Here is a 56,095-nt window from a genome sequence, read left to right as displayed (position 1 = left end):
CCGGCTGGCGGAGCCGGACCCGGCGGCCGCCCCGGACCTGCGGCCGCCGCCCCTGCGCGCGGTACTGCTCGTCGACCAGTTCGAGGAGCTGTTCACCCTCTGCGCCGACGAGGACGAGCGGCGCGCGTTCGTACGGGTGCTGTGTGCGCTCGCCGTCCCCGGTCCGGCGCCCACCCCGTGCGATCCGGCCGTCGTGGTGCTCGGTGTACGGGCCGACTTCACCGGAAACTGCCTGGACCTGCCGGAGCTGGCCCCGGTCTTCACGGGCGGGCTGTTCGTCCTGGCGCCGATGACGCCCGAGGAACTGCGGGAGTCGATCACCCGCCCGGCGCGGCTCGCGGGTCTCGGCCTCGAACCGGGGCTGGTCCCCCTGCTGCTGCGCGACGTGGGACTGCGCGACGACACACCGGGCGGGACGACGCCCTCCGGCGCGCTGCCCCTGGTCTCCCACGCGCTGATGGCCACCTGGCGCCAGCGCGAGGGCGCCACCCTGACCGTCGCCGGGTACGAGCGCACCGGCGGCATCCAGGGGGCCGTCGCCCGGACCGCCGAGGAGGTGTTCGCCCGCCTCTACCCCGCCGAGCAGAACACGCTCCGGCGCATCCTGGTACGGCTGGTGCACGTCGCCGAGGGTACGGGCGCCACGCGGCGCCGGATGAGCCGGACGGCCCTCATGGAGCAACTGGCCGACGCGGGCCCTGCCGCGGCCGCGCTCGACACCTTCGTACGGGCCCGCCTGATCACCATGGACAGCGACACCGTGGAGATCACCCACGAGGCCCTGCTGCACGCCTGGCCGCGGCTGCGCGGCTGGATCAGCGCCGACCGGGCGGGGCTCCTGATCCACCAGCAACTGGCCCACGCCGCGGCCGAGTGGGAGCGCGAGGGCCGCGATCCGTCGGCGCTCCACCGGGGGACCCGGCTGGACACCGCCCGCTCCTGGGCGGACGAACTCGACGGCAGGAGCCGCCTCGCTCCCGGGGAGGCGGCCTTCCTCCGGGAGAGCCTGGCGGCGCAGGAGGGGCGGGAGCGGCAGGCCGCCCGCCAGGCGCGGCTGCGCCAGCGGATGCTGGCCACACTGGTCGTCCTGCTGGTCCTGGCCGTGGGCGCCGGCGGGCTCGCGTACCAGCAGCGCTCGGGGGCGCTCGGCCAGGAGCGGATCGCCCGTTCGCGGGCGCTCGCCCTGCAGTCGGCGGCGCTGGCAGGGGGCCAGCCGGAGGCTTCGATGCTGCTCGCCGGGGACGCGTACCGGACCGCGGGGACGAGCGAGGCGCGCGGGGCGCTGCTGAGCACGCAGGCGCAGCCCTTCGTCACCCGGCTGGGCGGGCACGGCGGGCCGGTCAACGCGGTGGCCTTCGGGCCGGACAACGGCATGCTGGCGACGGGCAGTTCCGACGGCACCGTGACCCTGCGTCGGGTGTCCGACCGGCGCACGACCGCTACCTTCACGCTGCCCGGGCGGGTCCGCTCGGTCGCCGTGAGCCCGGACGGCCGGATCCTCGCGGCGGCCTCCACGGACGGCCCCGCGCGGCTCTGGGACACCGCCGACGGCCGGACGAGGGCGGTGCTCCCGGCGAGCACGGCGGGCTCGCGGGCCGTGGCCTTCGCGCCGGACGGGCGGAGCGTGGCGACCGGCTGCCCGGACGGGACGGTCCGGTTGTGGGAGACCACCGGGGAGTACGGCGAGGTCGCGTCCCTGGCCGGGCACGCCGGGCGGGTCAACGCCCTGTCCTTCGCCGCGGACGGCCGGACGCTCGTCTCGGCGGGCGCCGACCGGACCGTACGGCTGTGGGATCCGGCGCAGGCGCGTCCGCTCGCCGTCCTGTCCGGCCACACCGACGAGGTGCTGGGGGCGGCGTTCGCCCCGGACGGCCGTACGGTCGCCACGGGGGGCGTGGACCGGACCGTACGGCTGTGGGACGTGGCCGGGCGCCGGACGACGGCCGTGCTGACCGGGCACAGCGACGACGTCAACGGCGTCGCCTTCACACCGGACGGCACGACGGTGGTCAGCGCGGGCGGTGACGGCGCCACCCGGATGTGGGACGTGGCCGGCGGCCGGCTGACGGCGACGCTCGCCGGGCACACCGACTACGTGCTCGGGGTGGCCGTGGACAGCCGGGGCGCGATGCTGGCCACCGCCGGGTTCGACCAGTCGGTGGTGCTGTGGGACCTGCGGGGCGCGGTGCTGGCCTCGCGGCCGTTCACGGAGGTCTGGCACGCCGCGTACAGCCCGGACGGGAAACTGTTGGCCACGGCGGAGGCGGATCACACGGTCCGGCTGTGGGACGTGGCGGGGCGCCGGGTCGTGGCCTCCTTCGAGGGGCACAGCGAGACGGTGTTCGCGGTGGACTTCGCGCCGGACGGGCGGACGCTGGCCTCGGCGGGCTCCGACGGCACGGTACGGCTGTGGGACATCGCGGCGGGGACCCCGTCGGCCACGCTGGCCGGCCAGGGCGGGACCGTGTTCGCGGTGGACTTCGCGCCGGACGGGCGGACGCTGGCCTCGGCCGGATCGGACGGGACGGTCCGGCTGTGGGACGTCGCCTCGCGCCGCCGGATCGCCACGCTCAGCGGGCACACGGACTTCGCCAACGACGTGGCGTTCAGCCCCGACGGACGCACCCTGGCGAGCGCCGGTGACGACCTGACGGTCCGTCTGTGGGACGTGGCGGGACGGCGCCCGCTCGCCGCCCTCACCGGCCATACGGGCGCGGTCCGGGGCGTGGCCTTCAGCCCCGACGGGCGCACGCTCGCCACCAGCGGCAACGACGGGACCGTACGGCTGTGGGACGCGCGGCGCCACCGCTTCGAGGCGGCCCTGTCCGGCCACACCGGGTCGGCCCGGGGCATCGCCTTCTCCCCCGACGGCCGCACGCTGGCGAGCAGCGGCAACGACCGCACGGTACGGCTGTGGGACGTGGCCGGACGGCGCACGCTGGCGGCGCTCTCCGGGCACACCAACGCGGTGTGGGGCGTCGCCTTCGCCCCCGACGGGGGGACGGTGGCGAGCAGCAGCACGGACGGCACCGTACGGCTGTGGGACCTGGACGTGGGGGCCAGGCTCGCGGCGATCGACCGGCTGCGGGCAGGGCAGGGCGGAGGGTAGGCCGCGATGCCCGCAGCGCCCGCCGGCCTCCGCTCCGGGGTGTTGCGGAGCGGAGGCCGGCGGTCCGCCGGGGTCAGCGGTCGCGGACCGCCACGATGCCGTTGAAGACCCCGACGTACGCGGTGCCGTCGGGGCCGAGCGTGATGGGCGCCCAGTTGTTGTCGTAGAGCGGGCCGGTGCCGGTCAGCTGCCGCCAGCGCCGCTCACCGGTGCGGAAGTCCACGGCCGTGAGGTACCAGCCGTCGATCCCCCAGGCGTTGGGCTCCTTCTCGTAGAAGTAGATCAGCCCGTTCGCGGTGGAGAGCTTCGGGACCACGGACGGCGCGCGCACGGCGCTCTCCCACACCGTGTCGCAGCCGCTGCCGTCGGCGCGGACGTCGATGCGGGCCACCCCGCCCACGACGGACTTGCCCAGCAGCAGGCTGGTGGGGTTCTCGTAGCCGTAGTTGTTCTCGACGACGATGCTGTTGCCCCATGTGATCAGGGAGTTGTCGGTGGTCGAGGCGCCGGAGCCGAAGACGGGCACCTTGCAGACCAGCCGCCGGTCCGCGGCGACGTCCGTGCCGCGCCGGTAGACGAGGACGTTCATCCGGTCGTCGGCGTTGTCGGTGATGGCGACGTAGCCGTCGCCGAAGAGGTCGGGTGTGGTGCCCGAACCCTGGTTGACGGAGCCGGGCTTGGTACCGGTCCCGCGGTCGTAGGTCTGGCGCCACTGCACCTCGGGGGTGCCGTCGGCGGCGGCCCGGAAGCCGTACAGCGCGTGGTCGGAGACGATGGAGACGCCGTCCTGGGCGACGGAGAAGGAGTTCTGGATCTCCTCGCCCTCCAGCCGCACCGAGCGGATCTGCGAGGTCGCCGGGTCCACGGTGCCGACCCGGCCCTGGCGGGTCACCCACCAGATGCGGCCCTCCCAGTCGGGCATCACGGAGGTGACGGGGTCGCAGGTGCCGCTGGGCCACAGGTTGGTCCAGGTCACGCAGTCGTGCGGGACGTGGCCGGTGAGGTCCCAGTCGTCGTCGACGGTGAACTTCCAGCTGCCGTCGGGGTTCTGTGAGTGCGCGAGGCGCAGCACGTGCTGGCGGGAGTCTGCGAGGACGGCGCGGTCCTGGTCGTCCAGGTAGAAGTAGGCGCCGCCCGAGGTGTCCTTGAAGATCTTCGCGAAGTCGAGCGAAGTGATCGCCTCGACGGTCGAGGAGCGCTGCGGGAGCTGGTACTCCGCGAGCGTGGCGAGCGTACGCGGCTCCAGGAGCTTGACCTTGAAGCCCGAGAAGGTGCCGCACACCGTGACGAGGCGGCCGCCCGAGTCGAAGGTGGCGGTGGCGCATTCGCCGCCGAGGGCCGCGATCTTCTCGCTGGTCACCTGGAGGTTCTTGCCGAGCGGCCCCGACCAGGGCGAGGTGGCGCTGCCGGCCGCGTCGGAGTGCATGCCGCTGCGGCCGTTGGGCGCGAGGTACGGGTGCTGCGGCGGGGCCTCGCCCGGCAGCGGAGCGGCGGTCGCGGGGCCGCCCTCGTAGTGCGTGATCAGCCGGTGGCCCGGCGCCGCCTTGGGTATCTCCTCGGCCCGGGCCTGGGACCCGCCGTGGAGCACCGTGAAGGCGGCCACGACGGGCACTACGGCGCAGTTCAGCGCTCTTCGGAACATCCGGACTTCCTCCGTGTCGCAACAGTGCTGTTGACATTGCGTCTGACATCGCGCCGCCGCCAGACGCTAGATCGCAGTGCCGGAGGAGTCCATGCATGCGCCGGATGATTCACGAAGGCGCAACAGTCGATCAAGGATTGAGACTGGAGACCACGTTCGCGGTGGCCGTCAGGCCGTCGTGGAGGGTCGCGGCCATGCTGCTGCTCGCGAGGTAGAAGCCGAGGAGTACGCAGACGAGGGCGTGCGAGAACTTCAGCCCGCCGCTGCGCAGGAAGATCCAGGCGAGGATGAGGAGCAGGACGACCACGGAGAGGGAAAGCACCATCGAGACCTCCTGAGTCACCGTCATGGTGGCGCAGGACGGGGTGCTTACGGGCGAAAGACGTGTCCGCCGTACGGGTGTTGACCGTCCGTGACGGGCGGTCGGTCCTTGACGATCTCGTTCCAGTGGGCCGTGCGACCGCACCAGCGCTCCAGCAGCACCGGGTCGTGGCCCACCGCGAGCAGTCCGGCCCCCGTCTCGGCGCGGTAGTCCTCCACGACCGCGACCAGGGCGGCCGTGGTGGAGGCGTCCAGCATCGCGGTCATCTCGTCGCAGACCAGCCAGCGCGGCCGCAGCGCCAAGGCCCTGGCCAGACAGGCGCGTTGCAGCTGACCGTCGCTGACCTCGTGGGGCCGGCGCGCGAGCAGGTCCGCGCCGAGCCCCACCCGTCGCGCCAACTCGGCCACCCGTGCCGCCGCTTCCGCACGCCGGCCGGTCGCGCGGAGGGGTTCCGCGACCAGGTCGCGCAGCCGCAGGCGCGGGTCGGCGGCGAGGCGCGGCTGCTGGAAGACGACGCCGACCGCGGTCCGCAGGGAGCGCGGGGCCCGGTGGGCGAAGCCGGTCACGGCGTGGCCGTCGAGGGTGACGGTCCCCCGGTCGGGCCGGTGGAGCAGGGCGGCGACCCGGGCCAGGGTGGACTTGCCGCAGCCGCTCGGCCCGAGCAGGCCGAGGGACTCCCCCGGGTGCAGGCTCAGGTGCGCGCCGCGGACCGCGGGGGCGCGGCGGTCGTAGCCCGCGGTGATGTCCTTGAGCTCAAGCATGGTGGCAGGCCACCCCTTCGGTGAGCGCGGGCCGCCGGGTGCGGCAGAGCGGATCGGCGGCCGCGCAGCGGGGGGCGAAGGCGCAGCCGGGCGGGAGCGCGCCGAGCTCGGGCGGGGCCCCGGGAACGGGGGTGAAGGCGCGTTCGGGGAGGGCGTCGAGGAGGCCCCGGGCATAGGGGTGGCGGGGCCCGGGGCTGCCGAAGAAGGCTCCGGCCGGGGCGGTCTCGACGATCCGCCCCGCGTACATGACGGCAACGGTGTCGGCGATCCGCTCGGCCGCGGCCAGGTCGTGCGTGATCAGCAGCAGCGCCCGGCCGTCGGCGCGGGTGTGGGCGCGCAGCTCGTCGGCGGTGCGCAGGACGAGGTCGCGGTCGAGGCCGGTGGTCGGCTCGTCGGCCAGGAGCAGCGGGGCGTCGCCCACGAGGGCGAGGGCGGTGGCCGCGCGCTGGGCGAGGCCGCCCGAGAGCTCGTGGGGGTGGCGGTCGAGGTGGGAGGCGGGGAAGGCGGCGCGCCCGGCGGCCGCCTCCGCTGCCGCGCGCAGGGCGGGCGGACGGATTCCGGTCAGCTCCCGGACCGTCTCCTCCAGTTGGGAGCGGATGGTGCGCACCGGGGTGAGGTGGGCGGCGGGGCTCTGCGGCACCAGGGCGACGCGCCGGCCGCGTACGGTCCGGGCGAGGGTGCGCTCGTCGGCGGCGAGCAGGTCGAGGCCGTCGGCGAGGCGGGCCGATCCGGCGGTCTCGGCGTTGCCCGGGAGCAGGCCGAGGAGGGCGGAGGCGAGTACGGACTTGCCGCAGCCGCTCTCGCCGACGAGGGCGAGGGCCTCGCCGGGGGCCAGGGCGAAGGTGGCGCCGGTGACGGCCTCCACGTACCGGCCCGCGGGCATGCGGAAGCGGACGGAGAGGTCTTCGACGCGCAGGACGGGCCCGGCCCCGCCGGGGCGGCGGCCGTCGGCTCCGTCGGTGGCGGCGGTGGCGGGGACGGGGAGCGAGGGGGTCACAGGGTCAGCTCCGAGCGGCGGCGCGGGTTCTGGCGTTCGCGCCAGGCACCCGCGAGGCCGGCGATGGCCAGGGTCGGGACGATCAGGAGGAGGCCGGGGAAGAGGGTGGGCCACCAGTCCCCGGCGAGCAGCGAGCCGCGCGCGCTCTGCACGAGGTTGCCCAGGCTCGCCTGGTGGGCCGGCAGCCCCAGGCCCAGGAAGGACAGGGCGGACTCGTGCCACATCGCGTGCGGGATCATCAGCACGGCGGCGAGTCCGGCCTGCGGGAGGATGCCGGGCACCAGGTGCCGTACGGCGACCCGCCACCGCGAGGCTCCGCCGGAGACGGCCGCGTCCACGTAGGGCCGGCCGCGCAGGGACAGGACCTCGGCGCGGACGATCCGGGCCGTCGAGAGCCAGTGGGTGACCGCGACCGAGGCCACGACGGGCCAGACCCCCGGCCGGAACACCGCCACGATGAAGATGCCCAGGAGCAGGTGCGGGATGGAGGAGAGGGTGTCCACCACCCGCATCGCGACCCGGTCGGTCCAGCCGCCGAGTGCGCCCGCGGCGGCGCCCACCGCCGTGCCGATCACGGTGGCGACCAGTGCGGCCACCAGGCCGACGAGCAGGGAGACCCGCAGTCCGTAGACGCACCGCAGCAGCAGGTCGCGTCCGACGTCGTCGGTGCCGAAGGGGTGTGCCCACGAGGGGGGTTGCAGCTTCGCCGCAAGGTCGACCGCCTGCTGGTCCAGCTGCACCAGCGGGGGCACGACCAGGACGGCCAGCACGATGACCGCCATGACGGCGGCGGAGGCGCGGACGCGCAGGGTGCGCGTGGTGCGCGTGGTGCGCCGGGCGCGGCCCTGCGGGCGCCAGAGGGGCTCAGCCATCGAAGCCCACCCTCGGGTCGGCCAACCCGTACAGCAGGTCGGAGAGCAGGTTGCCGGCGAGTACGGCCGCGGTGGCCAGCACCGTCAGTGCCGCCAGCAGCGGGAAGTCGACCGAGGTGGCCGCCTGCACGGTCGCCGCGGCGATGCCGGGCCAGCTGAAGACGGTCTCCACCAGCAGGGCGCCGGTGATGAGTTCGGGCACCCGGGAGCCGATCAGCGTCAGCATCGGCAGCATCCCGGAGCGCAGGGCATGGCCGAGCAGGACCCTGCGCTCGGCCAGACCCCGTGCGCGGGCACCCCGTACGGGGTCCTCCCCGAGCGCGTCGGCCACGCCCTGGCGGACGTACAGGAAGAACCACGGCAGTTGGGAGACGCCCAGCACCAGTGCGGGGAGCACGAGGTGGGAGGCGACCTGCGCGAAGGTGACCGTGTCGCTGCCGGCGTCGGTGAGGCCGCCCGACGGCAGCGCGCCGAGCCGTACCGAGAAGAACCAGATGGCGAGCAGCGCCAGCCAGAAGGCGGGGGCGGCCTCCAGGGTGTAGGCGAGCGCGGAGACGGCGCGGTCCAGCGGGCCGCCCGTCCGGCGTGCGGCCAGCACGCCGAGGGCGGTGCCCGCGAGGACGGCCACGGTGAAGGCGCAGGCGGCGAGCAGTGCCGACCAGCCCACCCGCTCCGCGATGACGTCGGCGACGGGCTGGCGCATGACGGTGGAGGTGCCGAGGTCTCCGGTGAGTGCCGAGGTCAGCCAGTCCCACCAGCGTGCGACCAGCGGCTGGTCGACGCCGAGGTTGGTCCGCAGCTGGTCGAGTTCGGCCTGCGAGGCGGTGAGCCCCGCGGTGCCGGCGTAGGCCTTGACGGGGTCGAAGGGGGACATCGCGGCGATGGCGAAGACGCCGAAGGTGACGGCGAGCAGGACGGGGGCGGCGGACAGGGTCCGCCGCCCCGCCATGCGCGCCATCGGCCGCCAGGGGAGGTGGACGGAGCGGGTGGTCACTGCGCGCGGCTCACTTCTGCCGGGGCTTCCAGGTCTCGACGTTCCACCAGGGGCCGGCGCCGAGACCGTGGTCGTGCGGCTCCACCTGGGTGCCGAGTCCGTCCCACTTGTCGTTCACGACGTAGAGGTGGTCGATGTGGGTGAGGAAGACGTAGCCGGGGTTCTCGGCGAGCCGGCGCTGCACGGTGTCGTACGCGGCCTTGCGCGCTGCCGGGTCGGCGCTGCGGCGCCCTTCGGCGAGGGCGGTGTCGACGGCCGGATCGTCGTACCAGGCCATGTTGTTGAAGCCGTCGCCGCCGAGCGAGGAGGTCAGCAGCAGGTACTGGTCGAAGTCCGGGTCGGCCGGTGAGCCGCCGCCCGCGAGGACGGCCTCGGTCTTCATCCGGGGTTCGATGACCTCCCAGGTGCCGGCCTCGGTCCTGACCTCGATGCCGGCCTTCTTCGCGTCGGAGGCGAAGGCGAGGGCGTGGTCCTGGCGGATCTTGTCGCCGGAGGTGTACCAGAGCGGGAAGGATGCGCGCACCCCGTCCTTGGTGCGGATCCCGTCCTCGCCCGCCTTCCAGCCGGCGTCGTCGAGGATCTTGCGGGCCCCTTCGAGGTCGTGGCGGCGCTCGGTGCCGGCCGTGAACCACGGGCTGTCGGTGGGCACCGGGCCGAAGGCGGGCTTGCCCGCGCCCTCGAGCAGCTTGTCGACCATGGCCGTGCGGTCCACGGCGACGTCCAGTGCGCGGCGGACGGCGAGGTCGCCGGTGACCTTGTGGTGCGTCGGGAGGGTCACGTTGCGGTAGTCGAAGGTCTTGGCGGCGTAGGTCCGGCGCGTGGTGTCCTTCGCGAAGCCCTCGGCGAGGTTCGGCGGCAGGATGGCGCCGTCCAGCTCGCCGGAGCGCAGCCGGGTGGCGCGTACGTCGTCGTCCTTGATCACGGCCATGGTGAACTTCTTGACGGCGGGCTCGCCGCCCCAGTAGCCGGGGTTGGCCTTGAAGCTGAGCTTCTCGCCCTTGGACCAGCCGACGAGCACGTAGGGGCCGGTACCGATGGGCCGTGTGGTGAAGTCGCCGCTGTTGACGTCCTGCCTGCCCGCTATGTGCTCGGGAGCGATGGGCAGCACGGTCCGCTCGGCGAAGGGCGCGTAGGGGTACTTCAGGGTGAAGACGACGGTGTCCTCGCCCTTCGCCTCGACGCCCTCGATCGCGTCCAGCTCGGTCTTGGAGGCGTTGTTCGTCCCCGCGGCGAGGATCGTCCGGTAGGTGAAGACGACGTCCTTGGCGGAGAACGGCGCCCCGTCGCTGAACGTGACGCCCCGGCGCAGCGTGAAGGAGTAGGTGCGCCCGTCCTCGGAGACCTCCGGGAGGGACTCGGCCAGGGCGGGCTTCAGCTTCATGTCCGCGTCGTGCGTGAGCAGACCGTCGAAGATCTTGGAGTTGCCGTCCTTGCCGTAACCCAGCAGCGGGCTGAGGCTCTCCGGCTCGGTGGCTATGCCGACCACGACCGAGTCAGCGCCGGCCGCGCCGCCGGCCCCGGCTCCGGGGGTGGAGCAGGCCGCCACGCCCGTGATGAGTGCGGCGGCCAGTGTCGCCCTGGCCGCTCCCCGTACTGTCCGGGCCGTCATGCTGTGCACATCCCTGTTCACGTTCATCCGTTATTGCAAAGAGCTGGCAATAATGCCAGACGTGATCAGAAGTCGACGAATCGGGTCACATCGCCGGTCAGTGACGCACGGGTCTTGTCGCCCTCCCGCCTCCCGTGCCATATATGTCTAGACCTTTACGGAAGCCGAGGAAGGCACCCCGTGCGACGCAGCGCCCCCACGCTCGCCCTCTTCCTGATCCTCACGGGCCTCGCGGGCCTCACCGCATGCACCGCCCCCGACACCGAGCCGCCGTCCGCCCCCACCGGACTCACCGCCCAGGCCGGCAGCGCCACCTCCGTGCACGTCATGTGGAACGCGGCCGCGGAGCGGGACGGGGTGACGCACTATCAGGTCTTCGAGGGCGAAAGGCCGGTGCGGGAACTCCCGGCCGAGAAGACCATGGTGGACGTCACCGGCCTCGCCCCGCAGACCGGCTACTCCTTCACGGTGCGGGCCCGGGACGCCGCCGGGAACCTCTCCGAAGCCGCTCCGGCCGCGCTCGTGACCACCCCGGCCGCCAAGTCCGAGGACCGTACGGCGCCCACCGCCCCCGCCACCACCACCGCGGCCGCGACCGGACCCCGGTCCGCCCGGGTGTCGTGGACCCCCTCGACGGACGACACGGGCGTCACGGCGTACGACGTCCACCAGGGCGGCGTACGCATCCACACGGCCGGCCCCGGCGACAGCGGGACCACGCTGACCGGCCTGCGACCCGACACGGTCTACACCTTCACGGTCCGGGCCCGCGACGGCGCCGACAACTCCTCCCCCGACGGCCCGTCCGTGGACGTGAGCACGCCGCCCGCCTCCGGCGACGGGCCGGGCACCGCCCCCGCCGATCTCACCGCGGCCGCCTCACCGGGCGCCGTCACCCTCACCTGGACCGCCCCCGACACCGGCCGCCCCACCGCCGAGTACGAGCTGTACGTCAACGGACGTCCCACGACCGTCATCCAGTTCGGTGCGGGCTCGGTGCCCGCCGGCCGGGTGGAACACCGCCTCACGGTGGCCGAACCCACCGGCACCCAATGGGCCGTGAAACTGCGGGCCAGGCTCCCCGACGGCAACTGGGGAGCCTTCTCCGCGGAGCGGCGGATCACGCTCGTCGCGTGAACCGGGGGCACCCGATCCGGCCTTAACGGCACGGTGGGATAAGAAGATCACGCACAATACTCCCGTGTTCGGTGAGTACTCGGTCAATGACAATCAGCCAGATTCCGCGGACGGCGTCCCCGAGCCGGGCGCCGGGACACCACCGGGAAACCTGCCGCAGGAGCCCGCGAGCTTCATCGGCAGGGAGCCCGAACTGCACCTGCTCGGAAGGCTGTTGCGCGAGCGGAGACTGATCACCCTGACCGGGGTGGGAGGCGTCGGCAAGTCGCGGCTCGCCCTGCGCGCGGTCGCCGACGCCGGCCAGGCCCGCCGCGACGGCGTCTGGTGGGTCGAGTTGTCACCGCTGCGCGATCCCACCCTGCTGACCGCGACCGTCGCGCACGCCGTCGGCCTCGCCGACCACTCCCCGCGCCCGCTCGACGAGGAGCTGTGCGCGTGGATGGCCGACAGGGAGCTCCTGCTCGTCCTGGACACCTGTGAGCACCTGGTCCCCGACTGCCGGCACCTGGCGGGCGAACTCCTGCAGTCCGCACCCGGGTTGACCATCCTGATCACCTCGCGGGAGCCGCTGCGCAGCGCGATCGAGGAGGTCGTCGAGATCCGCCCGCTGCCCTGCGAAGGTCCCGCCAGTGACGCCCTGACCCTCTTCCGCGCCCGCGCCCTCGCCGCGAGCCCGCGCGCCGCGGCCGTATTCGCCGACCCGGAGCGGACCGCGGTCGCCGCCGAGGTGTGCCGGCGTCTGGACGGGATCCCCCTCGCACTGGAACTCGCGGGCGCCCGGCTGCGGTTGTGGACGGTCGAGCAGATGGCCGAGCGGATCGGCGAGCGCTTCGAGATGCTCTCGGACGTCCGCGTCCCGCGGCCGCCCCGGCACCAGACGATGCGGACCACGATCGGCTGGAGCCACGAGCTGTGCGAGCCGCTGGAACGGCTGCTGTGGGCCCGGCTCTCGGTGTTCACCGGCGACTTCGACATCGCCGCGGCGCGCGCCGTGTGCGCGGGCGGCCCGCTGCCCGCAGCCCGGGTGGAACGCGTACTGGCCGGCCTCGCCGCCAAGTCCGTGGTCCTGCGCACCGAGGAGCGCGGCGCCGGCGCCCGCTACCGCCTGCTGGACACGATCCGCGAGTACGGGCACGACTGGCTGGGCGAACTCAGCGAGGCGCAACTGGTCGCCGACCGGCACGCCCACTGGTACGCGGCGCTCTCGCACGCCGCCGACCGGGGCTGGATGGCCCCGGGGCAGGTGGACTGGTACCGCAGGATCACCGCCGAGCACGCGCAGCTGCGCACCGCCCTGGAGCACCTGCTCACCGCCGACCCGACGGCGGCGCTGGAGATGGCCGGGGCGCTGTGGTTCTACTGGTTCGCGTGCGGGCACGTGCACGAGGGCCGGGCGTTCCTGGAGCGGGCCCTGCGGCTCGCCCCGCGCACGGAGCTCGCGTACAACCAGGCCCTGTGGGCCCTCGGGCTGACGATGCTGCTCCAGGGAGACATGGACGAGGCCCGGCGCCTCGGCGAGGAGTGCGCGCGGAACGCGGCCCACCTGGCGGACCCCGAGCGGGAACTGCGCGCCGCCTACCTGCACGCGGCGTCGGTCCTGATGCCGGGCGACCCGGTACGGGCCCTGGAGCTGGCCGGCCCGCGGGCCCGGGCCGCCCACGGCGGGCGGACCACCGGACCGGGCTGGCTGCTGTGCAAGCTGACCACCAGCTACTCCCTGTGCGCCCTGGGGCGCTTCGAGGACGCGACCGAGGAGGCGCGGTCACTGCGGGAGGCCTGCGCGGAGCTGGGCGAGCGCTGGATGCGGGCGTACGCGGACTACATCCTGGCGGTGGCCGCGCTGGGCATGGGCGACCACGGGGAGGCCGCACGCCACGTACGGGCCATGCTCTCCGGGAAACGGCTCCTCGGAGACCGGCTGGGCATCGCACTGGGCCTGGACCTGTTGGCCGCGGCGGTGGCCGGGCTGGGCGACGGCGAGCTGGCGGCACGCCTGCTGGGCACCGGGCACGCGTGGTGGCGGACCGTGGGCCGGCCGCAGATGGGCTCGCCCTCGCTGACGGCCGTACGGGACCAGGGCGAACGGCAGGCGCGGGCGGCGATCGGAGACGCGGCCTTCGAGGCGGCGTTCCGGGGCGGGGCGGCGGCGTCCACGGGCTGAACCCAGCCCGCGGACGGCGCGCTGCGTAACCGCATCGGGGCTCCCGTCAGTACGGGAGGGGTCTGCCCGACGGTGTGCGCAGGTCCAGGTCTCGGGGGGCGGGCTTGGGGACGGGCTTTCGGATCAGCTGCTGGCGCATGCTGCCTCCTCGCTCAGACCAGGGCCGGGCGGCGGGGTTCGACCGCGCGGCTGTCGGGGAGCAGTTCACCGGTGTCGTCGAAGATCACAACTCCGTTGCACAGCAGGCTCCATCCCTGTTCGGGGTGGGAGGCCACAATGCTGGCGGCGTCGTGGTCGGCGCTGTCGGCGGCTGGGCAGGGGGGCTGGTGGGAGCACATTGGCGCACCTCCTCGCGAAGTGGGGCGGGAGGGCCGGTGGTCACCCGGTCGAATCCGCGATCCACGGTGGCGGCGAGTATTACTGATCGCCACCCCCGGACGGAACCCATATTCGCCGTCCAGTTCACGGTGTGTATGCCCGATTACCATGCGCTCATGCCCGTTATCCGGATCGTTCACCGCACGCCCGCGCCGACCGGCGAGGCGTGGTCCAGGCTCACGGACTGGGAGCGCCACGGGGCGCAGGTCCCCCTCACGCGGACGATCATCGAGACCGAGCCCCCGACGCACGCGGGAACGATCTTCACGGCCCGCACGGGTGTGGGCAGGATCACATTCGACGACCGGATGGAGGTCGTGGTCTGGCGGCCGCCCGCGGCGGACTCGCCGGGGCTCGTCCGGCTGGAGAAGCGCGGCCGGTCGGTGACGGGCTGGGCGGAGATCGAGATCCGCCCCCTTCCCGCGGGCGGCTCGGAGGTCCACTGGCGCGAGGAGCTGCGTCTGCGCGGACTCCCCCGCGCCCTGGATCCCGCGGTGGCGGCGGCCGGCCGGCTCCTCTTCGGCCGCGCCATCGCCCGGCTGCTGGCCGGCTGACGGTGCGGGCTACTGTGCCGTGATCACCGCGCCGGTGATCACGGCACAGCAAGAGGAGAAGATCCGTGGCCACTCCGCCACCGCCGCAGCCGCAGGGGCCCGGCCCGTACGGCGGCCCCGTGTTCACGGGCCCGCAGCAGCCGTACGGCGCGTACGGCGCCCACCCGCAGCCGGGGCGCTACGGCTGCAGCGTGTGCGGGGCCTGGCCGGCCGCACCCGCCACCGTACGGGGCCACCAGGGCCTGATCGTGCTGGCGCGGTTCCTGAGCCGCCGGGGCCCGTTCTGCCGGGACTGCGGGCTCGCCACCTATCGCGGCATGTCGTCGGACACCCTTTGGCAGGGCTGGTGGAGCCCGCTGTCCTTCTTCATCACCCCCGTGACCCTGCTCATGAACCTCGGCCCGCGGGCGGCCTTCCGCAGGCTCGCTCCCCCGTCCGGCGGCTTCCGCCCGGCGCTCGACCCGGGCAGGCCGCTGTGGAGCCGTGCGCCGGCGCTGCTCGTCCTCGTGCCGATCGCGCTCGTCGCCCTCGCGATCCCCGCGCTCCTCGTACTGGGCCTGGTGGTCGGTGACGACGAGCCGACGAGGCTGAGCGTCGGGCAGTGCGTGCGCGACGTGGCCAAGGGCTCCGGCCAGACGCTGCTCGTGGAGCCCTGCGACTCACCGAACGCGGAGTACCGCGTCACCCGCCACCTCGGTCCCGGTACCACCTGCGCGGACGGCGAGCTCTACGCCTACCCCGAGTACGGCCCAGGCGGCACGACCACGGGCTGCCTCGCCCGGGTGCGCTGAGGCCCGGGCCGCGCCGGCGGACCGGCATTCCCACGGCCCGTCGGCACGCGGACCCGCAGGCCGGCACTGCGCGGCGGGCCTGCGGGGCACCGGGCGGCACCCCGCACCCTGGCCTCAGGGCGCACGCACCCCGGGGACGCACCCGAGCCGCGCCCCGCCGAACCCGTCCGGCCCCGCGCTAACGGATCGGCATGCCGGAGATCGTGCGCGCGATCACCAGCCGCTGGATCTCGCTGGTGCCCTCGAAGATGGTGTAGATCGCGCTGTCCCGGTGCATCCGCTCGACCGGGTACTCGCGGGTGTAGCCGTTGCCGCCGAGGATCTGGACGGCCTGGGCGGTGACCTTCTTGGACACTTCGCTCGCGAAGAGCTTGGACATCGAGCCCTCGGCCGATTCGAACGGCCGTCCCGCGACCGCCATCCACGATGCCCGCCACACCAGCAGCCGGGCGGCGTCGATCTGCGTGCGCATGTCGGCGAGCTGGAAGGCCACGCCCTGGTTGTCGATGATCGGGCGGCCGAACTGCGTGCGGGTCTTCGCGTAGTCGAGGGCGACCTCGTACGCGGCGCGCGCGGTGCCCACGGCCATCGCGCCGACGGCCGGGCGGGAGGCCTCGAAGGTGGCCATGGCCGCGTTCTTGACCCGCTCGCCCCCGCCGCTGCGGGCGCGCTCGTGGGCCCGGGCGAGGCGCTCGTCCAGCTTCTCCTTGCCGCCGAGCAGGCAGTTGCCGGGGATCCGTACGTCCTCCAGGACCACCTCGGCGGTGTGGGAGGCGCGGATGCCGTGCTTCTTGAACTTCTGGCCCTGGGACAGGCCGGGCGTGCCCGGCGGCACGATGAAGGACGCGTGGCCCTTGGTGCCGAGCGCCGGGTCGACGACGGCCACAACGATGTGGACGTTGGCGATACCGCCGTTGGTGGCCCAGGTCTTGGTGCCGTTGAGCACCCACTCGTCCTTGGCCTGGTCGTAGACCGCGCGGGTGCGCATCGAGCCGACGTCCGAGCCGGCGTCCGGCTCGGAGGAGCAGAAGGCGGCGACCTTCACGTCGTCGGGGGTGCCGTACATCTGGGGGATCCAGGTGCCGATCTGCTCCTCGGTGCCGTTGGCCACGACGCCGATCGCCGCGAGCCCGGTGCCGACGATGGACAGCGCGATCCCGGCATCGCCCCAGAAGAGCTCCTCCATGGCCATCGGGATGCCGAGTCCGGTCGGGTCGAAGAACTGCTGGGCGTAGAAGTCCAGCGAGTAGATGCCGACCTTGGCGGCCTCCTGGATGACGGGCCACGGAGTCTCTTCGCGCTCGTCCCATTCCGCGGCGGCGGGTCGCATCACGTCGGCCGCGAAGCCGTGGATCCAGTCCCGCACCTGCTTCTGGTCGTCGTTCAGCTCCATGGTGAACTCCGCCATGTTCCCTCCACCTGTCCGCACTCGTCGCTCCGGAGGTTACTAGCGGTAACCTACGTGGGGGCCACAGTCTGTTACCGGCGAGTAAGCACTGTCAAGCACGAGCAATGCCGCCGCCGGCCCGCAGTCCGTGTCCGCCGATTCGATCGCCGGGGTGCCTCGGGTGTTACGTTGCGTGTGCGTCACGCACATCGCAAGGGCGGGGAGAGAACACGTCATGGAGACCACGCAGCAGACCGGCGAACCGGGAGCGGCCGAACGCCGCCGGCGGGAGCTGCTCGAAGCCGCCGACCGGGTCGTACTCAGGGACGGCCCGAAGGCCTCCATGAACGCCATCGCGGCCGAGGCCGGCATCACCAAGCCCATCCTCTACCGGCACTTCGGGGACAAGGCGGGCCTCTACCAGGCGCTCGCCGTCCGGCACACCGATGCCCTGCTCGACTCGCTGCGGGCCGCGCTCGACGCCCCCGCGGAACGCCGTCGGCGGGTTGAGGCGACCCTCGACACCTACCTGGCCGCCATCGAGGCCCGCCCGCAGGTGTACCGCTTTCTGATGCACCCGGCGGAGGACTCCCACACCGCCGAACGGGGCTTCGACGTCGGCCTGCACTCGGCGCCGCTGCTGCGCAGGCTCGGCGAGGAACTGGCCCAGGTGATCAGCGAGCGGGTGGACCTCGGTTCCGACGGCGAGCGGCTGGCCCGGGTCTGGGGCCACGGCATCGTCGGCATGATGCACGCGGCCGGCGACTGGTGGCTGGGCGAACGCCCCTGCGACCGCGCGGACCTGGTCGCGGCCCTCACCGACCTCCTCTGGGGCCGCCTCGCCACCGCCGGCAACCGCGAGGACGGCCCGGGCTTCTGACGACTTCAGCCCCGGCGGCGTCCGAGGCGCGGGTCCGGGCGGGGCTTGGGCGGCGCACCAGGGAACCCGGCTCCGCCCGGACCGGCGCCTCGAACGCCGGCGGGGCCGGATCGCCCGGCGCAGCCGGACGGGCAACGGGGCCGCCCCCGGAAGAGACGGCCTAGCCGCGCAGCGCCCCGGCTCCCCAGGAGGTCTTCGCGATCGCCCGCCGCAGGCGACGGGCCCGCATCCCCGTCACGCGGTCCGCGTACACGGTCCCGTCGAGGTGGTCGCACTCGTGCTGCAGGCACCGCGCGAAGAACCCCGTACCGGAGATCCGCACGGGAGCCCCGTCCGAGGTGACCCCCTCCACGACCGCGTGGTCGAAGCGCGCCGTGCCCGCCTCCAGCCCCGGCAGGGACAGGCAGCCCTCCGGCCCGAGGAACTCGTCCCCGTCGGCCGTCACCAGACGCGGGTTGACGATGTGCCCGACGTGCCGTACGTCTTCGTCATCGGGACAGTCGTAGACGAACACCCGCTGGGCGACACCGATCTGGTTCGCGGCGAGGCCGACCCCCTCGGCGGCGTACATCGTCGCGAACATGTCCTCGATCAGCCGGTCGAGGGCCGGGCCGAATTCGGTGACCTCCGGGCAGGGCGAGTGGAGCACCGGATCACCCAGCAGGCTCATGGTGCGGACGAGACCGGTGGTACCGGGGATCAGGCGCTGTCGCATGGCGTCAAGCCTACGACGGGCGACTATATGAGGAGATCCGCGGCGGGGCGGGGGGCGCCGCGGTCAAGGCTGCGGCAGGTACTGGATAGGCTGGGGCCGACCGACGCTAGGAGGACAAGGGACGATGGCAGGCAACACGGAGCCGCTTTCGCCGCGGGCCAAGCTGGCCGTGACGGCGGGCAAGGCCGCGGCGGCGGTGTCGCGGGCCGCGGGACGCGGAAGCGGATCGGTGATCGGCGGCAAGGTCGCACTCAGGCTCGACCCCGATCTTCTCGGCGCGCTGGCGCAACACCTCGACGTCGTCCTCGTCTCCGCGACGAACGGCAAGACCACGACGACCCGGCTGATCGCCGAGGCCCTGCGGGCCAGCGGTCCGGTCGTCTCCAACGCCCTCGGCGCCAACATGCCGGCGGGCATCACCTCGGCGCTCGCCGGCGGCTCGGACGCCAAGTACGGCGTCATCGAGGTCGACGAGAAGTACCTGGCCGGAGTGGCCCGGGACGTCACCCCCAAGGTGATCGCCCTGCTCAACCTCTCCCGCGACCAGCTGGACCGCGCCGCCGAGACCCGCATGCTCGCGGAGAAGTGGCGCGAGGGCCTCCAGGGCTCCAAGGCGGTCATCGTCGCCAACTGCGACGACCCGTTGATCGTCTGGTCCGCCTCCTCCTCGCAGAACGTGGTGTGGGTCGCGGCCGGCCAGGAGTGGAAGGACGACGCCTGGTCGTGCCCCTCCTGCGGCGGTGTCATGCAGCGCCCCGGCGACGACTGGTTCTGCGGCGAGTGCGGCTTCCGGCGCCCGACCCCGACCTGGGTGCTCTCCGGCGACCACGTGCTGGACCCGCACGGCTCGGCCTGGCCGATCCACCTCCAGCTGCCCGGCCGCGCCAACAAGGCCAACGCCGCCACCTCGGCCGCCGTGGCCGCCGTCTTCGGCGTCCCGCCGCAGGTCGCGCTGGAGCGGATGTACCAGGTGCAGGCCGTCGCCGGCCGCTACGACGTGGTCAACTTCCAGGGCCGCGAACTGCGCCTCCTGCTCGCGAAGAACCCCGCGGGCTGGCTCGAAACGTTTTCGCTGATCGACCCGCCGCCGACGCCGGTGATCCTCTCCGTGAACGCGCGCGGCGCCGACGGGACCGACACCTCCTGGCTGTGGGACGTCGACTACCCGCGCCTGGCCGGCCACCCGATCTTCGTGATCGGCGACCGCAAGCTGGACCTCGCAGTCCGCCTCGAGGTCGCGGGCCTGGACTTCCGGGTGTGCGAGACCCTCGACGAGGCCGTGCAGCTCGCGCCGCCCGGACAGATCGAGCTGATCGCCAACTACACCGCCTTCCAGGACGTGCGCCGCCGCGTCGGCAACTAGTACTCATACCCCCAGAGGACACAAGAGCATGAGCGACAACAGCCTGCGTCTGGTGTGGGTCTACCCCGACCTGCTCAGCACGTACGGAGACCAGGGCAACGCCCTCGTCGTGGAGCGCCGGGCCCGCCAGCGCGGCCTGGACGTGCAGCGCGTGGACGTGCGCAGCGACCAGCCCATCCCCACCTCGGGCGACATCTACCTGATCGGCGGCGGCGAGGACCGTCCGCAGCGCCTGGCCGCGGAGCGGCTGCTGCGCGACGGCGGTCTGGAGCGTGCCGTCTCGAACGGGGCGATCGTCTTCTCCGTCTGCGCCGGCTACCAGATCCTCGGCAAGGAGTTCGTCAACGACCAGGGCCAGCGCCAGGAGGGCCTCGGTCTGCTGGACGTCGTCACCCTGCGCGGTGAGGGCGAGCGGTGCGTCGGCGACGTCCTCGCCGACATCGACCCGCGCCTGGGCCTGCCGCAGCTGACGGGCTTCGAAAACCACCAGGGCGTCACCCACCTCGGCCCGACGGCCAAGCCGTTCGCCCGGGTGACGATGGGCCGCGGCAACGGCACCGGCGACGGCACCGAAGGCGCGTACAACGACACGGTGTTCGGCACCTACATGCACGGTCCCGTGATGGCGCGCAACCCGCAGATCGCGGACCTGCTGCTGAAGCTGGCCCTCGACGTGAACGCGCTGCCTGCCATAGACGACCGGTGGTACGAGGCGCTGCGCGCGGAGCGCATCGCGGCCGCGACGCAGCCCGCTTAGCACCCGCGCGAACCGCTCATCAGGGCGACCCCCGCATCATGTGTTCGGCCCGGTTTTCCCTTGGGGGAACCGGGCCGACGTCGTTTTGTACGAGGAGTGCGACCAGCATGTGGAGGATGGTTCAGTGCACTGCTAAACCGCTTGTAGGGTGGCCGTAGTTCCAACCGGACGACGTGGTCCGGTCGCCGGCCCACGTTGCAAAGGTCTCTTCTGCCATGCGCATAGGTGTGCTCACTTCCGGTGGCGACTGCCCCGGCCTCAACGCCGTCATCCGCTCCGTCGTACACCGTGCCGTCGTCGACCACGGCGACGAGGTGATCGGCTTCCACGACGGCTGGAAGGGCCTGCTGGAAGCGGACTACCGCAAGCTCGACCTCGATGCCGTCGCCGGCATCCTCGCCCGCGGCGGCACCATCCTCGGCTCCTCCCGGGTCCAGCCCGCGCACCTGCGCGACGGCGTCGAGCGCGCCCGCGGGCACGTCGCCGACCTCGGCCTCGACGCGATCATCCCGATCGGCGGCGAGGGCACCCTTAAGGCCGCGAACCTGCTCTCGCAGGCCGGTCTGCCGATCGTCGGCGTCCCGAAGACCATCGACAACGACATCGCCTCCACCGACGTCACCTTCGGCTTCGACACCGCCGTCGGGGTCGCCACGGAGGCGCTGGACCGGCTGAAGACCACCGCCGAGTCCCACCAGCGCGTGATGGTCGTCGAGGTCATGGGCCGCCACACCGGCTGGATCGCCCTGCACTCGGGCATGGCCGCCGGCGCGCACGCGATCGTCGTACCGGAACGCCCCTTCGACATCGACGAGCTGACGGCGATCGTCGGCGAGCGCTTCTCCGCCGGCAAGCGGTTCGCGATCGTCGTGGTCGCCGAGGGAGCCAAGCCGAAGCCCGGCTCGATGGCCTTCGAGGAGCGCGGCAAGGACATCTACGGCCACGAGCGCTTCGCCGGCATCGGCAACCTACTGGCCGTCGAGCTGGAGAACCGCCTGGGCAAGGAGGCCCGGCCGGTGATCCTGGGCCACGTCCAGCGCGGCGGCACGCCCACCGCGTACGACCGCGTCCTCGCGACCCGCTTCGGGTGGCACGCGGTGGAGGCGGCGCACCGGGGCGAGTTCGGCATGCTGACCGCGCTGCGCGGCACGGACATCGAGATGGTGCCGCTCGCCGAGGCGACCTCGACCCTGAAGACCGTCCCGGCCGAGCGCTACGACGAGGCGCAGACCGTTCTCTGACGGTTCTCCCGCCGCCCCCCGACGTCCCTTTTGTGACAGACCGCCCCCGCGCGCACGAGCGTACGGGGGCGGCACTACTGTGGTGGGGCAGCACAGTCGAGGGAGTGAACAGATGGACCACAGCGGGCACGGCATGGACATGCACATGGACTTGCCGCCGTTCACTCTCGGGCGCGGACTGGAGTTCTCCTTCGACGCGTTCTTCCTGTTCGCCTCCGTGCTCGGGCTCGCCCTGTACGGGTGGGGCGTGCTGCGGCTGCGGCGGCGCGGGGACTCCTGGCCGCTGGGCCGGACCATCGCGTTCACGGTGGGCGTGCTGACCGTGGTCCTGGTGATGTGCACCAAGCTGAACGACTACGGCATGGTCATGTTCAGCGTGCACATGGTCCAGCACATGGTGATCAGCATGATCACCCCGATCCTGGTGCTGCTGGGCGCCCCCGTGACGCTGGCGCTGCGCGCGCTGCCGCCCGCCGCCCGCGGGCGCAAGGGGCCGCGCGAACTGCTGCTGGCGCTCCTGCACAGCCGGTACATGAGGGTGATCACCCACCCGGCCTTCACGATCCCGATGTTCATCGCGAGCCTCTACGCGCTGTACTTCACCCCGCTCTTCGACTTCCTGATGGAGAGCCGCGCCGGGCACATCTCGATGATGGTCCACTTCTTCGCGGTCGGCATGATCTTCTTCTGGCCGATCATGGGCATCGACCCCGGTCCGCACCGTCCGGGATACGTCATGCGGATGCTGGAGCTCTTCGCGGGCATGCCCTTCCACGCCTTCTTCGGCATCGCCCTGATGATGGCGAGCCAGCCGATGATCAAGACGTACGCGAACCCGCCGGCCTCCCTCGGCATCGATCCGCTGCTCGACCAGCAGTGGGGCGGCGGCATCGCCTGGGCGTTCAGCGAGATCCCCTCGGTGCTGGTACTGATCGCCCTGATCTACCAGTGGTACCACTCCGAGCAGCGGGCCGCGAAGCGCTCCGACCGGGCCGCGGACCGCAACGGGGACCAGGAGCTGGAGGCGTACAACGCGTATCTCGCCTCGCTCCAAGCGCGTGGCCAGTAGCGCGATCCCGTCCCGGCGCGCCACCATGGGGCATGACCGGATCCGTTAAGGCGATGGCAGTGATGACCTTCGCCGCACTGGTGGCCGTCGCCACGTACTCGGTGGTCCTCGGCAGCAACGGCTGGCTGTGGTTCGGCTGGGTGGTGCTGGGGCTGCTGACCGCGGGGATGGCCGCCTCGCGCAATGCCTGAGGAAGGTCGCCGCCGCCCCCTCCATCCCGGGGCTCACCGTCCGTAAAATGGCCGTGACGACGGGATACCGACAGGAGCGGCCTGGTGTTCTACCACTTGCTCAAGCACGTGTTCCTCGGCCCACTGCTGCGGCTGCTGTTCCGGCCGCGGATCGAGGGCCTGGAGAACATCCCGGCAGAGGGCGCCGCGATCGTCGCGGGCAATCACCTGTCGTTCTCCGACCACTTCCTGATGCCGGCGATCCTGGCGCGGCGGATCACCTTCCTCGCGAAGGCCGAATACTTCACCGGACCCGGGCTCAAGGGCAGGCTCACCGCCGCGTTCTTCCGCAGCGCCGGGCAGATCCCCGTGGACCGGTCCGGCAAGAACGCCGGCCAGGCGGCTCTGCGCGAGGGGCTGGGGGTGCTGGCCAAGGGTGAGCTGCTGGGGATCTACCCGGAGGGCACGCGCTCGCACGACGGCCGGCTGTACAAGGGCAAGGTGGGCGTGGCCGCGATGGCCCTGGGCGCCGGGGTCCCGGTCATCCCCTGCGCGATGGTGGGCACCTTCGAGATCCAGCCGCCCGGCCAGAAGATCCCGAATATCCGGCGGGTGACGATCCGCTTCGGCGAGCCGCTGGACTTCTCCCGGTACGCCGGGATGGAGCGCGAGCGCGCCGTCCTGCGGGCGGTCACCGACGAGATCATGTACGCGATCCTCGGCCTGTCCGGGCAGGAGTACGTCGACCGGTACGCGGCCGAGGTGAAGGCCGAGGAGGAGGAAGCGCGGAAGAAGGCCCGGCGCGCGACGCGCTGAGCCTTCTCCCGCTTCACGGGTCACGCGGGTGCTGCCCGCATCACCGTCCTCAACGGACGGCGGGGAGCTCCTCGCGCTGCGGCCAGCCGGCGCCCGTGCCGTGGTCGAGCGACTGCGCGGTGGCCGTGGCGGCCGCCGCCGGGGCGACCGGCGTGGCGTGCGGGGCGCACGTCACGTCCTTGGCGTCGACCTTGCCGGTGAGCAGGTAGGTGTCCACCCGCGTGTTGACGCAGCTGTTCACCAGGCTGGTGACACCGTGCGAGCCGGCGTTCTTCTCGGTGATCAGGCGCGAGCCGGCGAGCCGGCGGTGCAGCTCGACGGCGCCCTTGTACGGGGTGGCGGCGTCCCGCTCGGACTGGACGATCAGGACCGGCGGCAGGCCGCGCTCGGCACCGACCTCGATCGGGGTGCTCTGCTTGGACCTCCAGGTCGCGCACGGCAGGTTCATCCACGCGTTCGACCAGGTGAGGAACGGGTACTTCTCGTGCAGCTTGGTGTTGTCCCGGTCCCACCTGGTCCAGCTGGTGGGCCACTTCGCGTCGGCGCACTCGACGGCGGTGTAGACGGCGTTGCTGTTCTCCGACGCCGCGTTGCCCTTGGTGTCCGACATGTCCGGGGCGATGGCGTCGATGAGCGCCTGCTCGTCGCCGGCCGCCCAGGCCGCGAAGGTCTGGGCGACGGGCACCCAGGACGAGTCGTAGTACGGGGCGCTCTGGAAGAAGCCGATGAGCTCGGCCGGGCCGACGATCCCGCCGAGCGGGTCGGCCTTGGCCTTGCCGCGCAGCTCCTGCCACTTGGCGTCGACCTTCGCGCGGGTGTCGCCGAGGTGGAAGACGGCGTCGTTCTTGGCGACCCAGTCCTGCCAGTCGTTCCAGCGCATCTGGAAGGCGACGTCCTGGCCGAGGTTGGCCTCGTACCAGATGTTGTCCTGCGACGGGTCCACCACGCTGTCGACGATCATGCGGCGCACGTGGGTCGGGAAGAGGGTCGCGTAGACCCCGCCCAGGTAGGTGCCGTAGGAGACGCCGAGGTAGTTCAGCTTCCGCTCGCCGAGGGCGGAACGGACGACGTCGAGGTCGCGGGCGGTGTTCGGCGTGGTCATGTGCGGCAGCATCTCGCCGCTGCGCTCCTTGCAGCCGTCCGCGTACTCGGCGGCGAGCTTGCGCTGGGCGCGCTTGTCGGCCTCGGTGTCGGGGACCGGGTCGGCCTTGGGGGCCTTCACGAACTCCTGCGGGTCGATGCAGGAGATGGGCGCGGAATGGCCGACACCGCGCGGGTCGAAGCCCACGAAGTCGTAGGCCTTGGAGGCGTTGACCCACAGCGGGCTCTTGGTGGTGACGCGGCGCGGGAAGCGCATGCCGGAACCGCCGGGGCCGCCGGGGTTGTAGACGAGGGCGCCCTGGCGCTCCTCCCTGGTTCCCGTGCTCCCGATCCGGTCGACGGCGATGTCGATGGTCTTGCCGTACGGCTTCGCGTAGTCGAGCGGCACCTTCACCCAGCCGCACTGGATGGGCTTCTCCAGGCCCCAGTCCGCGGGGCAGTCCTTCCAGTCGATGCCGGTACGGGCGGCGCGGGCGGCGGCGATCTGCACGCCCAGCGCCTCCGGGAGCCGGAAGTCCTGGTCGGCCGGGGCCGCGGCGGCCGGCGGGGCGAGCAGCAGGCTCGCGGTCAGCGCGCCGGTGATCAGTGTGGCGGCGCTCCCCAGCGCCGCGTTGCGTATCACGTGGTTGTTCCCCCTGCGTCAAATGCCGCCGTGGGCAGCCGGGTTGGCCGCTGCGGTCGTCGGCGTGCAGGGGGATCCTGTCGCCTGGCCCCGTCCCGGCGACAGGGCGCCGTCGACTTCTTTGCCAAGCCGATAACCGGACAGCCGAGTACCGCTGAGCGGTGCCCGATTCGTCCGGCGTTCAGCGGTGGTAGGCGTGGCAGGCCGCGTCGAGGACCTCGCGCAGCCGGAGGGCGTCCCCGGCCAGGGCCGTCACGAGGACGGCCGGTCCGGCCAGCGGTGTCGCGACGGCGCACTCCCCCAGCACCGCGGCCGGCGGCGGGTCCTGCGCGAAGGCCGGGTCCACGACGAGGAGCTGGCCGACGGCCCGGTGTCCGGCCAGGCCGGCCGGGCCGTCCCAGCCGCCGGGAGCGCCGGGCCCGCAGGCGAGCTCCTGGTCCAGCAGCGGCCGGCCGCCGCGGGTGACGGTGAGGCGGCTGCGCAGCAGACCGGGCTGCTCCCCGTGGCGTCCCAGCACCTGTTCCTCGCGCAGCAGCAGGCGTGCGGTGGGGGCCAGCCGGACCCGGGTGCGCACCCGCAGGTCGCTGCCGCGGACCGAGACGAGCTGCTCCGGGAGCCATCGCACCGAGGCGCCGTCCTCCAGGTCCAGCTCCACGTCGTAGCGCGCGGGCTCGCCCGCCCGGCCGGGCAGGGCCAGGGTGGCGGCCGCGGATGCCAGGGCCAGCCGGGCCCCGGGTCCTGCGGTGGCGCGGACGGTGAGGTGGTCGCCGCCGAGCGGGGCGCTCATCGCGCCGACGAGCACGACCCCGGCCTCGGCCTCCCGGCCGCGAGTGCGGCGCAGGGCGAGCGGGCCCTCCCCGGCCAGCAGGGGCAGCGCGGTCCCGCCCCGTCCGTCGGCCACGGCGTGGATGCGGGCGGTGGCCCGCACTCCGTTGGCGGGCGGGGGGACGGGCGGCGCGGTGGTCACCGTACGGTCCAGGCGGCGATCCGCTCGCGGACCCAGGCGGCGACCGGGGCCACGCCCTCGGGGCCGCGCAGCGACTGGAAGGCGACGGGCAGGTCGCCGCGCTGCTCAGCGGCGTCGCGGGCCATCCGGCCGAGGTCGGAGCCGACGTGCGGGGCGAGGTCGGTCTTGTTGACGATGAGGAGGTCGGCGGTGGTGACGCCGGGCCCGCCCTTGCGCGGGATGTCGTCGCCGCCGGCCACGTCGATGACGAAGATCTGGGCGTCGACCAGGCCCCGGGAGAAGGTGGCGGTGAGGTTGTCCCCGCCGGACTCGACGAGGACCAGGTCGAGCGGGGCGTGCTCGCGGAAGGCCTCCTCCAGTTCTTCGACGGCCTCCAGGTTGGCGGAGATGTCGTCGCGGATGGCGGTGTGCGGGCAGGCCCCGGTCTCGACGGCGGTGATCCGCTCCGGCGGCAGGACCGCCTCGCGGAGCAGGAACTCGGCGTCCTCGCGGGTGTAGATGTCGTTGGTGACCACCGCCATGGACAGTTCGGTGCGCAGGGCGCGGCACAGGGCGGCGACGGTGGCGGTCTTGCCGGAGCCGACGGGTCCGCCGAGTCCGATGCGCAGGGCGCGCCGGCTGCCGTCGGCGCGCAGCGGTTCGGCGCTGTGGGTGTGCCGGTGGGTGTGGGCGACGGCGTGGTCGAGGTGCATGCGGGTGCTCCCGGGGTCGAAGGGGTGCGGCGGTGTGGTCAGGAGGCGAACAGGCGGACCGGCCAGTCGGCATGGAGCTCCGCCGCGATCTCCAGCAGGGGCGAGGAGGCCGCGGGCAGGGCCTCGACCCCGTCCAGCAGGGCCCGGTGGGCGGCCTCGGCGGCGCGGGCCGCGACGTCGTCGAGCTCGGGGGCGAGCCGGGCCAGCACCCCGCTCGCCTCGAAGGGGTCCAGGCCCAGCAGCCGCACGGTGGCGGTCGCCGGTCCGCCGACGCTCTCGTACGCCGCCACGTGCGCGGCGTCGAGCGGCCCGAGCCCGGCTGCCCGGGCGGTGAGGCCGAGCACCACGGGCTGGTGGGCGCCGCGCGGGAACGCGGCGGCCAGCCGCTCCAGTCCGGGGTCGGGCCAGGTGGCCCGTGCGGCCCGCATCAGCTGGCGGCCCAGCCGCCGCGCCGCGGTGCGCAGCGCGGGCGACGGGGTGCGGGCGTCGGCCGCGGCGTCGAGCACGGCCGGGTCGAGCCCGGCGGCGGCCGCCGCCGCGAGGGCCGCCGCGGTGAGCCCGGCGGTGTGCAGCCGGCCCCGGCAGAAGTCCTCCAGGGTGGCGGCGTCGTGGATCCGGCCCGCCTTGCAGGCGGCCTCGGCCCCGCCGGAGTGGGCGTGGCCGCCGGCGGGGAACCGGCCGTCCGCGAGGACGAGCAGCGCGGCGAGGCTCATGTGGCGGGGCCCATCAGAAGAGGAAGTAGCGCTGGGCCATGGGCAGTTCCGCGGCGGGCGCCGGTTCGACCGCTTCGCCGTCGATGGTGACGGTGAAGGTGTCGGCGTCGACCTCGACCCGCGGCATGGCGTCGTTGTTGCGCATGTCCGCCTTGGTCACCTTCCGCGTGCTCTCTATGGCGGTGAACCGCTTGCCGAGTCCCAGCCGTTCGGGCAGGCCGTCGTCGAGCGCCGCCTGTGCGGTGAAGTTCAGCGAGTTCAGGCCGGGCGCGCGGCCGTGGCTGCCGAACATCGGCCGGGGCAGGACGGGCTGCGGGGTGGGGATGGAGGCGTTGGCGTCGCCCATCTGCGCGTAGGCGATCTGGCCGCCCTTGATGACGAGCTCGGGCTTGACCCCGAAGAAGGCGGGGTTCCACAGCACCAGGTCGGCGAGTTTCCCGGTCTCGACGGAGCCGACGTCGCGGGCGATGCCCTGGGCCACGGCGGGGTTGATCGTGTACTTGGCGACGTAGCGGCGGGCCCGGTGGTTGTCGGCGGGTCCGTCGCCGGGGAGGAAGCCGCGGCGCCGCTTCATCACGTGGGCGGTCTGCCAGGTGCGCAGCACGACCTCGCCGACGCGGCCCATGGCCTGGGAGTCGGAGGAGATGATGGAGATGGCGCCGAGGTCGTGCAGGACGTCCTCGGCGGCGATCGTCGAGGGTCTGATGCGGGACTCGGCGAAGGCGAGGTCCTCGGGGACTGCGGGGTTGAGGTGGTGGCAGACCATCAGCATGTCGAGGTGTTCCTCGACGGTGTTGACGGTGTGCGGCCGGGTGGGATTGGTGGAGCTGGGCAGGATGTTCGGCTCGGAGACCACGGTGATGATGTCGGGTGCGTGCCCGCCGCCCGCGCCCTCGGTGTGGTACGAGTGGATGGTCCGCCCGGCGATGGCGGCGAGGGTGTCGGCGACGAACCCTGCCTCGTTGAGGGTGTCGGTGTGGATGGCGACCTGGGCGCCGGTCTCGTCGCAGACGCTCAGGCAGGCGTCGATGGCGGCGGGGGTGGCCCCCCAGTCCTCGTGGATCTTGAATCCGAGGGCTCCGCCGCGCAGCTGGGAGTGCATGGCCTCGCGGGAGGTGGTGTTGCCCTTGCCGAGGAGGCCGATGTTGACCGGGTAGGCCTCCAGCGCCGCGAACATCCGGGCCAGGTGCCAGGGTCCGGGGGTGACGGTGGTGGCCTTGGTGCCCTCGGCCGGTCCGGTGCCTCCACCGACCAGGGTGGTGATCCCGGAGGCGAGGGCCTCGTCGATGACCGTCGGGGAGATGAAGTGCACGTGGGCGTCGATCGCGCCGGCGGTGACGATCTTCCCGTTGCCCGCGATGATCTCGGTCTCGGGGCCGATGACCAGCGCGGGATCGACGCCGTCCATGGTGTCGGGGTTGCCGGCCTTGCCGATGCCGCAGATCCGGCCGTCGCGGATGCCGAGGTCGGCCTTGACGATGCCCCAGTGGTCGAGGACCACGACTCCGGTGATCACGGTGTCGGGTGCGCCCTCGGCCCGGGTGGTGCGGGCCTGGCCCATGGATTCGCGGATGACCTTGCCGCCGCCGAAGACGGCTTCGTCGCCGGACCGGCCGGGGCCGCCGCCGAGGTCCTGCTCGATCTCGACGAAGAGGTCGGTGTCGGCGAGCCGGATCCGGTCACCGGTGGTCGGCCCGAAGAGGTCGGCGTACACCTGGCGGGAGATCTCAGCCATCCAGCGGCCCTCCGGTCTCCCCGCGCAGTCCGGGTACGGTCCGCGAGCCCGCCAGCGGGACCAGTTCCACCGCTGCCGGGATGCCCGGCTCGAAGCGGACGGCCGTGCCGGCGGCGATGTTGAGCCGGAGCCCGCGGGCCGCGGCGCGGTCGAAGTCGAGGCCGGGGTTGGCCTCGGCGAAGTGGTAGTGGGAGCCGACCTGGACGGGCCGGTCGGCGGAGTTGAGCACGGTGAGACGGGTGACGGGGCGGCCCTCGTTGAGGAGTACCGGGCCCTCCCCGAAGGCGATTTCGCCGGGGATCATGCGGGGTACTCCTTGTCAGACGATGGGGTCGTGGACCGTGACGAGTTTGGTGCCGTCCGGGAAGGTCGCCTCGACCTGCACGTCGTGGATCATCTCGGGGATCCCCTCCATGACGTCCGCGCGGCTCAGGACGGTGCGGCCGGAGGCCATGAGCTCGGCCACGGTCCGGCCGTCGCGGGCCCCTTCGAGGATGTGGGAGGTGATCAGCGCCACCGCCTCGGGATGGTTGAGGCGCACTCCTCGCGCCCTCCGCTTCGCGGCCACGTCCGCGGCCACGTGGATGAGCAGTCGCTCCTGTTCGTGCGGTGTCAGTTGCACTCGTATCACCAAGCTTCCGGGACAAGATCGACTTCGTGCCGAGGTGACCTTAGCGGCGTTCAACACTCTGTTGACCTGCGCATTTCCGACCCAAGCGTCTCTTGCCCAACGCAGAGGAAGGCTTTCCGTACCGCCCACCGCAGCATTACCGGCTCATGGGTGATCATTGGTGGTCGCACGTGACCGCCACGCTAAGGGCCGCTCTTTTCCGCAGAGTTAACCCACGTTTCGGGAAGGCACCCGGTTCGGGTCCGCCACCCCTCGGCCGCGACTTCCGTATACGGAAACACCGGGGGCCCGAGGGGGGCCGCCCGGCGTTCACGGGTCGTTCGGCAGTGCGTCGGGCGGTCAGCAGCTCCCGGCGGCCGCGGCCGGCGCACCCGCGGTCCAGGGCAGCGCGATCCAGACCGTCTTGCCGCCGTCCTCGGTGGGGGTGACCGAGAGCCGGCCGCCCGCCTCCACGGCGAGCCAGCGGATGATGACCATCCCGCGGCCGTTGTCCTGCTGGACGGCGGCCGGAAGCCGCCTGGGCCAGCGCGGGTGGCTGTCGGTCACCCCGACCCGCAACCACTCCTCGCGCTCCAGGCGGATGTCGACGGTGAAGGTGGGCGACTGGCCGAAGGTGTGTTGCACGGCATTGGTGGCGAGCTCGGAAACGATCAGCCGGACGCTGTCCGCGGTCTCGGCGTCAGCGGGCAGTCCCCATTCGCACAGCACCTCCGCGACGTAGCGTCGGGCAGCGGCCACCGAAGCGGGATCGCTCGGCAGAGTGACGGATGCTTCCTGGTGGTCTGCCATGGCGACGTCCCTTTCCCACCGGGACGGAAACGCCCCGGATCTGTGCTGGACGCCAGAGTGCCACCCATCGCGCCGCCGCATCGGCGTTTCCCCAAAGATCTGCATATATCTGTCGCCCGATGCGGTGAACTCTGCTACGGAAGAGCGTATTTGGACGGCAGACTGGTGCGACCTGTGCCGGTGGAAGGAGGCGGGTGTGCAGGACGGACCCGCGGTGCGCCGGCGCAAGCTCGGCGAGGAACTGCGTGCCCTGCGTGACCGGTCCGGACTCACGAGTGGCGAGGCCGCCCGGATCGTGGGATGGCACCAGTCGAAAATCAGCCGTATCGAGACGGGCCGCAGCGGCGTGAAACCGGAGGACATCCGGCTGCTCCTCGACGCCTACGGGGAGGTCGTGAGCCCGGAGCAGCGAGCCCTGCTGGAGGCCCTCTCCGCCTCGGCCGCCGGCCCCGGGCCGGGAGGCGACACCGGGCGGGGTCGCCAGTGGTGGCACGACTACCGGGGGCTGCTGCCGCAGGAGTACCGGGACTTCATCAGCCTGGAGGCGGGGGCCCGATCGGCCCGTACGGTGGAACTGTCGGTGGTGCCGGGGCTGTTGCAGACCCCCGAGTACGCGCGGGCCGTGACCCGGGCCGCGCTCGGCGGGCTGCCGGAACCGAAGGTGGACGCGCTGGTCGACGTACGGCTGGCCCGGCAGGCGGTACTGCGGGCCGATCCGCCGCTGGAGCTGAGCGCGGTGCTGGACGAGGCGGTGCTGCGCCGGCAGATCGGCGGGCCGGGGGTGATGGCGGAGCAGCTGCGGCAGCTGGTCCGGGTGGCACGGCTGCCCCAAGTGAACCTCCAGGTGCTGCCGTTCAGCGTGGGTGGCCATCTCGGCCTCACGGGACCGTTCGTCATTTTCTCATTTACGAACATCGCCGATCTGGATGTGGTGGTACTCGACCATTTGACGAGTAGCCTCTATCTGGAGCGGAAGGAAGACCTAGAGGCGTACGGCGCCGCGTTCCGCACCATCCAGGCGGCGGCGCTGCCGCCCCAGGACTCTTCGGAACTCATCGGCTCACTCGCTGACGACGCGTAGAGGAGGCACCCCCGTGTCCGCAACCCCCTTAAGCACCAGCGGACTTCTGATCAGAGCTGCGCGGTGGCGGCGGAGCAGCCGCAGCACCGGGATGAACAACTGCGTGGAAGCGGCCGTCCTCGGCGACGGCCTGCTGGCCGTCCGCGACTCCAAGCGGACGGACGGCCCGGCCGTGCTCTTCACCGGGCCGGCCTGGGACGGCTTCCTCACCTCCGTACGGACGGACGCGCACGCGTCGTCCGTCTAGCCGTTCGTGGCCCCGGCGGGCGCGGTCGCGAGGATCGTCGTGATCGCCCGATCGATCTCGTCCCCCGTGAGGTCGGCCCGGGCGGTCAGCCGCAGCCGGGAGATGCCGTCCGGCACCGACGGCGGGCGGAAGCATCCCACGGACAGACCCGCCTCGCGGCAGTCGGCGGCCCAGCGCAGTGCCGCCGAGGCCGACGGGGCCCGTACCGACACCACGGCCGCGTCCGGCCGGGCCGCGGTCAGGCCGGACGCGGTGAGCCGCCCGTACAGCCGGTCGGCCACCTCGCGGGCGCGGTCGGCGCGCTCCGGTTCGCGCCGGAGCAGGCGCAGGCTCGCCAGGGCCGCGCCCGCGGCGGCCGGGGCCAGCCCGGTGTCGAAGATGAAGGTGCGCGCCGTGTTGACCAGGTGCCTGATCACCTTGGCCGGGCCGAGCACGGCACCGCCCTGGCTGCCGAGCGACTTCGACAGGGTCAGCGTGGCGACCACGTAGGGCGCGCCGGCGAGTCCGGCGGCGTGCAGCGCGCCGCGACCGCCCTCGCCCAGTACGCCCAGGCCGTGGGCGTCGTCAACGAGCAGGGCCGCGCCCTCGTCGCGGCACGCGGCCGCGTACCCGGCGAGCGGGGCGGCGTCGCCGTCGACGGAGAACACGGAGTCGCTGACCAGCAGGGCCCGGCCCTCGTGCGCGGCGAGCGCCTTGCGCGCGGCGTCCGGGTCGGAGTGCGGGACCACCGCGGTCCCGGCGCGCGAGAGTCGGCAGCCGTCGACGATGGAGGCGTGGTTGCCCGCGTCGGAGACGACGAGCGTGCCCCAGTCGCTCAGCGCCGTGACGGCGGCGAGGTTGGCCGCGTATCCGGAGGACAGGACGAGGGCGGCCTCGAAGCCGCAGAAGGCGGCGAGCTCCCGCTCCAGTTCCGCGTGCAGTTCGGTGGTGCCGGTGACGAGACGGGAGCCGGTGGCCCCGGCACCCCAGCACTCCGCCGCCTCGCGGGCCCCGCGGATGGTCTCGGGGTGCTTGGACAGGCCGAGGTAGTCGTTGCTCGCGAGGTCCAGCAGCGGCGACACCGGCGGCCGGGGGCGCAGCGTGCGGACCAGTCCGGCCTGCTCCCGCGCGCGTTCCGCGGCGTCGATCCAGGCGAAGACGTCCGCTGGGTCGGGGGTGTGCTGGGGCATCGGCGTGTCCTCGTGTTTTGTCGGCAGTCCACAGACCTGCCCGACCCTAGTCGCCGCGACTTGTCCGCCAGGTGTGGTGATACACACACACCCATCCGGCCATGTTGTGCGATCTCTCCTTGGCCGGGATGGGTCCAGTGGGACAGGATCTGGTCCATGGACCTGCTGAACACCCTGGTGGACAAGGGGCTGCGGCGTGAGCTGCCGACCCGCGAAGAAGCACTCGCCGTACTGGCGACTTCTGACGACGAACTGCTCGACGTGGTGGCCGCGGCCGGCAAGGTGCGCCGCCAGTGGTTCGGGCGTCGGGTCAAGCTGAACTACCTGGTCAACCTGAAGTCGGGCCTGTGCCCGGAGGACTGCTCCTACTGTTCCCAGCGTCTGGGCTCGAAGGCAGAGATCCTCAAGTACACGTGGCTCAAGCCGGAGGAGGCCTCCCAGGCGGCGGCCGCGGGCGTCGCGGGCGGGGCGAAGCGGGTCTGCCTGGTGGCGAGCGGCCGCGGTCCGACGGACCGTGACGTGGAGCGCGTCGGCCGGACGATCGAGGCGATCAAGGAGCAGAACGAGGGCATCGAGGTGTGCGCCTGCCTCGGTCTGCTCTCGGACGGCCAGGCGGAGAAGCTGCGCGAGGCGGGTGCCGACGCCTACAACCACAACCTGAACACCTCCGAGGCCACCTACGGCCAGATCACCAAGACCCACACCTACGCCGACCGCGTGGACACCGTGGAGAAGGCGCACGCGGCGGGCCTGTCGGCCTGCTCCGGCCTGATCGCGGGCATGGGCGAGAGCGACGAGGACCTCGTCGACGTGGTCTTCTCGCTGCGCGAGCTGGACGCCGACTCCGTGCCGGTCAACTTCCTGATCCCCTTCGAGGGCACCCCGCTGGCCAAGGAGTGGAACCTCACCCCGCAGCGCTGCCTTCGGATCCTGGCGATGGCGCGGTTCGTCTGCCCCGACGTCGAGGTCCGGCTGGCGGGCGGGCGCGAGGTGCACCTGCGCTCGCTGCAGCCGCTGGCGCTGAACATCGTCAACTCGATCTTCCTGGGCGACTACCTCACCAGCGAGGGCCAGGCCGGCCAGGCCGACCTCGACATGATCGCGGACGCCGGTTTCGAGGTGGAGGGCGCCGGTACGACGACCCTTCCCGCGCACCGCTCCGACGTGGCGGACGCGGCCCCCGCCGGCGGCGGCTGCGGGTCCAACGGCGGCGCCTCGCTGTGCGGTTCGGGTGCGGGCTCGGCTTCGGCCGGGGACGAGGCGGCGGGCTGCGGCTCGGCATGCGGCGGCTGCTCGGGCCACGCGCACGCGCAGGCCGCTCCGGTTCCGGCGCAGCCGGCGCAGGCCGAGCCCGGTGCGCTCCGGTCGGACCTGGTGGCGGTACGCCGCCGCGGCGCAGGGACGGACATCGCGCCCAATGCCTGACCAGGCCCACTTGCGTGCGGCCGGCGCGGACCTGCTCGCGCTGGACCGGCAGCACGTCTGGCACCCGTACGGCCCGATGCCGGGGCGGCAGGAGCCGCTGGTCATCGCCTCCGCCTCGGGGGTGCGGCTGAGGCTCGCCGTCCCGTCCCAGGGCGAGGGCCACGAGGAGCTGGTCGACGGCATGTCCTCCTGGTGGTCGGCCATCCACGGCTACAACCACCCGGTGCTCAACGAGGCCGTGACCGCGCAGCTAGGGCGGATGTCGCACGTGATGTTCGGCGGGCTCACCCATGAGCCCGCCGTCCGGCTCGCCGCGAAGCTCGTCGAGATCACCCCGCCGGGACTGGAGCACGTCTTCCTGGCCGACTCGGGTTCGGTCTCCGTCGAGGTCGCCGTCAAGATGTGCCTGCAGTACTGGCGTTCGCTGGGGCGCACCGGCAAGACCAGGCTGCTGACCTGGCGCGGCGGCTACCACGGGGACACCTGGCAGCCCATGGCCGTCTGCGACCCCGAGGGCGGCATGCACGAGCTGTGGCAGGGTCACCTGCCGCGGCAGGTCTTCGCGGACGCCCCTCCCGGCGGCTTCGACACGCCGGTGGATCCCGCGTACGCCGACCACCTGCGCGGCATGATCGCCGCGCACGCGGACGAGCTGGCCGCCGTGATCGTGGAGCCGGTGGTGCAGGGCGCGGGCGGCATGCGCTTCCACCACCCCGGCTACCTGCGGGTGCTGCGTGAGCTGTGCGACGAGTACGGGGTCCTGCTGATCCTGGACGAGATCGCCACCGGCTTCGGCCGTACCGGCGCGCTCTTCGCGGCCGACCACGCGGGGATCACCCCGGACGTGATGTGCCTGGGCAAGTCGCTGACCGGTGGTTACCTCACGCTGGCGGCGACCCTGTGCACGGAGCGGGTGGCCGACGGGATCTCCCAGGGCGAGGTCCCGGTGCTCGCGCACGGGCCGACCTTCATGGGGAACCCGCTGGCCACGGCCGTGGCGCTGGCCTCCGTGGAGCTGCTGCTCGGCCAGGACTGGGCGCTCGAGGTCAAGCGGATCGAGGCGGGGCTGCGCGCGGGCCTGGCCGCCGCGGCCGGCATCCCCGGCGTGCGGGACGTACGCGTGCTCGGCGCCATCGGCGTGGTCCAGCTGGACCACGAGGTCGACGTGGCCGCGGCCACCCGGGCGGCGGTGCGCGAGGGCGTGTGGCTGAGACCGTTCCGGGACCTGCTCTACGTGATGCCGCCGTTCGTCACGGGCGACGCGGATGTGACCCGTATCTGCCGCGCGGTGTGCGCGGCGGCCCAGGAAGGCTGAGAAGGCTGAGATGTCCGTACTGATCGTGTCCGGGACGGGCACGGAGATCGGCAAGACCGTGGTCACCTCGGCCGTCGCGGCGGCAGCCGTGGCGGCCGGCCGCTCGGTGGCGGTGCTCAAGCCGGCGCAGACCGGTGTGGGCCCGCAGGAGCCGGGGGACGCGGCGGAGGTGGTGCGGCTGGCCGGTCCCTCCGTCACGGCGATGGAACTGGCCCGCTATCCGGAGCCCCTGGCCCCGGACACGGCCGCCCGTCGCGCGGGGCTGGCGACACTGGCCCCGGCGCAGATCGCGCAGGCCGCGCGGCGGCTGTCCGAGGACCACGACCTGGTCCTGGTGGAGGGTGCGGGCGGGCTGCTCGTCCAGTTCGACGAGGCGGGCCACACGCTGGCCGACGCGGCGCGTCTGCTGGACGCCCCGACCCTGATCGTCGCCCAGGCGGGTCTGGGGACCCTCAACTCCACGACCCTCACGGCGGAAGCCCTGCGGGCCCGGGGCCTGACCCCGCTCGGCGTGGTGATCGGCAGCTGGCCTCAGTCCGCGGACCTGGCGGCCCGCTGCAACCTGGCGGACCTGCCGAAGTCCTCGGAGCTGCCGCTCCTGGGCGCGGTCCCGGAGGGCTCGGGCGCCCTGTCCCCGGAGCGCTTCCGCGCCTCGGCCGCCTCCTGGCTGGCCCCGCCCCTGTGGGGCACCTGGTCGGCGGAGTCCTTCCTCACCACCTGGTCCCCACCGGCCTACGCCCCCGCCGGCGCCTGACCGCCGCACCACGCCCGGGCCCGCACCACGCCCGGGCCCGGAGCACCCCGGGCAGGCCGGCACCGCCCCAGCCCCGCCGGCGTTCGAGGCGCGGGGTCCGGGGGGAGCCCGGAGCTTTGGGGCCCCGCCGTCGCTTGGGGCGCGGAGCCCCGCTGTCCCGGCCTCGCGTTCACGCGGGGCCGGGACGTCCACCCCCGGAATTCTGCGGCCCCGCCGACGGGGCGAGCGGTTTCACCCACCGCGTCCACGCCTCCTGCGGCCCGTACCCGGCCGCATCCCACGCCGGGTGCGCCCGCTCGTTCCGGTCGAGCACCATCGCGTCTGCCCGCCGCCCGCCCAGCGCGGCGAAACGTTCCTCGGCGGCGGCCAGCAGCGCGCCGCCCATCCCCTGCCGCCGGTATTCGGGATGCACGGCGAGCCGGTAGAGGTGACAGCGCCAGCCGTCGAAGCCGGCGATCACGGTCCCGACCAGCTCACCGTCGCGGCGCGCGAGCAGCAGCGCCTGCGGGTCCCGCTCGTGGAGCCGCTCGACGCCCGCGAGGTCGTCGCTGATGCTCGTCCCCTCGGCGGCGGTCTTCCAGAAGTCCAGTACGGCACCGAGGTCGCCGGCCGAAGCCGGGCCTATGTGAAGATCACTCATGCGCGGATCCCATCATCCGGCCGCGCTCCGCCAAAAGGACGATCCGTGCGCTTTGCCCTTCCTTTACCATGTGGAGCAGATCCCTCCCGAGTGAAAGGTGTGTGAGCGTCCGCCCATGGGCGAGCCTCCCAATCCACGACATTCCACTTCGCCGCGACACCGCGCGATCCCCCTCCTCCTGGCCGATCATGGGACGGAGGTGATCGACCGATGACCGAGGTGCTCCTGCTCGTCGTGGCACTGCTGCTCTGCCTTGCCTGCGGAGTCTTCGTCGCGGCCGAGTTCTCCCTCACGACCGTCGAGCGCAGCGAACTCGAGCGGGCCGCCGAGCGCGGTGAGCGCGGTGCCGACAGCGCCCTCGCGGCCGTCCGCACCCTCACCTTCCAGCTCTCCGGCGCCCAGCTCGGCATCACCGTGACCGGCCTGGTCATCGGCATGATCTCCAAGCCCTCGATCGCCGCCCTGCTCCAGGAACCGTTCGAAGCCATGGGGCTGTCGGCGGGCGCCGCCTCCTCCACGGCCCTGGTCCTCGGAACGGCCCTGTCCACCGTCGTCCTGATGGTCGTCGGCGAACTGGTGCCGAAGAACTGGGCCATCTCCTCCCCGCTGGCGATCGCCAAGCGGGTGGCGACCTTCCAGCGGGTGTTCAGCCGGGCGTTCCGGCCTCTCATCAGCCACCTCAACACCACCGCGAACCACCTGGTGCGCCGCTTCGGCATGGAGCCGACCGAGGAGCTGGCCTCCGCGCGCACCCCGCAGGAGCTGGTCGCCCTGGCCCGGCACTCCGCCAAGCAGGGCGCGCTGGAGAAGGACACGGCCGAGCTGTTCGTCCGGACCCTGAACCTGGCCGACCTGACCGCGGAGAACGTGATGACCCCGCGCGTCCAGGTCACCGCCCTCGACGTGCAGACCACCGCCGAGGACGTGGCGAACGCGACGATGGCCACCGGCCTGTCCCGCTTCCCCGTCTACCGCGGAAGCCTCGACACCGTCGTCGGCACCGTCCACATCAAGGACGTGCTGGCGCTGCCCGCCGAGGAGCGGCGCCGCCGCCCGGTGTCGCAGCTGCTGCGCGAGCCCCTCCTCGTACCGGAGTCGCTGACCGTCGACCGGCTGCTGGACCGGCTGTCCGGCAAGCAGACCATGGCCGTGGTCATCGACGAGTACGGCGGAACGGCGGGCGTGGCGACGCTGGAGGACATCGTCGAGGAGGTCGTCGGCGAGGTGCGGGACGAGCACGATCCGCACGAGACCCCCGACCTGGCCCCGGCCGGTGCGGACGCCTCCGGCCGGCAGCTGTACTCCGCCGACGGCGCCGCGCGCACCGACCAGCTCCGGCGGATCGGGCTGCGGGTGCCGGACGGCCCGTACGAGACCCTGGCCGGCCTGATAGCGACCGAGCTGGGCCGGATCCCGGCGGTCGGCGACACTCTGCAGCTGGACGGCTGGCAGCTGGACGTGGTGGACGACATCGGGCGCCGGGCGGCGAGGGTGCTGCTGCACGCGCCCGCCGGGTCCACCGGGTCTGCGGACGGGACGGAGGACGCGCGATGACCGTGATCCAGCTGTTGATCGGCCTGGCGACCTTGGTCGTGAACGCCTTCTTCGTCGGCGCGGAGTTCGCGCTGATCTCGGTACGGCGCAGCCAGATCGAGCCGTACGCCGAGCAGGGCGACCGGCGGGCCCGCGCCGTCCTGTGGGGGCTCGAGCACGTGTCGGCGCTGATGGCCGCGGCGCAGCTCGGCATCACCTTGTGCACGCTGGTGCTGGGTGTGGTGGCCGAGCCGGCCATCGCCCATCTGCTGACCCCGCTCTTCGACCTGGTCGGGGTGCCTTCCGGGCTCACGCACGCGATCTCCTTCGTGGTGGCACTGGCCCTGGCGACGTACCTGCACATGCTCTTCGGCGAGATGCTGCCGAAGAACGTGGCGCTGTCCGAGCCGGTGCGCACGGCACTGCTGCTGGGGCCGCCGCTGGTGACGCTCACCCGGGCGCTGCGGCCGGTGATCTTCGCGATCAACGCCTTCGCCAACGCCCTGCTGCGGCTGCTGCGGGTGGAGGTCAAGGACGAGGTCGCGGCGACGTTCTCGGACGACGAGCTGGCGCGGATGGTGAAGGACTCCAGTGACGCCGGGCTCCTCGACGACCGGGCGAGCGAGCGCCTGCACGACGCCCTGGAACTGGGCCGGCGGCCGGTGACCGACGTGGTGCTGCCTGCCGAGCGGGTGATCTCGGCGCGCGAGGGCATCACACCGGCCGGGCTGGAGCGGCTGTCGGCCGAGAGCGGGTACTCCCGTTTCCCGGTGGTCGACGCGCAGCAGGGGATCCTCGGCTACCTGCACGTGAAGGACGCCCTGGACGCCGACGGGGAGTCGCGTGACGAGCCGTTCCCGGCGTCGGCGCTGCGCCCGATCGCGCAGGTACGGGCGGAGACCCCGCTGGACGACGTGCTGACCGCCATGCGGCGCAGCCGCACCCACCTGGCGGCGGTGCTCGGGGCGGAGGGCGCCATGACGGGCCTGGTGACCATGGAGGACGTGCTGCGGGAGCTGTTCGGAAGGCCGGCCTCCGCTTAGTGCACGCCGGGAGGGCGGATCCCCGGCCCTGCGGGGCCGGGGTACCGCGCGGTAACATCACTCCGCCATGGAGATGAATGCCTCTTACACCAGTTTTGTCGCGGTCGGCGACTCCTTCACCGAGGGCATGTCCGACCTCCTGCCGGACGGCTCCTACCGGGGCTGGGCCGACCTGCTCGCCGCCCGCCTCGCGGCGCGCGAGCCGAGCTTCCGCTACGCGAACCTCGCGGTCCGCGGAAAGCTCATCGGGCAGATCGCGCAGGAACAGGCCCCCGTGGCGGCCGCGATGGGCGCCGACGTGATCACCCTGGTGGGCGGGCTGAACGACACCCTGCGCCCCAAGGTGGACATGGGCCTGGTCCGGGAGCACCTGGAGACGGCCGTCGAGCTGCTCGCACCCTCCTGCAAGCAGCTCGTCCTGATGCGCTCCCCGGGGCGCAACGGACCGGTGATGGAGCGCTTCCGCCCCCGCATGGAGCAGCTCTTCGCCACCATCGACGAGCTCGCGGCCAAGCACGGCGCCCTGGTGGTGGACCTCTACGGCGCTCCCGTCCTCGCGGACCCCCGGATGTGGGACGTCGACCGGCTGCACCTGACGGCCGAGGGCCACCGCCGGGTGGCCGAGGCCGTCTGGCAGACCCTGGGCCTGCCCGCCGAGCTGGACTGGCGCACCGAACTGCCCCTCGCCGAGCCGCCCGGCTGGGCGGTACGCCGGACCCAGGACCTGAGCTTCGCCCGGCAGCACCTGCTCCCCTGGATCGGCCGCCGCCTGACGGGCCGCTCCTCGGGAGACGGCCGCCCGGCCAAGCGGCCCGAGCTGCAGCCCTACGGGGACGCGCCGCTCTCGTAGCAAGGCACAATCACGAGCGGTGGCCCGACCTGCGTAAACACACAGCTCGGGCCCAAGTAGAATCCCTACACGTGACTGCCAAGCCCCGCATCCCCAATGTCCTGGCCGGCCGCTACGCCTCCGCGGAGCTCGCCGTCCTGTGGTCCCCCGAGTACAAGGTGACGCTGGAGCGGCGGCTGTGGCTCGCCGTGCTGCGCGCCCAGAAGGACCTCGGTATCGAGGTCCCGGACGCGGCCCTCGCCGACTACGAGCGCGTCCTGGAAAACGTGGACCTCGCCTCCATCGCCGAGCGCGAGAAGGTCACCCGGCACGACGTGAAGGCCCGGATCGAGGAGTTCAACGACCTCGCCGGCCACGAGCACGTCCACAAGGGCATGACCTCCCGCGACCTGACCGAGAACGTCGAGCAGCTCCAGATCCGCCTCTCGCTGGAGCTGGCCCGCGACCGTACGGTCGCCGTGCTCGCCCGCCTCGGCAAGCTGGCCGGCGAGCACGCCGAGCTGGTCATGGCCGGCCGCTCCCACAACGTGGCCGCGCAGGCGACCACCCTGGGCAAGCGGTTCGCGACCGCGGCCGACGAGCTGCTGGTGGCCTACGACCGCCTGGAGAACCTCCTCGCGCGTTACCCGCTGCGCGGCATCAAGGGCCCCGTCGGCACCGCCCAGGACATGCTCGACCTCCTCGGCGGCGACGCCGCCAAGCTCGCCGACCTCGAGCAGCGCATCGCCTCCCACCTCGGCTTCGCGCACGCCTTCACCTCGGTCGGCCAGGTCTACCCGCGCTCCCTCGACTACGACGTGGTCACCGCCCTGGTCCAGCTGGCCGCCGCGCCGTCCTCCATCGCGAAGACGATCCGCCTGATGGCCGGCCACGAGCTGGTCACCGAGGGCTTCAAGCCCGGCCAGGTCGGGTCCTCCGCGATGCCGCACAAGATGAACACCCGCTCCTGCGAGCGCGTGAACGGCCTGATGGTCATCCTGCGGGGCTACGCCTCGATGACCGGCGAGCTGGCCGGCGACCAGTGGAACGAGGGCGACGTCTCCTGCTCCGTGGTCCGCCGCGTGGCACTGCCGGACGCCTTCTTCGCCTTCGACGGCCTGCTGGAGACCTTCCTGACGGTCCTCGACGAGTTCGGCGCCTTCCCCGCGGTCGTCGCCCGCGAGCTGGACCGCTACCTGCCCTTCCTCGCGACCACCAAGGTCCTGATGGGCGCGGTGCGTGCCGGCGTGGGCCGCGAGGCCGCCCACGAGGTCATCAAGGAGCACGCCGTGGCCTCCGCGCTCGCCATGCGCGAGCAGGGCGCCGAGCGCAACGAGCTGCTGGACAAGCTGGCCGCCGACGAGCGGATGCCGCTGGACCGCGCCCAGCTCGACGCGCTGATGGCCGACAAGCTGTCCTTCACCGGCGCCGCCGGCGACCAGGTGTCGACGGTCGTCTCGCGCATCGAGGCGATCGCCAAGCAGCACCCGGAGGCCGCCGGGTACGCGCCGGGGTCGATCCTCTGACCCCCGAAGAGCTGAACGCCGCCCGCGACCGCGTCCTCCCGGACGTGGTCGCGGGCGGTCTGCGTGTGCTGTTCTGCGGCATCAACCCCGGTCTCCTCTCCGCCGCGACGGGCCACCACTTCGCCCGCCCCGGCAACCGCTTCTGGCCGGTCCTGCTTCTCTGCACTTCACCGGTTCGAGTGAGTCGACCATAGGGTCACCAGGTCAGGGCACCCACCCACTTGCGCCCGCACACGACCGCTGCTTCGTGGACGCCACGCTCACCTCAACGTGAGTGGCCGTCGTCTGACAAGACCGACCCGAGCATTCTCGCCCGTTCGACGGCAGTTGTCAGTGGTGGGGTGAATGATGGGCGCGTGACGGAAACCTCTCCAACTCCCCAGCCGGAGACTGCTCCCAACGCCGACCACGCGTGGAAGGCCCTGGGGTTGGTCATCGACTGGATCAAACATGCTGAGACCAAGGCCGGCGCCACGCTCGCAGCAACCGGGGTTACCGGTGGCGTGCTCTACAACCTGATCAAGGACGTCACGACGCCATCTACATGGCTGATCGTCAGCTCTGCCCTATGCGCTCTCGCTGTTGCGGGAGCAGGCCTGTGCGCCGCCATGGTGCTCTGGCCTCGCCTGGGGATGAAGGAAGAGCCAACAAGTCTGTTGTACTTCCACCACATCGCGCGAGGCCATACCGCTAGCGACACCTATGCCACCTCCCTGGTCGCACTGACCAAGGATATGGATGCCCTGGTCACGGAGATCGCCAGTCAAGGCTGGGCCAATTCACGAGTCGCCCATGACAAGTATATGTGGGGCGGCTGGGCAATTCGCATTCTCCTCATCGCCCTCGTAGCGCTTGCAGTTAGCACTGCACTGCGCGTCATCGATTAGCACAGGAGGTAGAGTTGGACAGTAACTATAAACCGTACGATCACGTCGCCAGCGCACGCAGAATCAGAGATTACCTGACTGGAACCCAGGGCAGTTACGAAGAAGTCAACGCACTGCCCGACCGAGACAAACTCACATTCTCCAACGGCTTCTACGCCAACTGCTCCGCCATCTTCGTCGACATTCGCGGCTCCTCACAACTCCCAGACCACTACAAGCGCCCCCGATTGGCTCGAATCTATCGCGCATATCTCTCCGAACTGGTCGCCATATTCAACGGCGAGCCGAACACGCGCGAGATCAACATCGCTGGCGATGCCACCTGGGCAGTCATCAATACACCGCTTAAGAGTGACATCGATGACGTATTCAGCCTCGGCGCACGGGCAAACTCGATGGCCCAGATCCTCAACTACGAGATGAAGAAGGCATCCTACGAACATCCGATCAAGGTGGGGATCGGAATGTCGTGGGGGCGAGCCTTGATGATCAAAGCAGGCTACAACGGCAGCGGAATCAACGACGTTGTGTACATGGGAGACGTCGTAAACGAGGCTGCAAAATTGGCGAACTATGGAAACAGCCAGTGGGGAGTACCTGCAGTAGTAACATCCACAGACTTCCATGGGAACCTTAACGAACACAACAGAGGACTTCTCGCCTACGACTCCACCCGTAAGTGTTACACGGGGTCCGTGATTAGTAAGGCCATGGAGGCCTGGATCGACGAGAACTGTAAATGAATCGATTACACCTCCGGCTAGGTGAGGGACAAGTGAGTTGGTTCCCTGATTCAAGCCGGGGAACCAACTCACTTTGCCTAGCCTCTCCCAAACTGCGTCGGAATACCTAGATCCACTGGCTTCCTCCTAGCCTGCCGCAGCGCTTCTTCCCGCTTGCCCTGGAGATACGTGAGTGTGAGCTCGATACCTTCGATTTCACCGACCCACCCCTCCGTTTCAGCCCTCTGAAGACGAGACCTGAGATCGCCTTCCAGCTCTTCCAGACGTGAAAGCATCTTCGGGTTGACGTGAAGCATCGGGCAGCGAATACAGGCATGTTCGTGCTGGCACGGAGTTCCGTAGGGGCGTCCACAGGAGCCGAGTTCGACCTTCCGACGCTCGAAGTGCTCCTCGAACTCCGACCACTCCTCGTTCGTCGTGTCTCGGTACTCACCGTCGGGCCGAATCTGGCGGCGGTGCTGTAGATGCTCCTGGTAGTGGCGGATGACATCTTCATCGAAGACCGCGACGTAACCACGGGTGGTCTGGATGTTCAGGTGACCCAGCAGAGCGGCACCGATATGGATCGGGAGGCCGCTGTTGACGAGCTCCGTCGCGAAGATCCTGCGGAAGTCGTGCGGGGTGAACTTCAGTCCGCGGAACTCATGGTGCGTCTCGGCGAGCTGTTCGCAGAGTCTGCCGAGCATGACCTGGAAAGTCGCACTGCTGAAGACCATCGGGGTCGTGCCGTTCTGCCGCTGGAAGAGGAACGGCATCGGAGCACTCCACACCTTGTCGTGGTAGTCGAACCTGGCGAGCAGCGGAATCGGGCGGCCGGTGCGGGTGTGACGCCGGACGACAGAGGCGATGACGTGGAACAGCTCGGCGGACATCGGGATGACGCGTTCGCGGTCGGTCTTCGAGGGAGCGATGACTAGCAACGCGATGACCTCTCCGTTCGCCCGCTGGTATTGGCGAATGCTCAGATGGGTCAGCTCGCATAGCTCTTCGATGCGAACGCCTGAGTGACGCAGGGTCTCGACGGTGGCCCACTCCCAGAAGGCTGCTTCCTCATCGGTGCCGATATGGACGATCCGGCCGCTGCCGATTTCCTGAACGCGGGTGGGCACCGCGTCGCCGTGGCGGAGGAGTTTGAGGTCGGCCTCGGTGCGGATACGTCGGTACTCAATCCCCTCGTGGGTGAACGCCTCGCCTTCGGTGACCTTGTCAGCCTGAGCCAACAGCAGGCGGGCGCGGTCGTAGCGGGTTTCGACGTGGTTGACCAAAACCGGCAGCAGCGGTTGGCGTTGCCGGGTGCGGTCGGCAGAGCGTTCGTTGATGCGTCGGCGCCGCGCGCCCAAGCCGCGGAGTTCGGTGGGCGGTACCGGACAAGGGGCGACCCAGGCCGCCCAGCGTTCGGGCTCTGCGGCAGCCCAGGTGTGCAGGTCGTAGTAGAAGCTGCGCAGGGCAATGACGATGCTGTCCTGGCCGACGCGGGGCTTGCCATCATCCTTGACAGTGATCATCTGGCGCCAGCTCGTGTAGTTCTCCGGCGAGATCCTCAGGTCCGCCTGGTCCGGGTTGATCGTCTCGATGTTCTTCCAGAAGTGGCGGGTGAGCTTGCAGACGAGGTCCTTGAGGGTGGAGTAGTCGGTGTCGGCCTTGCGTCGGGTGAAGTATTCAATGAGCAGGCCGCGCACGGATTGGTTGGAGATCTCGTACTGGTCGACGAGTTCCTCGATGCTGCGCTGCCCACGTAGCAGGGCGGCCCGCATCGACTCTGGCGTAGACGGCGGGAAGTGCCCCATTGCGTGCAGGACGTTCCAGACGCCACGGCCAATCAGCCGGTTGGACGCCTGGCTGCCCGGTTGCAAGATGCAGCGAGCCTTCCGGTTCTCGTGGGTGAAGTGCAGCAACGCGGCGGGGGTGACATCGCTGAGGGCGACACCCTGGACGGTCAACAGCATGCACAACTCGTTGATGGCGTCGCGGCGGTGCATCTGGCGAAACTGGTGGGCGCGCACCTGTTCGGCGTACTCGTTCAGGAGCTGATCTTCCTGAACGGCGATGAACATCGCCCCGTAGTTGGGCAGCGGGTTGCGTCGGAATGCGAGCGGGGTCGGCTGGATGACGCGCAGGCAGTAGAGAGCCCGGATCCCGGCGATGACGCCGATGCCCGTGGTCTGGCGCGATCCCACTTCGTCGGCGGCGATCTGCCCTTGGCCAAGTGGGCTGGCGTCCCATCGCTCCTGCCACGTCTCCCCGCGGAAGTCGAGGAGGTATTCCAGCAGCACACGGGTGGAGCTCTTCCAGTTCAGGCGGGTGGCACGAGGGGTGTCGGGCCAAATCGAGGAGGAGCCAGCCACCTGTGACAGGAGCGAGACGGAGGCGGTGGCGAACTCCCCGTGCGGCCGGGGCAAGGTAGCCGCAACGGCGGATCCGGGCGTGATGGGGCCGCCGACGAAGCGGCTGGGGAACTGAAGGCCCTCGGCGACCGGGCCGTGGCGACGGCTGAGGCCGGTGGTACGGAGCTGCGTGTCAGGCACCGAACACCGCCGCGATGTCGTCCGCGTTGTAGCCGGTGGGGTAGCTGCGTTCGACCCGTGGGGCGTTGTAGTGCTCGGTGAGCTTGTCGAAGATCTCCTCGACGCGAACTGCCAGGTACCGGCTGGTGGTCTGGATGTTGGCGTGTCGCAAGACGGCCTGGACCTCGGGCAGGGTGAGCTTGCCACCGTTGGCCATCCGGTTGGCGGCCGTGTGCCGCAGATCGTGCAGCGTCCAGTTGGTGCCCAGGGCCTCATTCGCACGCTGGATGATCCGGCGCATCGCCCAGTAGGTCATCGGCCGGTCCGCGCCGCGGCGGGTTCGCCACAGCGGCTCGTCCGCCGGCGGGGTGCCGATCTCGTCAAGGTAGCGGGCCAGGCGCACGAACGCCTGCGGTGAAGCCGGGACCGGTTGACGCTCCCGAGTGCCCTTGGAGATCAAGTAGATCTTCTGGCCGGCCCAGTCGAGGTCTCCGATACCGACGCCGAGTAGTTCCTCGGCTCGGGCCCCGCTGGAGACATAGAACTCCAGCAGTGCGCGGTCGCGCTCGCAGCCCATGCGCTCGAACAACTCGTCCCAGAGGTGATCAGGGATCGACCTGGGCGGCCGGTCGGCGACCTTCTGCCGCAGCCGGGCACGGCCGAGCACCGGCTTGGGCTCCAGCGGGCTGCGGTGAGCCAGGGCCCGACGCCGCTGCGGTGAGTCGGGGACGGGGTTGGTGACCGGTCCGTTGCCCTGGTGGGCATGGAACTCGTAGAACCCGCTCACCACCGACAGGGCGTGGTTGATCGTCCGTGGCGCGTACCCGGCTCGCAGGACCGGCTTACCAGTGCGCAGGTTCACCGATCCCGGAGCAGCGGCCCCGGCCGACTTGCGCTGACGCTGGGGGTTCGCCGCCGACCGTAGCCACCCAGTCAGTACGGCAATCTCCGCTTCGGTCGCCTTCTCCCAGACCACGCCGAGTAGCCACAGCAGCCGGAACCAGCGCAGCAGCCCGTACCCATAGCTGCGGACCGTCAGCGGGCTGCTGTCATTCAAGGCTAGGTCGCGCAGATACGCGGTTACCGGCTCGATCTCGTCGTCGTACCCATTGACGACGATGTACGGAGGATGGATGCCCCGCGCCGGGACCACCGCCCCGACTCGGGGAAGCTCGGCCCGCCCCTCCATCAGTTCATGTCGTAGATCCACTTCACTCTCCTCGTTGTTCTCGGGAACCGTCACCGAGAACAACGAGCCAAGAAGGTGCAGATAACTGTGCACCTCTCGGGCTTCACCCCGCGCCGCCTGGCTCCCGCGGAGCAGGAGGAGCTCCTGACCTACCGCCTCGGCATCACCAACGTCGTGGCCCGAGCCACGGCCCGCGCCGACGAGCTGAGCGCGGAGGAGTTCCGCGAGGGCGGCCGCATCCTGACGGCCAAGGTGGAACTGCTGCGCCCCCAGTGGCTGGCGGTGGTGGGAGTGACCGCCTACCGCACGGCCTTCGGCGAGAAGAAGGCACAGATCGGCCCCCAGGAGCGCACCATCGGCTCCACCCGCATCTGGGCCCTCCCCAACCCCAGCGGCCTCAACGCCCACTGGACCGCCGACTCCATGGCCCAGGAATACGCCCGCCTCCGCGAGGCCGCCGAATCCCCCGCCGACTAGGCCGGCTCAGGCCGGCCAGGCGACCTGCCCGCTCTCGACCTGGAGCACGTCCGGGACCTCGGCTTCGTGGAACCTGAGGAATCCGATCCCGACCACGCCGTCCCCGCGCAGGTGCGTCTCGTGGGCCCTTGCGGCCAGCCAGCAGAGCAGCTCACCGATCTCGTCGAAGTCGTCCGGGTGTATCTCCTGCCGGGACGTCAGCGACCAGCCCTTCCGCGACTGGTCCGCACGGCTCGCCAGTGCCGAGCAGAGAACGCCGCCCACGCGCCACGCGGCGCCCTGCCCGGCCAGCAGAGGACGGGGATCGTCCTCGATCACCGGCATGTCCGCGTCGTCCAGCACCACGACCGGGAACTCAGTGACGATGGTCAGGCGCTCCGGCTGGGGTCCGATCCCCAGATGCCAGTTCAGCTCGGCCAGTTCCGGCTCGGAGATCTCGTCCCGCAGGTCGACGGCAATCATCAGCTCGTATACGTCGCTCACCCGGGCCACCCTAGCGCGGATCTATGACGGTGGCCCCTGCCGTCAGCAGGTAGGGGTCCTCGCCGTCCCGCTGTGTCACACAGGCCACCAGCCAGTGCTCTCCGGCCCTCCACAGGTGGACGTGGTCGGTGCTGCCGCACAGCTCCTTCCACGGCTCCGGTATCTCCTCCCCCTCCGCCACGCGGTCCCTCAGCGTCCCCAGGCTGAAGATCTGCGGGTCTCCCCACCGGTCGGTCACGGCCTGCGTGAGCGCCCCGTATTCGGCACTGATCTGGTCGGCGGCCTCGGTCCTGCCCGAGCCGTCGTCGTCCCAGAACTGCCGTGTCCGGGACAGCCGCACCAGATGGAATCCCGGACCGCTGCTGCTGCCGACGTTCCGGACCGGCTCCCGCGGGAACTCCTTCGCCAGGAGCCGGTCGATCGTGTCGAGGTGCTCTGCCGTGGTCATGCCGTCAGTATCCCGAGCAGCACTGACAACTGGCCTGCTGTCACGCGTCCCTGCGGCGCACCGCCAGCCATCCGCCGAGCACGGCAGCCCCGGCCCACAGGGCCATCACGCCGAGCCCGGTCCAGGGCCCGAGGTCGCCTTGCGTCTGGGCGTGCAGCACCAACTGCCCGGCGCGGTCCGGCAGGAACTGGGCCGCGCCGCCCGCGGCCTCGCCGACGACGAAGGACACCAGCAGGACGAAGGGTATGAGCAGGCTCAGCACGACCGTCCCACTGCGCAGCACCGCGGTCAGCCCGGCCGCGAACAGTGCCATCATCGTGAGGTAGAGCCCGCTGCCGACGACGGCACGGTAGGTACCCGGGTCGCCGAGCTCGAGGGCGTACTGCCCCATGAACGCCTGACCCGCGACGAAGGTGACCAGCCCGGTGATCTGACCCGCCAGCAGGGCCAGGACGCCCACCGTAGCGATTTTCGACAGGTAGAAGCGGGTGCGGTTGGGCACCGCTGCCAGCGAGGTGCGCAGCGCCCCGTTGTGGAACTCGCAGGACACGGCGCCCGCGCCGAAGACCATGGCGGCGATCTGGCCGAAGGAGATGCCGTAGTAGGCCGCGAAGAGCGGATCGTCACCCATGCTGCCGTCCTCGGACCGGCCGATGGCGGCTGCCGTCAGCGCCTGGATGCCCGCGGTGACGACGAAGACGGCTATGAGCCCCCCGAGGCTGCCGCGCAGGGACCGTATCTTGATCCATTCCGAGTGCAGGGTGGGGACGGTGGGCAGAGCGGCGCGCATGGCGGGGCCTCCTGGAGGTCGGGAAGTCAGTGGGTTGCGGTGAACTGCGCGTGATCGGCGGTGAGGTCGAGGTAGGCCTGCTCCAGTGAGGCGCGCTCGTCGGACAGTTCCAGCACGGGAATGCCCTCACGGGCGGCCAGGTTGCCGAGCTGCTCGGCCTGTATGCCCTCGACGGTCCATCGCCCGTCGGCCGCGTCGGCCAGATCGAAGCCGTCCCGGGCGAGCGCGGTCCGCAGCCGGCCCGGTTCGGAGGTGCGCAGGCGCACCCTCCGGGTGCTGCGGGCGTCGATGAACTCCTCCATCGACGTGTCGGCCAGCAGCTTGCCGTTGCCGAGCACGACCAGGTGGTCGGCGAGCGCGGAGGTCTCGGACATCAGGTGGCTGGAGACCAGCACGGTGCGCCCTTCGGCGGCGAGGCCGCGCATCAGCTCGCGGATCCAGATGATGCCCTCGGGGTCGAGGCCGTTGGTCGGCTCGTCCAGGAGGAGCACGCCGGGGTCGCCCAGCAGCGCGGCGGCTATGCCGAGGCGCTGGCGCATGCCGAGTGAGAAGGACTTGATCCGCCGCCCCGCCACGGATGCCATCCCGGCCTGCTCCAGGACCTCGTCCACCCGGCGTGCCGGAATGCGGCCTGCGGCGGCGAGGAAGCGCAGGTGGTCGCGGGCGGTGCGCCCGCCGTGGGCCGACTGCGCGTCCAGGAGGGCGCCGACCCGGTGCAGCGGGTCGGGCAGGTCCAGGTAGCGTCGGCCGCCGATGGTGGCCGTGCCGGCGGTGGGCCGGTCCAGGCCCAGCAGCAGGCGCATGGTGGTCGACTTCCCGGCGCCGTTGGGGCCCAGGAATCCGGTGACCCGCCCGGGCAGGACATCGAAGGTGAGGCCGTCCACCGCACGGTGGGCGCCGTATGCCTTGGTCAGTTCTCGGATCTCGATGCTGTTCATGGCTCAAGGTTCGCCGCCGGCCCCACCCCCTTCCCTCCCCCATGCGAGGGTGCCGTCTCCCCCACGTGGGGGAGACGGCCGCGAGCAGGGCACTGCCACCATGGAGCCATGTACCGACTGCTGCGGGCTCCGTTCCAACCAGTGACCTATTCACGCTGGTTGCACCTCTGCGTGCCCCTGCTGCTGCTGGCCATATGGATGTTCGTGGTGCCGGAGTGGCCGTGGGGGCCGATGCTGCTCGTCCTGCCGTTCGGGCTGGTTCCCTGGGTGCGGCTGGCGGAGGGGCTCCAGGCTCAGTTCCTGCTCACGCCGTATGACCGCGGCTCCGCCGACGGCTCCATAAGCCTGGCTCCTTCGGCGCATTGGGGCGACCGCTGGCGTACGGTGCTGTGGCTGGAGACGCGGATGGTCATAGCGACGGGGGCGGTGGCCGCCACCGTCTGGATGCCCGCGCTGACCGTCGAACTGTTCGCGAACGCGCTCGGCTTTTCACCGGATCCGGGGCCCTTGGCACCGCTCATACCCGAGCGTCGCTGGGTCGCCGCGCTGCTGGTGCCCGTTCCGCTCCTCGTCCTGATGGTCGTCGTGGTCCTGCTCGGCGAGTTGATCACTGCGATCGCCACCCGGCTGCTCGGTCCTTCGGCGGCCGAGCGGCTGAGCGCCCTGGAGGCGCGTACGGAGCAGTTGCTGGAGCGCACCCGGATCGCGCGGGAGCTGCACGACTCGATCGGGCACGCGCTGACCGTGGCCGTCGTGCAGGCGGGGGCGGCGCGCGCCGCGGGTGATCCCGCCTTCACCGACCGGGCGTTGTGCGCCATCGAGGAGACGGGCCGGGCCGCGCTGGAGGACCTGGAGCGGGTGCTCGGGGTGCTGCGGGAGTCCGGGCAGCCGCCGTCACAGCGGCCGACGCTGGCGGAGGCCGACCGGCTGTTGGAGTCGGCCCGGGCCTCCGGCTCCGAGGTGGACGCACAACTGACCGGGCCGCTGGAGAAGCTGCCGGGGCCTGTAACCCGGGAGGGGTACCGCATCCTGCAGGAGTCGCTCACCAACGTGCTGCGCCACTGCGGTCCCGTACCGGTCCGGGTGCGGGTGGAGATGGCCGTGGACCGGCTGGAAATGGAGGTGACGAACCCACTGCCCGAGCGCCCCGGCGTCACGCTCGGCGGCGGCAGCGGACTGCGCGGGATACGGGAACGGGCCGCGCTGCTCGGCGGGGAGGCCGAGACCGGACCGCACGAGGGCGGCTGGAGGGTGCGCGCACGGCTTCCGCTGGAGCGAATACGCTGACCGGATGCCGGTTACCGTACTGCTCGTCGACGACGAACCCCTGGTCCGCGCGGGTCTGCGCGCCGTCCTGGACGCCCAGCCCGACATCGAGGTGGTGGGTGAGGCGGCCGACGGCGCCTCCGTGATCCCGCTCGTGCGGCAGTTGCGGCCGGACGTGGTGGCCATGGACGTGCGGATGCCGCTGCTCGACGGGATCGAGGCGACCCGCGCGGTGCTGCGTACGGTGGACTCCCCGCCGAAGATCCTCGTGGTGACCACCTTCGAGAACGACGAGTACGTCTACCAGGCGCTGCGGGCCGGAGCGGACGGGTTCCTCCTGAAGCGGGCCCGGCCTTCCGAGATCGTGCACGCCGTACGGCTGGTGGCGGAGGGCGAGACCCTGCTCTTCCCTGCGGCCGTGCGGGCCCTGGCCGCGGAGTACGGCAACCGGCAGGCGCGGGCGGTGCTGGAGCGGGCCGCCCTGACCGAACGGGAGGAGGCGGTCCTGCGGCTCATGGCGCGGGGGCTCACCAACGTGGAGATCGCGTCCGAGCTGATCATCGGCACGGAGACGGTCAAGTCCCATGTCAGTGCGATCCTGGCGAAGCTGGGGGCCCGGGACCGCACCCAGGCGGTGATCACGGCGTACGAGTCGGGCTTCGTCTCACCCGCCTGAGAGGAAGGGCCTGCTCCGACCGATGGGGGGCTGCTTCTCGCCGCCGCACCCGACGCGCAGTACGATCCGGCTGACAAGCTCGCTAGCTGGGAGGACACACGTTGGGGCAGCTGACCGGCGGGGATCCCTCTCTGCTTCGGCGGATCAATTCCGCGGTGGTGCTGCGTGCACTGCGCACGGCCGGGTCGCCGACCCTCACCGACCTCACACGGCTGACCGGTCTCTCCCGGCCGACCGTCGAAGGGGTCGTGGAGGGGCTGATCGGGACCGGGCTCGTCGTCGAGGCCGACGCGGAGGAGGGCGCGCGGCGGCAGGGACGGCCGGCCAGACGGTTCCGGTTCCGGGCCGAGGCCGGACACCTGCTCGGCATAGAGATCGGCTCGCACCGGGTCGCGGTCCTGCTGTCCGGGCTGGACGGCCGCATCATCGGCGCGGGCACCAAGGAGGTCGCGGAGACGGCGTCGGCCGACGAGCGGCTGGAGCGGGTGCGCGCGGCCGTCGCCGATCTCCTGCGCCGCGCCGGCGTGCCGCGGGACTCCCTGCGGGCGGTCGGGGTCGGCAGCCCCGGGATCGTGGAGGCGGACGGCACGGTACGCCTCGGCACCGCCCTGCCCGGCTGGACCGGGCTGCCGCTCGGGGACCGCCTGCGGCGCTCGTTCCGGTGCCCGGTACAGGTGGAGAACGACGCCAACGCGGCGGCCGTCGCCGAGCACTGGAAGGGCGCCGCGCGTGACACCGGCGACATGGTGTTCGTGATGGCGGGACTCAGTCCCGGCGCGGGCTCGCTCATCGGCGGCCGACTCCACCGGGGCTTCGGCGGGGCGGCCGGAGAGATCGGCGCCCTGCACCTGCTGGGCCGCGAGGCGACGCCGGAGCGGCTGCTGTCGACGACGGGCGAGCCGCTGCACCCGCTGGACGAGCCGGCGGTCGCCGAGGTCTTCGCGAAGGCCAAGCGGGGCGACGAGCGGGCGGTCGCCGCAGTGGAAAGGTTCCTGCAGCGCCTGGTCCACGACGTGGCGGCGCTGGTCCTGGCGATGGATCCGGAGCTGGTGGTGGTCGGCGGCTGGGCGGCCGGCCTGGACGGGGTCCTGGAACCCCTGCGCCGGGAGCTGGAGCGCTACTGCCTGCGCCCGCCGCGCGTGGCCCTGTCGCTGCTCGGTGAGGCGGCGGTTGCGACCGGTGCCCTCCGACTCGCGCTCGACCACGTCGAGGAGGAGCTCTTCGCGGTGGAGAAGACCGTCACGGCCCGCCGCCGCTGACGCCCCGCACAGCCCCGCATCACAGCACACCGGCGCACAGCACAAGCACTCGCTGCCCCGCCCGCGCACCCCGGAAAGCCGGTACGGCCGTGGCCCCCGCCCCGCATCTGCGGGGGGGGCCACGGCCGTACCGGCTTCGTCCGGTGTCAGGAGGCGACGGGCTCGTGCGTGATCTCGACGCCGCCCGAGTCACCGAAGGTGAGGCGGCAGGTGTCGGCGCGGTAGGTCGCCACCGAGACCGCCGCCGTGCCTGCGGCGGTGAAGTACCGCGTGGTGACCAGGAGCACCGGAGCGCCGGGCAGCCGGTCCAGTTCCTTGGCGTCGTCGGCGCGGGCGGAGCCCAGCTCCACCGAGCGGTCCTGGCCGTCGAGGACCAGCCGCTGCAGCTCGCGCAGGACGGCACGCGCACGGGCAGGACCCGACGGGGCCTCGATGGCGGGCAGTCCGGGCACCGAGGCGGCCGGCACGTACAGCAGCTCGGCGGCGACGGCCTGACCGTTCGTCATCCTGGTGCGGCGCACGGTGTGAACCGGCTGGTCGGCGGCGAACGCCCCACCCGTTCCGAGGAGCTTCAGCACCGCGGCGGGCGGCAGGGACTCCGAGGCGTCCTGCGGCTCCCAGCCGTCGACGGCCTCCCCCGGCCAGCTGTGCTGCGCGCTGCCGACGGCGACGCCGACGCGCGGCGGGGCGACGGTGGTGCCGACGCCGCGGCGGCGCTGCAGCCGGCCTTCGAGCTCCAGCTGCTCCAGCGCCTGACGCAGGGTCGCGCGGGCGACTCCGAAGCGGGCTGCGAGTTCACGCTCGTTGGGCAGCACCTCGCCGACGGCGAAGTCCTGGTCGAGCGCCTCGCTGAGGACGGTCTTGAGGTGCCAGTACTTCGGCTCCGGCACCGTTTCGAGCTGCGTGGTCCCCACCCTGACTCCTCCTGCCATCGCTGCACTCGCCGTGTGTTCCAGCGGCAGTTCCGCGCCTTTGTTTATTAAAGGTTCCTGCACTATCCCTGCGACGATAGGACGGTGCACCCCCTTGGTCAAGACCAATGCTCATACCTTTGCCGGGCAGATCGGGCATATGTATCAAGCCGTTCACGGGATGTTCTCGTACGCCGCAGGGGCTTGTAGTCAAGGGCTACCCGACGGTAATCATGGCGGTGGGCACTCCTGACAGCCTGTCTCGCAGCCGTCCAACCGACGAGGAGCAGCATGACCGCCACGGTCTCCTTCACGATCGATTCGCCGCTCGGCCCCCGCACCGCCACCGTCGCCTACGAGCGCAAGGGCTCGGGCGAACCGCTTCTCCTCCTGCACGGCATCGGCCACCACCTCCAGGCCTGGCACCCGGTGACCGACATCCTGGCCGCCGAGCACGACGTGATCGCCGTCGACCTGCCCGGCTTCGGTGCCTCGGAGCCGCTGCCCAAGGGCGTTCCGTACTCCCTGGACACCGTGGCCCCGGCGCTCGGAGCACTCTGCACGGCCCTCGGCGTCGAGCGCCCGCACGTCGCGGGCAACTCCCTCGGCGGCCTGCTCGCCCTCGAAATGGGCCGGAGCAATCTCGTCCGCTCGGTCACGGCCCTCTCCCCCGCCGGGTTCTGGACCGAGGGCGAACGCCGCTACGCCTTCGCCGCGCTCCTCGCCATGCGGGCCGGCGCCCGGACGCTGCCCCTCCCCGCCGTCGACCGGCTCGCGCGCAGCGCCGCCGGCCGCGCCGCGCTCACGGGCACCATCTACGCACGCCCGTCGCGCCGTTCGCCCGAGGCCGTGGTCGCCGAGACCCTCGCCCTGCGCCACGCCACCGGATTCGAGGACACCCTGGCCGCAGGTGGTTCCGTACGCTTCACCGAGGACGTGCCGGGGCTGCCGGTCACCATCGCGTGGGGCACCCGCGACCGGCTGCTG

General features: G+C 71.9%; 55 protein-coding genes and 1 pseudogene (2 of these 56 only partly in view). 29 read left to right on the top strand and 27 right to left on the bottom strand.

Annotated features, from left to right (window positions below; all coding sequences use genetic code 11):
* A protein-coding gene (locus tag OHA91_RS31760) for an nSTAND1 domain-containing NTPase (RefSeq protein ID WP_328740482.1) crosses the window boundary here: on the top strand, positions 1-3,109 show its 3' portion. 704 nt of this gene lie to the left of the window's left edge; 3,109 of the gene's 3,813 nt are visible here — the last part of the coding sequence; the start codon falls outside the window, past its left edge; the stop codon is at positions 3,107-3,109.
* A 73-nt stretch (positions 3,110-3,182) separates the two neighbouring features.
* Here OHA91_RS31760 and OHA91_RS31755 read toward each other — a convergent pair whose 3' ends face one another.
* The 7 genes from OHA91_RS31755 to OHA91_RS31725 form a co-directional block, all read right to left on the bottom strand.
* Positions 3,183-4,751, bottom strand: coding sequence for a hypothetical protein (locus tag OHA91_RS31755; protein WP_328740481.1), 1,569 nt, complete (start codon positions 4,749-4,751; stop codon positions 3,183-3,185).
* 130 nt (positions 4,752-4,881) lie between these two features.
* A complete protein-coding gene (locus OHA91_RS31750) occupies positions 4,882-5,076 on the bottom strand; it encodes a hypothetical protein (protein ID WP_328740480.1) in 195 nt (64 codons plus the stop codon).
* A 44-nt stretch (positions 5,077-5,120) separates the two neighbouring features.
* Entirely contained in the window at positions 5,121-5,834 is a 714-nt protein-coding gene (locus OHA91_RS31745; RefSeq protein ID WP_328740479.1) for an ABC transporter ATP-binding protein, read from the bottom strand.
* Positions 5,827-6,831, bottom strand: coding sequence for an ABC transporter ATP-binding protein (locus OHA91_RS31740; protein WP_408059196.1), 1,005 nt, complete (start codon positions 6,829-6,831; stop codon positions 5,827-5,829). The genes OHA91_RS31745 and OHA91_RS31740 overlap by 8 nt, the downstream gene beginning before the upstream one ends.
* Positions 6,828-7,703, bottom strand: a complete 876-nt coding sequence (locus tag OHA91_RS31735) for an ABC transporter permease (RefSeq protein ID WP_266503369.1) — start codon at positions 7,701-7,703, stop codon at positions 6,828-6,830. Before OHA91_RS31735 ends, OHA91_RS31740 begins: the two co-directional genes overlap by 4 nt.
* Positions 7,696-8,661 (bottom strand): ABC transporter permease, encoded by a 966-nt coding sequence (locus OHA91_RS31730; protein WP_031150074.1) that lies wholly within the window; start codon positions 8,659-8,661, stop codon positions 7,696-7,698. The genes OHA91_RS31735 and OHA91_RS31730 overlap by 8 nt, the downstream gene beginning before the upstream one ends.
* 46 nt (positions 8,662-8,707) lie before the next feature.
* On the bottom strand, positions 8,708-10,306 hold the full coding sequence (locus tag OHA91_RS31725; protein ID WP_328740478.1) for an ABC transporter substrate-binding protein: 1,599 nt from the start codon (positions 10,304-10,306) through the stop codon (positions 8,708-8,710).
* A gap of 180 nt (positions 10,307-10,486) precedes the next feature.
* Here OHA91_RS31725 and OHA91_RS31720 point away from each other — a divergent pair, with 180 nt between their 5' ends.
* Positions 10,487-11,443, top strand: coding sequence for a fibronectin type III domain-containing protein (locus tag OHA91_RS31720; protein WP_328740477.1), 957 nt, complete (start codon positions 10,487-10,489; stop codon positions 11,441-11,443).
* A gap of 64 nt (positions 11,444-11,507) precedes the next feature.
* The gene (locus OHA91_RS31715) at positions 11,508-13,604 is read left to right on the top strand and encodes an ATP-binding protein (protein ID WP_328740476.1); all 2,097 of its coding nucleotides are present in this window, start codon (positions 11,508-11,510) and stop codon (positions 13,602-13,604) included.
* Positions 13,605-13,756: 152 nt separating this feature from the next.
* On the opposite strand, the gene OHA91_RS31710 is transcribed toward OHA91_RS31715, so the two are convergent.
* Positions 13,757-13,942, bottom strand: coding sequence for a DUF5999 family protein (locus OHA91_RS31710; RefSeq protein WP_031150066.1), 186 nt, complete (start codon positions 13,940-13,942; stop codon positions 13,757-13,759).
* A gap of 156 nt (positions 13,943-14,098) precedes the next feature.
* Here OHA91_RS31710 and OHA91_RS31705 point away from each other — a divergent pair, with 156 nt between their 5' ends.
* The gene (locus OHA91_RS31705) at positions 14,099-14,536 is read left to right on the top strand and encodes an SRPBCC family protein (protein WP_328740475.1); all 438 of its coding nucleotides are present in this window, start codon (positions 14,099-14,101) and stop codon (positions 14,534-14,536) included.
* 65 nt (positions 14,537-14,601) lie between these two features.
* Positions 14,602-15,327: an LppU/SCO3897 family protein gene (locus tag OHA91_RS31700; protein WP_328740474.1), complete on the top strand. Its 726-nt coding sequence runs from the start codon at positions 14,602-14,604 to the stop codon at positions 15,325-15,327.
* A gap of 178 nt (positions 15,328-15,505) precedes the next feature.
* Here OHA91_RS31700 and OHA91_RS31695 read toward each other — a convergent pair whose 3' ends face one another.
* Positions 15,506-16,735 (bottom strand): acyl-CoA dehydrogenase family protein, encoded by a 1,230-nt coding sequence (locus OHA91_RS31695; RefSeq protein WP_031150059.1) that lies wholly within the window; start codon positions 16,733-16,735, stop codon positions 15,506-15,508.
* A gap of 214 nt (positions 16,736-16,949) precedes the next feature.
* Here OHA91_RS31695 and OHA91_RS31690 point away from each other — a divergent pair, with 214 nt between their 5' ends.
* Positions 16,950-17,594, top strand: coding sequence for a TetR family transcriptional regulator (locus tag OHA91_RS31690; protein ID WP_031150057.1), 645 nt, complete (start codon positions 16,950-16,952; stop codon positions 17,592-17,594).
* A gap of 160 nt (positions 17,595-17,754) precedes the next feature.
* On the opposite strand, the gene def is transcribed toward OHA91_RS31690, so the two are convergent.
* Positions 17,755-18,309, bottom strand: coding sequence for a peptide deformylase (gene def / locus OHA91_RS31685; RefSeq protein WP_328740473.1), 555 nt, complete (start codon positions 18,307-18,309; stop codon positions 17,755-17,757).
* Between the two features lie 124 nt (positions 18,310-18,433).
* Here def and OHA91_RS31680 point away from each other — a divergent pair, with 124 nt between their 5' ends.
* The 6 genes from OHA91_RS31680 (at position 18,434) to OHA91_RS31655 (ending at position 23,725) form a co-directional block, all read left to right on the top strand.
* Positions 18,434-19,672, top strand: coding sequence for a MurT ligase domain-containing protein (locus OHA91_RS31680; protein WP_030029096.1), 1,239 nt, complete (start codon positions 18,434-18,436; stop codon positions 19,670-19,672).
* A 28-nt stretch (positions 19,673-19,700) separates the two neighbouring features.
* Positions 19,701-20,429: a type 1 glutamine amidotransferase gene (locus OHA91_RS31675; RefSeq protein ID WP_030841891.1), complete on the top strand. Its 729-nt coding sequence runs from the start codon at positions 19,701-19,703 to the stop codon at positions 20,427-20,429.
* 215 nt (positions 20,430-20,644) lie between these two features.
* Entirely contained in the window at positions 20,645-21,670 is a 1,026-nt protein-coding gene (locus OHA91_RS31670; RefSeq protein WP_030765248.1) for a 6-phosphofructokinase, read from the top strand.
* A 112-nt stretch (positions 21,671-21,782) separates the two neighbouring features.
* On the top strand, positions 21,783-22,739 hold the full coding sequence (locus OHA91_RS31665) for a cytochrome c oxidase assembly protein (RefSeq protein ID WP_031150051.1): 957 nt from the start codon (positions 21,783-21,785) through the stop codon (positions 22,737-22,739).
* 32 nt (positions 22,740-22,771) lie between these two features.
* Positions 22,772-22,930 (top strand): hypothetical protein, encoded by a 159-nt coding sequence (locus OHA91_RS31660; RefSeq protein ID WP_031150049.1) that lies wholly within the window; start codon positions 22,772-22,774, stop codon positions 22,928-22,930.
* Positions 22,931-23,014: 84 nt separating this feature from the next.
* Positions 23,015-23,725 (top strand): lysophospholipid acyltransferase family protein, encoded by a 711-nt coding sequence (locus tag OHA91_RS31655; RefSeq protein WP_031150047.1) that lies wholly within the window; start codon positions 23,015-23,017, stop codon positions 23,723-23,725.
* A 49-nt stretch (positions 23,726-23,774) separates the two neighbouring features.
* Here OHA91_RS31655 and OHA91_RS31650 read toward each other — a convergent pair whose 3' ends face one another.
* The 8 genes from OHA91_RS31650 to OHA91_RS31615 form a co-directional block, all read right to left on the bottom strand.
* Positions 23,775-25,448 (bottom strand): alpha/beta hydrolase, encoded by a 1,674-nt coding sequence (locus OHA91_RS31650; protein ID WP_328740472.1) that lies wholly within the window; start codon positions 25,446-25,448, stop codon positions 23,775-23,777.
* Positions 25,449-25,629: 181 nt separating this feature from the next.
* Entirely contained in the window at positions 25,630-26,415 is a 786-nt protein-coding gene (locus OHA91_RS31645; RefSeq protein ID WP_051893099.1) for an urease accessory protein UreD, read from the bottom strand.
* Complete coding sequence (gene ureG / locus OHA91_RS31640; RefSeq protein ID WP_031150041.1) at positions 26,412-27,107, bottom strand: urease accessory protein UreG; 696 nt, start codon at positions 27,105-27,107, stop codon at positions 26,412-26,414. Before ureG ends, OHA91_RS31645 begins: the two co-directional genes overlap by 4 nt.
* A 38-nt stretch (positions 27,108-27,145) precedes the next feature.
* Positions 27,146-27,820: an urease accessory protein UreF gene (locus tag OHA91_RS31635; protein WP_031150039.1), complete on the bottom strand. Its 675-nt coding sequence runs from the start codon at positions 27,818-27,820 to the stop codon at positions 27,146-27,148.
* Positions 27,821-27,833: 13 nt separating this feature from the next.
* Positions 27,834-29,555, bottom strand: coding sequence for an urease subunit alpha (locus tag OHA91_RS31630; RefSeq protein ID WP_031150037.1), 1,722 nt, complete (start codon positions 29,553-29,555; stop codon positions 27,834-27,836).
* Entirely contained in the window at positions 29,548-29,859 is a 312-nt protein-coding gene (locus OHA91_RS31625; RefSeq protein ID WP_031150035.1) for an urease subunit beta, read from the bottom strand. Before OHA91_RS31625 ends, OHA91_RS31630 begins: the two co-directional genes overlap by 8 nt.
* Positions 29,860-29,874: 15 nt before the next feature.
* Entirely contained in the window at positions 29,875-30,177 is a 303-nt protein-coding gene (locus OHA91_RS31620; RefSeq protein ID WP_031150033.1) for an urease subunit gamma, read from the bottom strand.
* A 348-nt stretch (positions 30,178-30,525) separates the two neighbouring features.
* The gene (locus tag OHA91_RS31615; protein WP_266503348.1) at positions 30,526-30,975 is read right to left on the bottom strand and encodes an ATP-binding protein; all 450 of its coding nucleotides are present in this window, start codon (positions 30,973-30,975) and stop codon (positions 30,526-30,528) included.
* 196 nt (positions 30,976-31,171) lie between these two features.
* Between OHA91_RS31615 and OHA91_RS31610 the strand changes: the two genes are divergently transcribed.
* Positions 31,172-32,056, top strand: a complete 885-nt coding sequence (locus OHA91_RS31610; protein ID WP_328740470.1) for a helix-turn-helix domain-containing protein — start codon at positions 31,172-31,174, stop codon at positions 32,054-32,056.
* A 13-nt stretch (positions 32,057-32,069) separates the two neighbouring features.
* On the top strand, positions 32,070-32,303 hold the full coding sequence (locus tag OHA91_RS31605) for a DUF397 domain-containing protein (protein WP_031150027.1): 234 nt from the start codon (positions 32,070-32,072) through the stop codon (positions 32,301-32,303).
* Here the strand turns inward: OHA91_RS31605 and OHA91_RS31600 are convergent.
* A complete protein-coding gene (locus tag OHA91_RS31600) occupies positions 32,300-33,472 on the bottom strand; it encodes an 8-amino-7-oxononanoate synthase (RefSeq protein WP_328740469.1) in 1,173 nt (390 codons plus the stop codon). The genes OHA91_RS31605 and OHA91_RS31600 overlap by 4 nt on opposite strands.
* A 156-nt stretch (positions 33,473-33,628) precedes the next feature.
* On the opposite strand from OHA91_RS31600, the gene bioB reads away from it, so the two are divergent.
* The 3 genes from bioB to bioD are packed head-to-tail and all read left to right on the top strand — an operon-like array spanning position 33,629 to position 36,966.
* Complete coding sequence (gene bioB / locus OHA91_RS31595; protein WP_328740468.1) at positions 33,629-34,897, top strand: biotin synthase BioB; 1,269 nt, start codon at positions 33,629-33,631, stop codon at positions 34,895-34,897.
* Positions 34,890-36,212: an adenosylmethionine--8-amino-7-oxononanoate transaminase gene (locus tag OHA91_RS31590; protein ID WP_266503342.1), complete on the top strand. Its 1,323-nt coding sequence runs from the start codon at positions 34,890-34,892 to the stop codon at positions 36,210-36,212. The genes bioB and OHA91_RS31590 overlap by 8 nt, the downstream gene beginning before the upstream one ends.
* Before the next feature lie 10 nt (positions 36,213-36,222).
* Positions 36,223-36,966 carry a dethiobiotin synthase gene (gene bioD / locus OHA91_RS31585; RefSeq protein WP_266503340.1) on the top strand — a complete coding sequence of 248 codons (744 nt, stop codon included), beginning with the start codon at positions 36,223-36,225 and terminating at the stop codon, positions 36,964-36,966.
* Positions 36,967-37,135: 169 nt separating this feature from the next.
* On the opposite strand, the gene OHA91_RS31580 is transcribed toward bioD, so the two are convergent.
* Positions 37,136-37,606: a GNAT family N-acetyltransferase gene (locus OHA91_RS31580; protein ID WP_328740467.1), complete on the bottom strand. Its 471-nt coding sequence runs from the start codon at positions 37,604-37,606 to the stop codon at positions 37,136-37,138.
* A gap of 210 nt (positions 37,607-37,816) precedes the next feature.
* Here OHA91_RS31580 and OHA91_RS31575 point away from each other — a divergent pair, with 210 nt between their 5' ends.
* The 7 genes and pseudogenes from OHA91_RS31575 (at position 37,817) to OHA91_RS31545 (ending at position 44,167) form a co-directional block, all read left to right on the top strand.
* Positions 37,817-39,160, top strand: a complete 1,344-nt coding sequence (locus tag OHA91_RS31575) for a hemolysin family protein (protein WP_328740466.1) — start codon at positions 37,817-37,819, stop codon at positions 39,158-39,160.
* The gene (locus tag OHA91_RS31570) at positions 39,157-40,182 is read left to right on the top strand and encodes a hemolysin family protein (RefSeq protein ID WP_031150011.1); all 1,026 of its coding nucleotides are present in this window, start codon (positions 39,157-39,159) and stop codon (positions 40,180-40,182) included. Before OHA91_RS31575 ends, OHA91_RS31570 begins: the two co-directional genes overlap by 4 nt.
* Before the next feature lie 67 nt (positions 40,183-40,249).
* Entirely contained in the window at positions 40,250-41,032 is a 783-nt protein-coding gene (locus tag OHA91_RS31565; protein WP_266503336.1) for an SGNH/GDSL hydrolase family protein, read from the top strand.
* 71 nt (positions 41,033-41,103) lie between these two features.
* Complete coding sequence (gene purB, locus OHA91_RS31560; RefSeq protein WP_031150007.1) at positions 41,104-42,537, top strand: adenylosuccinate lyase; 1,434 nt, start codon at positions 41,104-41,106, stop codon at positions 42,535-42,537.
* A pseudogene (locus OHA91_RS31555) lies at positions 42,534-42,698 on the top strand (uracil-DNA glycosylase family protein); the annotation flags it as partial. The gene purB and the pseudogene OHA91_RS31555, both read left to right, overlap by 4 nt.
* Positions 42,699-42,893: 195 nt before the next feature.
* On the top strand, positions 42,894-43,424 hold the full coding sequence (locus OHA91_RS31550) for a Pycsar system effector family protein (protein WP_031150005.1): 531 nt from the start codon (positions 42,894-42,896) through the stop codon (positions 43,422-43,424).
* Between the two features lie 14 nt (positions 43,425-43,438).
* Positions 43,439-44,167 (top strand): adenylate/guanylate cyclase domain-containing protein, encoded by a 729-nt coding sequence (locus tag OHA91_RS31545; protein ID WP_078959243.1) that lies wholly within the window; start codon positions 43,439-43,441, stop codon positions 44,165-44,167.
* Between the two features lie 77 nt (positions 44,168-44,244).
* Here OHA91_RS31545 and OHA91_RS31540 read toward each other — a convergent pair whose 3' ends face one another.
* The gene (locus OHA91_RS31540) at positions 44,245-46,692 is read right to left on the bottom strand and encodes a tyrosine-type recombinase/integrase (protein WP_328740465.1); all 2,448 of its coding nucleotides are present in this window, start codon (positions 46,690-46,692) and stop codon (positions 44,245-44,247) included.
* A complete protein-coding gene (locus tag OHA91_RS31535) occupies positions 46,685-47,881 on the bottom strand; it encodes a tyrosine-type recombinase/integrase (protein ID WP_031150001.1) in 1,197 nt (398 codons plus the stop codon). The genes OHA91_RS31540 and OHA91_RS31535 overlap by 8 nt, the downstream gene beginning before the upstream one ends.
* A 54-nt stretch (positions 47,882-47,935) precedes the next feature.
* Between OHA91_RS31535 and OHA91_RS31530 the strand changes: the two genes are divergently transcribed.
* Positions 47,936-48,337 carry a mismatch-specific DNA-glycosylase gene (locus OHA91_RS31530; RefSeq protein WP_245240083.1) on the top strand — a complete coding sequence of 134 codons (402 nt, stop codon included), beginning with the start codon at positions 47,936-47,938 and terminating at the stop codon, positions 48,335-48,337.
* A gap of 6 nt (positions 48,338-48,343) precedes the next feature.
* On the opposite strand, the gene OHA91_RS31525 is transcribed toward OHA91_RS31530, so the two are convergent.
* From OHA91_RS31525 to OHA91_RS31510, 4 genes are read right to left on the bottom strand one after another with little or no spacing between them, the layout of a single operon-like run.
* On the bottom strand, positions 48,344-48,820 hold the full coding sequence (locus OHA91_RS31525) for a hypothetical protein (RefSeq protein ID WP_266503300.1): 477 nt from the start codon (positions 48,818-48,820) through the stop codon (positions 48,344-48,346).
* 10 nt (positions 48,821-48,830) lie between these two features.
* On the bottom strand, positions 48,831-49,268 hold the full coding sequence (locus OHA91_RS31520) for a hypothetical protein (RefSeq protein ID WP_328740464.1): 438 nt from the start codon (positions 49,266-49,268) through the stop codon (positions 48,831-48,833).
* Positions 49,269-49,308: 40 nt separating this feature from the next.
* The gene (locus OHA91_RS31515) at positions 49,309-50,058 is read right to left on the bottom strand and encodes an ABC transporter permease subunit (RefSeq protein WP_328740463.1); all 750 of its coding nucleotides are present in this window, start codon (positions 50,056-50,058) and stop codon (positions 49,309-49,311) included.
* A 26-nt stretch (positions 50,059-50,084) separates the two neighbouring features.
* Complete coding sequence (locus tag OHA91_RS31510; protein WP_266503298.1) at positions 50,085-50,996, bottom strand: ABC transporter ATP-binding protein; 912 nt, start codon at positions 50,994-50,996, stop codon at positions 50,085-50,087.
* A 108-nt stretch (positions 50,997-51,104) separates the two neighbouring features.
* Between OHA91_RS31510 and OHA91_RS31505 the strand changes: the two genes are divergently transcribed.
* The 3 genes from OHA91_RS31505 (at position 51,105) to OHA91_RS31495 (ending at position 54,197) form a co-directional block, all read left to right on the top strand.
* Entirely contained in the window at positions 51,105-52,283 is a 1,179-nt protein-coding gene (locus OHA91_RS31505) for a sensor histidine kinase (protein ID WP_031149989.1), read from the top strand.
* A gap of 4 nt (positions 52,284-52,287) precedes the next feature.
* Entirely contained in the window at positions 52,288-52,938 is a 651-nt protein-coding gene (locus OHA91_RS31500; RefSeq protein WP_031149987.1) for a response regulator, read from the top strand.
* Between the two features lie 101 nt (positions 52,939-53,039).
* A complete protein-coding gene (locus OHA91_RS31495) occupies positions 53,040-54,197 on the top strand; it encodes an ROK family transcriptional regulator (RefSeq protein ID WP_031149985.1) in 1,158 nt (385 codons plus the stop codon).
* Between the two features lie 146 nt (positions 54,198-54,343).
* Here the strand turns inward: OHA91_RS31495 and OHA91_RS31490 are convergent, their stop codons facing one another.
* Positions 54,344-55,111 (bottom strand): GntR family transcriptional regulator, encoded by a 768-nt coding sequence (locus tag OHA91_RS31490; RefSeq protein WP_031149983.1) that lies wholly within the window; start codon positions 55,109-55,111, stop codon positions 54,344-54,346.
* A gap of 288 nt (positions 55,112-55,399) precedes the next feature.
* On the opposite strand from OHA91_RS31490, the gene OHA91_RS31485 reads away from it, so the two are divergent.
* Positions 55,400-56,095 carry the 5' portion of an alpha/beta fold hydrolase gene (locus tag OHA91_RS31485; protein ID WP_031149981.1) on the top strand. Its footprint extends 156 nt past the window's final position, so the window shows 696 of its 852 coding nt (coding positions 1-696); its start codon is at positions 55,400-55,402; its stop codon lies beyond the right edge, outside the window.

Source organism: Streptomyces erythrochromogenes, assembly GCF_036170895.1.
GTDB classification, from domain to species: Bacteria; Actinomycetota; Actinomycetes; order Streptomycetales; family Streptomycetaceae; genus Streptomyces; species Streptomyces erythrochromogenes.
The sequence above is the reverse complement of the archived record's forward strand: the minus strand, read 5'-3'. Positions and strand labels throughout refer to the sequence as shown.

Coding starts and splice junctions, on each gene's coding strand:
- OHA91_RS31755 (WP_328740481.1), bottom strand. CDS start 4,751: ATGTTCCGAAGAGCGCTGAACTGCGCCGTAGTGCCCGTCGTGGCCGCC.
- OHA91_RS31750 (WP_328740480.1), bottom strand. CDS start 5,076: ATGGTGCTTTCCCTCTCCGTGGTCGTCCTGCTCCTCATCCTCGCCTGG.
- OHA91_RS31745 (WP_328740479.1), bottom strand. CDS start 5,834: ATGCTTGAGCTCAAGGACATCACCGCGGGCTACGACCGCCGCGCCCCC.
- OHA91_RS31735 (WP_266503369.1), bottom strand. CDS start 7,703: ATGGCTGAGCCCCTCTGGCGCCCGCAGGGCCGCGCCCGGCGCACCACG.
- OHA91_RS31730 (WP_031150074.1), bottom strand. CDS start 8,661: ATGGCGCGCATGGCGGGGCGGCGGACCCTGTCCGCCGCCCCCGTCCTG.
- OHA91_RS31725 (WP_328740478.1), bottom strand. CDS start 10,306: ATGACGGCCCGGACAGTACGGGGAGCGGCCAGGGCGACACTGGCCGCC.
- OHA91_RS31710 (WP_031150066.1), bottom strand. CDS start 13,942: ATGTGCTCCCACCAGCCCCCCTGCCCAGCCGCCGACAGCGCCGACCAC.
- OHA91_RS31705 (WP_328740475.1), top strand. CDS start 14,099: ATGCCCGTTATCCGGATCGTTCACCGCACGCCCGCGCCGACCGGCGAG.
- OHA91_RS31695 (WP_031150059.1), bottom strand. CDS start 16,735: ATGGCGGAGTTCACCATGGAGCTGAACGACGACCAGAAGCAGGTGCGG.
- OHA91_RS31690 (WP_031150057.1), top strand. CDS start 16,950: ATGGAGACCACGCAGCAGACCGGCGAACCGGGAGCGGCCGAACGCCGC.
- def (WP_328740473.1), bottom strand. CDS start 18,309: ATGCGACAGCGCCTGATCCCCGGTACCACCGGTCTCGTCCGCACCATG.
- OHA91_RS31680 (WP_030029096.1), top strand. CDS start 18,434: ATGGCAGGCAACACGGAGCCGCTTTCGCCGCGGGCCAAGCTGGCCGTG.
- OHA91_RS31675 (WP_030841891.1), top strand. CDS start 19,701: ATGAGCGACAACAGCCTGCGTCTGGTGTGGGTCTACCCCGACCTGCTC.
- OHA91_RS31670 (WP_030765248.1), top strand. CDS start 20,645: ATGCGCATAGGTGTGCTCACTTCCGGTGGCGACTGCCCCGGCCTCAAC.
- OHA91_RS31665 (WP_031150051.1), top strand. CDS start 21,783: ATGGACCACAGCGGGCACGGCATGGACATGCACATGGACTTGCCGCCG.
- OHA91_RS31660 (WP_031150049.1), top strand. CDS start 22,772: ATGACCGGATCCGTTAAGGCGATGGCAGTGATGACCTTCGCCGCACTG.
- ureG (WP_031150041.1), bottom strand. CDS start 27,107: ATGCACCTCGACCACGCCGTCGCCCACACCCACCGGCACACCCACAGC.
- OHA91_RS31635 (WP_031150039.1), bottom strand. CDS start 27,820: ATGAGCCTCGCCGCGCTGCTCGTCCTCGCGGACGGCCGGTTCCCCGCC.
- OHA91_RS31630 (WP_031150037.1), bottom strand. CDS start 29,555: ATGGCTGAGATCTCCCGCCAGGTGTACGCCGACCTCTTCGGGCCGACC.
- OHA91_RS31625 (WP_031150035.1), bottom strand. CDS start 29,859: ATGATCCCCGGCGAAATCGCCTTCGGGGAGGGCCCGGTACTCCTCAAC.
- OHA91_RS31615 (WP_266503348.1), bottom strand. CDS start 30,975: ATGGCAGACCACCAGGAAGCATCCGTCACTCTGCCGAGCGATCCCGCT.
- OHA91_RS31600 (WP_328740469.1), bottom strand. CDS start 33,472: ATGCCCCAGCACACCCCCGACCCAGCGGACGTCTTCGCCTGGATCGAC.
- bioB (WP_328740468.1), top strand. CDS start 33,629: ATGGACCTGCTGAACACCCTGGTGGACAAGGGGCTGCGGCGTGAGCTG.
- OHA91_RS31590 (WP_266503342.1), top strand. CDS start 34,890: ATGCCTGACCAGGCCCACTTGCGTGCGGCCGGCGCGGACCTGCTCGCG.
- bioD (WP_266503340.1), top strand. CDS start 36,223: ATGTCCGTACTGATCGTGTCCGGGACGGGCACGGAGATCGGCAAGACC.
- OHA91_RS31580 (WP_328740467.1), bottom strand. CDS start 37,606: ATGAGTGATCTTCACATAGGCCCGGCTTCGGCCGGCGACCTCGGTGCC.
- OHA91_RS31575 (WP_328740466.1), top strand. CDS start 37,817: ATGACCGAGGTGCTCCTGCTCGTCGTGGCACTGCTGCTCTGCCTTGCC.
- OHA91_RS31570 (WP_031150011.1), top strand. CDS start 39,157: ATGACCGTGATCCAGCTGTTGATCGGCCTGGCGACCTTGGTCGTGAAC.
- OHA91_RS31565 (WP_266503336.1), top strand. CDS start 40,250: ATGGAGATGAATGCCTCTTACACCAGTTTTGTCGCGGTCGGCGACTCC.
- OHA91_RS31520 (WP_328740464.1), bottom strand. CDS start 49,268: ATGACCACGGCAGAGCACCTCGACACGATCGACCGGCTCCTGGCGAAG.
- OHA91_RS31515 (WP_328740463.1), bottom strand. CDS start 50,058: ATGCGCGCCGCTCTGCCCACCGTCCCCACCCTGCACTCGGAATGGATC.
- OHA91_RS31510 (WP_266503298.1), bottom strand. CDS start 50,996: ATGAACAGCATCGAGATCCGAGAACTGACCAAGGCATACGGCGCCCAC.
- OHA91_RS31505 (WP_031149989.1), top strand. CDS start 51,105: ATGTACCGACTGCTGCGGGCTCCGTTCCAACCAGTGACCTATTCACGC.
- OHA91_RS31500 (WP_031149987.1), top strand. CDS start 52,288: ATGCCGGTTACCGTACTGCTCGTCGACGACGAACCCCTGGTCCGCGCG.